Below are 57671 nucleotides of genomic sequence, written 5' to 3'. Positions count from 1 at the left end.
ATTTCCCTCGCCCTCTGGGAAAGGAGAGCTGTGAGAAAATAAAATCCCCCTGGGTCCCCCTTTTCCAAAGGGGGACAGATGCAGGTCGACTCCGAGTTCCCTTCTTTGGAAAAGAGGGGTCAGGGAGATTTGTCGGGCGGGGCCGGAGAGGCTCATGATTTTTTTCACATCCTCAGGGTCGGGGTGAGCGCCCTTCGAAGCTTCGCAGATCATGCCACAATGCGCCCTCACCGCGCTCCTCTCGAGAGAGCGAGGAAGTCGGAGACCGCTTGCATTCGGTATAACCAAGCCAACACGCCCCCTGATTACTACAGAGATGCCGACCGGGGCAATCAGATTATTTGGGGAGGGCTTATAATCGCGGTTTGATTTGTTGCAGCAGCATGCGCGCCTGGCCGCGCACATCGTCCGAAGCGATGCGCGCGACGATGTCGGTCACGCCCGCCGCGGCGTAGCTCTTGAGCAGCGCGACGCATTCGTTCGGCGTGCAGAAATTGGTGGAATGGTAAGCTAGCTTGGCGAGCGGCTGCTCGAAGAAGCGCTCCATCCACTGCCAGCCTTCGTCTTGCGCGCGCGCTTTATCGTTATGAATGTTAAAAGTCGCGTACAACGCGGTGGCTTTCACCGCGCCTTCTCGGGCAAACGCTTTGGCCTGGCCATCGATTTTTTTCCGCGCCGCGGAAAATTGCTCGACGGTCGGCAGCAGCGTTACCCAACCGTCACCCAGCCGACCCACTCGCTTGAAGCCGTTCTCGTTGCGGTCCGCCGCGATCCAGATCGGAATACCCGGCTGCTGCGCTGGATGCGGCAAAATCCCGACGTCGTGCAGCTTGAAGTAGCGCCCGTCGAAATCGATCTTCGACTCGCACCACAGCCGCCGCATGATCTCAAGGGTCTCACCGAGGCGCCCAGCTTTTTCGGTCGGCGGCACGCCGCACGCGGCAAATTGCCGCTGAATATAGTCGCGCGTCGGTCCGACGCTGACACCGAGAATCAAGCGGCCGTTGGAGATGACATCGATGGTCGCAAGCGCATGGGCGAGCAGCACCGGATTGCGCAGCGCCGGCAGCATCGGCACGATGCCGAGGCGAATTTTCTTTGTCTTCGCCGCCACCGCCGACATCGTCGTTAGACAATCGCCGCGCGCCTTATCCAACACCGTGACGCTGTCACCAAGCCAAATATGATCGAAGCCGAGCTCTTCAGCCTGCGCGGCGTCAGCCCAAAGGTGCTCGAAGCTCTGCGCCGCGTCTTCGGCGCGAATCAGTTGACGGGTGTGGAGCAATAAACCGATGTTCATTCCGGCAAAGGGGCGACCCGCCGGTTGCCCCTACCTCTATTTCGCAATTTTCAGTGCGCGTTCCCAACCCATCTCGCGCAGCTCTTTGTAAACTTCACGGGTGAAACGGAACTCGAAAATTTGTTCAGCCGGAACATCCTTTTGCATATTGAGCATGCGCTTGGCGATCTCGATGTCCGACTTTTGTGTTTCCAAATCTTCCATGCCCTCGGCGGTCATCATCTCCATCGTTGCGTCATAGTCCGCCGTGCGCACGTCGTCCGGTGCCTTGTCGTATTTTTTCCCCAGCGCCAGCGCCTGCGCTTTATTGCGCTTTAAAAACTCGCGGCCTTTCACCGTGGCGCGAATGAAACGTTTTACGACGTCAGGCCGCTTGACGACCATGTCTTCGGAGGTCGCCAACCCGGTGTAGAGCATTTTGATTTCTTTGCCGACGTTGGCAACCTCGTGCACCTGAAAACCGCGGGTTATCATGCGCATCGTATCGGCGAAACCCAAGATCGCCGAGTCGACGGTCTTGGCTGCCAGCGACGTCACTCGACCGCCGGTGCCCAACGCCACCCACTGGACATCGCGCAGCGGGTCCATGCCGTACTTGCGCAGCAGCAGATTGGCCGCGCCCTCCATCGTATCGCCGCGCGAAGCCACACCGATGCCTTTGCCTTTAAGGTCGGTCACTTTGCGAATATCGTCGCGCCAGCTCATGAGCTTGTAGAGCGGCCGATCGAGATTGACGTAGACGACCTTTAGTTTGATGCCGCGCAAACTCGCGTTGAGCGATGACCCTGATGACGTGCTGAAATGGAGATCGCCGGCGACCAGCGCCTGGGTTGCCAAGCCGCCGGGCATGGCGATCATCTCGATATCGAAACCTTCATCGCGGTAGTAACCCAACTCCTTGGCGAGGAAGTGCGGATAGTAAATCACGCCGAAGCTGGCAAACGATACGCGCAGAGTTTCCAGCTTGCCGGTCTGTGCCCAACTTGGCGCAGAAATAACCAAAAATGAAGCTACCGAGGCAAAAAGCGTTAGCCATAGATTTCTAGGTTTCATAGCAGACTACCAAAGTCCTCCTAATATTGCGCGCGCCGATAATCAGATCGCTAGTCTTAGTTTTGCCGCCAATCATCGAAAAGTCCTTTGCAAAAAAACTATCGACCGCGACGGCACGAAGCACACGAAGGTCGGACGAGAAGAAAAATCTTTTTCCGACCTTCGTGTGCTTCGTGCCGTCGCGGTGAGTTCTCCTTTTTCCGATTTTGCGCCTTCTGCGCTTTTCGCGGTTAATTGATCCGAATCCGAACTATTGCCTGTTGCCTCGCGCCTATTGCGTGTTTTCACTGCACATCAAACCGGGTCTCGCGCTCTGACACATTACTAAAAGCCTTCGGATACACCAGCTTGCGGCTGTAGAGCACCATGCGCAGAAAGCCCGGGCTGCCGGTGATGCGGTGCGCGACGCCGCGCGGGATGTAGGACATTTGCCCCGCGTCCAATTCCATCGCGCCCCACTCAGTGTGGTTCAGCGAATGGCCGCGAAACTGAATCCAGATTTCATCCTCGTCACAGCCGCGATGGAAACCGTTCTGTTCCTGCTCAAGGTTGTAAACGTCGACACGAAACTGTTGAGCATTGTAGAGAATCGGTGCGCGCGCGCCTCCTTGGCCAGTCATGCCAGTGAAATAATTGAACGCCTCGAGCTTGCGCACTTCGCGCCCGCCTTCGCGTTTGCAGCCGATGAGTGCGTTGACATCGCGCTCCACCCAGAGATCCGATTGCGGGTCCCAGAAACTGATGTGCTCCAGCACCGGCCCCTCGGTACCGTTACTGGACGTCGCGCCGTTACTCGCGGCGATCGGCTCCGAAGGACGGTTGGTGAACTTTCTTTGCATCGTCGGTTTCTGCGGATCGACGCCTTCGACAACCGCTTCTAGCGTTGCTACGCGCACCCGCAAACATTGATCGGTTCCCGTCGTGCGGTGCGAAATCGCCGACGGCACGAGAGCAATCTCGCCAGGCTCCAGCTCGATGGTGCCGCCCTCGCTTTCGATCTTCGACTTGCCGCAGAATTGCAAATAAATCGTGTCGTAGTCGCAGGCGCGGGTCAGTTGGGTTTCACGGCCCGCGATATATTCCGTCGTTACCCGCAGGGTTTCGCCTTCGAACACCGTCGCGCGCGCCCGGTTACCGGTGAGCGGCGTGCTGCGCAGCAAGTCGAACGCACGGATCTTTGGCACCATTCTTTGTCCCATGCGTGCCGTGCCGATCACCGCGGCTTCGTCGCGTTCCATCCAGATATGTTCCGACGGCTCTCGATGCGTCATGAACTCGCGAATTTTCTTGCCCATAGCTCCTCCGAAGGTAGTAGGTTGTGTTTATAATCGTATGCGCGACGTTAGCAAGGGGAGAATTACCGTTCAAGGATCAACCTCTGAAAGTCGCTCGAACGATTCGTCAAGAACTTTGAACTTTCACGAGAGCTAAGATAGAAATGGTGTCTCGATTTGAAGGAGTAGTTTGCACATGGCCACCACATCCCCAGTCGTCCTAGAACGCATCGATCACGGTGTGTTGCCGTCCAACGATCTCGGCCGCGCCTTTCGGTTTTGGGGCAATTTTATGGGCGGGCGCATCGGCCACCTGACCAACTTGAACTGGCGCGGCCTGAACCGCGAAGTGCCGATGATGCTGTTCATGACCGTCGCCAACCATCCCGGCTTCGGCGTTTCGCTGCAAGATGTTCGCCTCTCACCCAAGCCGGCGCGCATGATGGAAGGCGTGGTCTGGGGTTTTGAAGTTGCCGGCGACAATCTTTCGGCGGCCTACGAGGTCGCCGACAAACAAAATCTAAATCCGCACCGGGTGACCGACTATCCGTCATCTTCTTCGCCGATCAAAGAATCGCTCTCAGTGCTCGACCCCGACGGCAACACAATCGAGCTTTGCATCATGAAAGAGCCTTCGACCATCGAGCCGCAAGTGGGTTTGGTGCCGCTGCGGCGCATTAGTCATGTGCGCGTCGAGGTTACCGATTTGAATCTCGCGCGCACCTGGTACAGCGACACGTTCGGCCTTATCGAAGGAGCCCAAGTGCCCGGCGAAGGGCAGATCACGCTGACAGTGCCGAAATCGGGCCAGCTGATCATCCTGCACAAAGTGGTGAAGGTCGCCGATCGCAGCACGCAATGCTACCGCGGCCCGCACATCGATCTGCGCTCCAACGCCGAGACCTATCCGGGAATGCTCAAGCGCTTCAACCGCAAGGAGCAGTATTGGGGCCCCGATCCAAACCTGATCCCCTGGCACGAGCCCGACACCAACACCGCCTACGGCTACGACCCGTTCGACAACCGGATCCAGATTGGTGTTTTTGCCCAACGGCCGTTCCATACCGGCGTCATCAAGCGCTTTCAGAATCAGCAATAAAGTTTTTCACCACGAAGACGCGAAGCACGCAAAGTTCGGAAACAATAAAATTTCCTTTGCGTACTTTGCGCCTTTGCGCGAGGCACATCCGGTCCACCTCTCGATAGTAGCGCTTACTCGACTTAAAGGAGAAACCATGAACACCACCTACGAAGTTGCCGACATGATGATCGGCGTGCGCAACATGATCGAAGCCTCGGACCTGCGCAAGGGCGACCAGGTCTTGCTGCTCGCCGACACGCGCAGCGACAAGACCACACTCGAAGCGCTCACCGCCGGCATACGCTTTTACGGCGCCGAGCCGATGACGCTCGTCACTGAACCCATCGCGCGCTACGGTAAAGTGCCCAAAGCAGTGCTCGACGCCATGCACGCCTCCGACGTGGCGATTTGGGTGTGGCCGGTATTTATCACTTTCACGCCGGACCATCGCGCCCTCGGCCGCAAGCGCGAGGAGAGCGGCACCCAGCTGCACGAAACCCGCATGAAGCCCTATCACATTTACTTCGAAGGCAACGCCGGCTTGCTCGCGCGCGATTACGCCAAGTTTCCCAACAGAGTCTTGTGGAAGCTTGCCGAGAAAGTCCGCGAAGTCGTCGCCAACGGCAAAGTCGTGCGCATTGAAGACGATCTCGGCAGCAAGTTGACCGCTACTTACGATGGCAAGAAACTCTACGGCATGCAGTTCCGCGCCGGCGACCCGCCGGGGCGCTGCCATTTTCCCTGGGGCCGCTGCGGTGTTTTCAACGGCGAAGGCAATTCCAATGGCGAAGTTTATTTGAGCTGCGTCCAAGGCGTGGCCGGCCGGCTCGCCGAACCGATGCGCTGGAAGATCAAAGACAACGTCATCACCGAAGTCGACGGCGGCGGTGAAGTCGGCGAAGAATGCCGGCGGCTATTCAAAGAAGTGCCGGAATCGAATCACTTGATCGAGATCATGTTCGGCTATCATCCCAAAGCGTCCGCCGAGCACGGCGTCGCCGACCCGATGCACTGGGAATTGATCAGCAAGATGCCCTGGGTCGGCAACGGCACGCCGCGCAAACATTCCAAGTTCCGCCACATGGACGGCTCGGTCTTCAACGGCCGGCTCTACATCGACGACCGCTTGGTGGTCGACAAATTCGGCATGCTCGACCGCGCCCTGTTGCACCACCCGCAAGTCTTGGAAGTAGCTGCTGAGTTTGGCGATCCGTATCAAGTTTTAGCGCCAGTATCGCACGAGGCGCACGGCTCCAACACAGCGTGGTGACCGGCTTACTAGCGAATCTGTTTCGACGAGTACTAGTGATTAAACCGAATTGCGCTAAACGGTTCGTCTGTTTTTTGCTGTTGGTGCTTTGTGTCGCCAGTAGCAACTTGACGCACGCCGGCGAGCCCAGCGTGGTCGAGAAGGCCCTAACCGAAGGCGAAGTTGTCCTCTACGCCGCGTGAGGTTGGACACAGTTCAGGCACCGCAGAAAGCGTTCGCGCGCAAGTATCCGTTTATTGGACACGCGGGTGCTCACCTACAACACGCGCATGTTGAATCGCGACGAGGTGCCGACGAGCTACGACGAGCTCTTGCTGCCCAAGTGGAAGGGCAAGATGGGCATGGACAGCGCCGACTATATTTTGTACGGCACTTTGCTCGAAATGATCGGCAAAGAACGCGGCACTGCGTGATCGGCGTTGGGTTGGGAGAAAGCCAGGGGACTTGATCAGATGGACAAACTTACAATCTAGGAAAACTGCGGCGGGTGGTGACTTAGTCAACTTGGTAACGCCTGCGCATGAATCGTCACTTCGTTTTCCGGACTGCGAGCTAAAGTCAAAATTTTGAAAATTCTAAGCGGTAAAAACCGGCCCGGTTTTTCGTTTGACCTGTTTTTCACTAGGGCGCTGGAACCTCGTTGACTCGAACCTCCGGCGGCGATATAGGGCGGTTACCGCGAAAAACGAAAATTTCAAGAGGGCTTTGAAATGAGAGTTGTCGCACTCGTTCTTTTCACCCTTTTGCTTTTCCCGTCGCCGGCCCGAGCGCAAACGCGCAAGCCAAGTCTAAACGAGCTGGTGAGTTATATGGGCGCGGACCGCGAGCAGTTGCTTTACGCTGGCGCCAAAGCCCAAGGCAGGCTGATGTGGTACACCTCGCTGGCGGGCGGCTCCTACAAAGCGCTCATCACAGCCTTCGAGGCGAAATATCCCGGAGTCAAAGTCGACGTCTATCGCGCTGGCGGCTCCGACTTGTTCGTCCGGATGACCGAAGAGTACAAAGCCGGGCGATATCTTGTCGACACGATCGAAACCACCGAGGGCAACCTCATGTTCATGCGCGACTCGCGGCTACTCCAGCCTTATAATTCGCCGCTGCTCAGGGCCTACTCCGACGATGCTAAGGAGCCGGCGGGAAAAGGGCTCTACTATTGGGCTCTCGCGCGCGAGTCCTACATCGGTTTTGCGTATAACAAAAATCTTCTGCCGGCCGCGGCTGTGCCGAAGAATTTCGATGGTCTTCTGCACCCCGATCTCAAGGGCAAGATGGGCCTGCCATTGGGAGGAACTTCGGGCAGCAAGATCGTCGGCGCAATAATCAAGGCCAAAGGGGAAGAGCTCGTTAAAAAACTCAAAGAGCAGCAAATCAAGCTTTACAATCTTGATGCGCCGGCGCTAGTCAATGTGATTGCCTCCGGCGAAGTCACCGCCTCACCGGCGATTTTTCAGAGCCACACATGGCTCGCGGCGTCGAAAGGCGCGCCGGTGGAATGGCTGCCGATGGATCTCGTGCCCAACAACGTCGGTAGCGCGGCCATCGCGGTCAAATCGCCCCGTCCCCATGGCGCGGTTCTCATGGCTGATTTTCTCCTGAGCCCGGATGGCCAGAAGATCCTGGAAAAATTTCAATACGGAAGTGCAACGAAAGAACAGCCGTTCAAACGCTGGCGGCCGGAGCACGGGATCACCACCGAGAAGTACGAAAAAGAAGTCGAACACTGGGAAAAGCTGATCAAACAAATAGGCTTTAAGTAGCCCCCTTAGTTCGCTTATGGAAATTGTCGGGGGACCCCAGACTTTGGACATCCTCGACATGTAATGCAGCTGAGAGTAGGTGGGTGTCTTTTGTAAAGTTAGTCAACTTAGTCAAGGATGTCTCACATCTGGTTCCCAAATGTCTATCGCCAAGAGCAGATCGGGGGGGGACAGCACCTCAGAACGGAAACCCTACCATTCCGGAATATAAGGCGGTGCCGGGCTGGCTGATGCCGAATGACGGACCGCTGGGCCATACCAATGGCGGTATTGCCGTGCGAGCCAACGGCGAAATCTTTGTGACCCACCGGCTTCCCATAACGGGCATCGCAGTGTACGCGCCGAACGGCACGTATCTTCGGAATGTCGCCAACGCACCGCGCAACTTGCACACTATTTTAATTCGTACGGAACCGGAGGGCGAAGTCCTGTACACGATCAGGGGAGGAGGCGCCGCAGATACGGGTCCCTACAGTGGCAGCGTGGCGACAGGACCGATCATCGAAAAGATGACGTTGGATGGGGAAGTAGTATTAAGTATCTCGGCGTCCGCCATCCCGGACAGGTTCAAAGACACGGAGCTCAACAAAGGCGCGGATGGCGCGCTGGTCGTCAGGATGTCGGGATTGGCGGTGGCGCCCAATGGCGATCTGTATGCCTCCGATGGCTACGCCAGTGACTACATTCACCGCTTTGATCGCGCTGGGAAATACCTGACCTCGTTTGGCGGCAACAAGACGCCCGATGGATTCAACCGGCTGCACAATCTCGCGATCGACACGCGGTTTACGCCGCTGCGGATCATTGGTACCGACCAAAGAAACAACCGCCTCGTCCACTGGTCTCTCGATGGCGAATTTTTGGGAGTGTTCGCTGCTGATCTGCGAGTGCCCAAAGACGTGGCCATCGACGATGACTATGCCGTCGTCGCGGAGGCGAAGGGACGAATCGCCGTTCTCGACAGGGCAGGCAAGATTGTCACAACCTTCGGCACCAACACCGTAGAGGAGGAGACGGGAACGCCCAACACACCACCTGCCAAGTGGCGCCGGGGGATTGTTACGACGCCGCATGCGGTCGCGCTCAATGCGCATGGGGACGTATTCGTTCACGAATGGAATTTCTTCGGTCGAGTTCTCCGCTTTAACCGGCAAGAGTAGAGCGGCGCTACGATTCCAAGTTAAAGCCTCTAGTCGACGATCAATTGACGGGTATCAGCCCCAAGGATATATTTCGTTGTCGCAGATCTTTGACTTTAGCCTGTTGCAGCAAACGATCAAAGAAAGGCGATAAGGCTGGGGTTATTGCCAAGGTCGTGCAAACGCGCCCCACGCAGGAAAGATTTAACCTCATTTTTTAACCCGCTTTCGTTATTCCAGCCGCCAGAGTTTCCGCACAGGCGATCACAATAGAGACCATCGGTCACCGCTTGATTTGACTCGACGCGCTGTCGCCCGTTACAGTCGGAAGAATTCCCTGGAGATTTTTCGTTCAATGGCGCACGCTTCTTTCAATCCCCCTTGGTTTGTTCGCAAAGACTGGGACGGCTTTTTCGGGTTGATGATCGACAACCTGATCCAGTTGATTTTAATCGTCACACTTTGCCGCGAGCTGGTTCATCTGCCCGACAGTTATATCTTTGGCATGATTCTTCCCGGCGCAGCGCTTTCGATTTTGGTTGGCAATTTCTTCTATGCCTGGCAGGCGCACCGGTTGATGCGCGAGAGCGGGCGCGACGACATCACGGCGCTGCCTTACGGCATCAACACCGTGGCGTTGTTCGCTTTCGTCTTTTTCATCATGCTGCCGATCTATCTGGAGACCAAAGATCCGGTTTGGGCTTGGAAAGTGGGGCTGGTCGCTTGCTTTCTCAATGGCGTGATTGAAATCGTCGGCGCCTTCGTCGCCGAAAGCGTGCGGCGGGTGACGCCGCGGGCGGCGCTGCTTTCGGCTCTGTCAGGCATCGCGATCACGTTCATCGCGATGGACTTCACTTTTAAGATTTATTCGCGCCCTCTAGTCGCGCTGCTGCCCATGGCACTCATTTTTGTCGCCTACTTTTCGCATCAGAAATTGCCGCTGGGTTTGCCGGGTGGGATGGTGGCTATCGGCCTCGGTACCATTCTGGGTTGGGGGCTGGGCCTCATGAATCGCGACGCACTTCATTTCAATGTCTCGTTGGCGCTACCGCAGTACGCCGGCGGCTCGCTCTGGGAAGCGCTGACCCACCCCTCTTTTCTCAGCTACTTCTCAGTGATCTTTCCGATGGGGATTTTCAACGTCGTCGGTTCGCTGCAGAATATCGAGAGCGCCGAAGCCGCCGGCGACCGTTTCAAAACTTTCCCTTCATTGATGGCCAACGGCATTGGATCGGTGGTAGCGGCGTTGTTCGGCAGCGTATTTCCGACCACGATTTACATCGGCCATCCCGGATGGAAGCGGCTTGGCGCACGGGTGGGCTACTCTACTTTGAACGGAGTATTCATCAGTTTTCTCTGCTTAACTGGCACCATGCAAGCGGTGTTAGGGCTGATACCCCTCGAAGCGGGCATCGGCATTCTTTTGTACATCGGTATTGTCATCATGGCGCAAGCGTTTCAGGAAACACCGAAAGAGCACGCCCCGGCGGTGGCGCTGGGAATCGTGCCGGCGTTGGCGGGCTGGGGTTTGCTGATGTTAGAGACCGGATTACGCGCGGCTGGCAAATCACTCTTCCAAGTTGGGCTTGCACCGTTCGCACGTGAGAGCGTCGCGATCCACGGCATGATCTCGCTGGAGCGCGGCTTTATTTTTACCTCGATGATTCTCGCCGCCATCGGCGTGGCTCTAATCGAGCGTCAATTCGCAAAAGCCGCCGCCTGGTCGATTGTCGCCGCACTACTGTCAGCGACCGGAATCATACATGCATACGAACTAACAGCGGGCGGTATCGTCAGCCGCTTTGGTTGGATGGCGGCGCCGGAGTTTTTCCTCGCCTATCTGCTCCTAGCGCTGCTATTTTTTTGCGGTGGGCTGGTTTGCAAAAGGATCTGAACTGGAAGTTTGAACCGCTAAACTGCGTGAACTGCGGCTACTTACTCTCCCGCTGTGCCGGCACCCAAGTATCCGCCGAATACTCCTGATTGTTGACGTGGGTCACCCGCCAGCCGTTGCCGTTGTCAAAGCGCAGACGTGTCAAACTGCACGGCTCTAAATGAAACGTTCGGTAGCTGTTGAGATGGGTGCCGGTGATGCGGCAGACGATACTGACGATCGGAAAACTGTGGCTTACCACGAAAATATTTTTGGCTTCTGGGTGGCGCTCGACGATTTGATTTAAACCTTTCCAGGCGCGTGCCGCGACGTCTGCGAGCTTTTCACCGCCCGGCACCTGCAGATCGGCCGGCTCACTGCGCCAGCGCGTGAGAAAATCGCCGTACTTGTCTTTGATCTGATTAAAAGTGAGGCCTTCGAGCTCGCCGTGATCGAGCTCACGCACGTCCGCTTCGGTCAACACGGGGAGATTGTGATGCCGGCTAATCAGTTGAGCGGTCTGGCGCGCGCGCCGCAGGTTACTGGAGTAAATGGCTTGCACGCTCTCGTGGCGCAGCATACTGCCGATCTGCTCGGCCTGCAGCACGCCTACTTCGCTCAGCTCACGGTCGCTCGAACCTTGGCAGCGGTGCTCCAGATTCCAGTCGGTGGCGCCATGGCGCACCAAAACAATCTGCATGCTAACCTTCGCCAAGCGCTTCGCTGTGAATTTGAATCTTGCCTTTGGTCTTCAGCGCTTCGGTAAATTTCTGAATGACCTTCTGGCGCGCCTCGGCTTCGGCCTGCTTCGTGAGCGCATCTTTGGTTTTTTCGAACTGCTCCATGTCCGCCGCCTGACGATCTTTGAAAGCAAAAATATAGGCTGAGTCTTTTTGCGCAAAGATTTTTTCCGGGATGGGCTTTTGCGCTGAAACCGCCATCGCCGCGTTTTTCAGCTCGGGCAATTCGCTCAACTTAGGAATCTGCGGCGCGCTGCGCTGAAACCAACCGGTCTCATCGAGCTTGAGACCGCTCTTTTCAGCGACTTTGGCGATGTCCTTTTCTTTTTTAAGCTGCGCCAGCGCAGCGTTGGCTTTCTGCTGCGCAATCTCATAGGCCTTCGATTCAACCATGCCTTTTTCAATGGTCGGACGCACCGCTTCGAGCGGCGGGACGCTAGGCTCTTTACGTTGTTTGACGCGCAGCAACATGTAGCTGTTGGGTCCTTCGCTGGCGGCGCTCACATCCTTGCCGGTCAGTGCCATGGCGGTCTTGTAAAGCTCTTGGTTGGTGCCAAGCTCTGGTAGCATTTCGCCGCTGGCGAAAAATCGCGTCACGTTGGTAGCTACGCCGCTGTCCTGCGCCAGTTTGGCAAACTCTGCGCCGCCCAGGGCCTTCTCACGATCGCGATCGGCAGCCGCCAGAGCCTGCTTCTTGCCTTTTTCGGCTTTTAATAGCCGCGTGATTTCCGCCGTCGCTTCGGCAAGCGTCTGGGTCTTCTCTTCCTTGAAGTCCTCGACTTTGAAAATTTGAAAGCCGCTCGGCGATTCGACGATGTCGCTAACCCCGCCCTCGGCGAGTGCAAAAACTGCCTTGTCCATCGGCGGCGGCAGCTGCCCCTGGTTTACCCAACCGAGGTCACCCCCCTTGGCCGCCATCGGCCCCTCCAATACTTGCTTGGCCAACTGCGCGAAATCTTTGCCGGCGCGCGCCTCGGCGAGCACGCGCTGGGCGCGGGCGCGGGCCTCCCCCTTTACCTTCGGCTCGGCGTCCACCGCCACGTTGATCGCCGCCATGCGCGCCTTGGCCTGCTTCGGCGTGCGAAACCTGCCGTCACGGTTCGCGTTGTAGTACTCTTCGATCTCTTTTGCCTCGAGCTGCACCGCGTTGGTAAACTGTTCGAAAGGGTAGCTCAAGTATTCAAGCTGCATCTTGAGCGGCTCTTTGAGTGACTCTTTATTTTTCTCGTAGAACTTCTTAATATCTTCATCGGTGACTTTTACCTCGGCGAGGTAGTCATTGGCGGGCACGCGAATGAAGCTCAGGTTTATTTTTTCTTGATCCCAACGAAAACGGTCGCGCACTTCGGCGTCGGTGACATGCACCGAGTCGAGTAGCACACCGTAGAGCCGTTGTATTGTCAGTTGATCGCGCTGGTCTTCTTCGAATTTTTCCGGGGTGAACCGGTTGACGCGCAGCAACTGCAAGTAGCGTTCTTTGTTGAAGCGGCCGGCGACTTGGAACTGCGGCACCTTCTCGATGGAAAGCGCCAGTTCTTCGTCGCTCGCCACCAATCCCAGGCGACGCGCTTCCTGGAGCGCGAGTTTCTTTTGGATGAGCTCCTCGATCAGCTGGCCTTTGATGTTTAGATTTTTCAGGAGCTCGGGCGTCAGTGAGCCCTTGAGCATTTCCCGGTAGCGATTGAGAGTGCGCTCGTAGTGTTCGGCAAATTCGCGCTGCGTGATGCGCTCACCATTGACTTCGGCGACGTGCAAGATACCGCCGTCGTTGAGCTTGTTGCCGCCATAGAACGCAATAAAAACGACAATGATCAAGCCTAAGAGAAATAGGATGATCCACGACCGTTTGCGTCGGCGTAAAGCGTCTAACATGGGCAGCCCACCTTTCGAAACCGGACCGATTTGGAATCCATTTATGATAGAAAATGGCGCCTGCCAATGCAACTGCTTCGCTTTCCGCGATTGCAGCAATTCCTTTTATTTTTCCTTATCTTGCTTGGCTAAACCAAATCTGTTATTTTCCCTCTGTTTTATTCCTGTTTTGCCTGAAAAAAGAAGGAGTGCGTAGATGTTGGATGCCCTCTTCGGCGTCTTTTCGAACGATCTTGCCATCGATCTCGGGACGGCCAACACTTTGATTTATGTGAAGAACCAGGGGATCGTCTGCAATGAGCCGTCGGTGGTTGCGGTTCAACAGAAAGCCGAACGGGGCGGCAAAAAAGTTCTCGCGGTCGGCGCCGAAGCGAAGCGCATGTTGGGTAGAACGCCTGGCAGCATCGTCGCCATCCGACCGCTCAAGGACGGCGTTATCGCCGACTTCGAAATCACCGAAGCGATGCTGCGCTACTTCATTCAAAAAGTTCACAACCGGCGCACCCTGGTGCGGCCGCGCATTATCGTCGGCGTTCCCTTCGGCATTACCGAGGTAGAGAAGCGCGCGGTCAAAGAATCCGCCGAGTCGGCCGGCGCCCGTGAAGTTTACCTCATCGAAGAGCCGATGGCCGCGGCCATCGGCGCCGGCCTGCCGATTACCGAGCCCACCGGCAACATGATCGTCGACATCGGCGGCGGCACCACGGAGGTGGCCGTCATCTCACTTTCCGGCATCGTTTTCTCGCGCTCGGTCCGCGTCGGCGGCGACAAAATGGACGAGGCGATCGCCCAATTCATCAAACGCAAATACAATTTACTGGTCGGTGAGCGCACCGCCGAGGTCATCAAAATCACCATCGGCTCGGCCTACCCTGGCGATGAAGTGCAGACCATGCAGATCAAAGGACGGGATCTGGTGGCCGGCGTGCCCAAAACGGTGGTCATCACCGATGAAGAGATTCGCGACTCGTTGCTGGAACCGATCAATCAGATCGTCGAAGCCGTGCGCTTGTCGCTCGAACGGACGCCGCCGGAACTGGCGTCGGATATTGTCGATCGCGGTATCGTGCTTGCGGGCGGCGGCGCGCTGCTGCGCAATCTCGATGTCTTGTTGCGCGAAGAGACCGGCTTGCCGGTGATGATGGCCGACGATCCGTTGACCGCGGTCGTGATGGGTGCCGGCAAAGCGCTCGATGAGATCACGCTACTGCGGGAGGTCGCAGTTCACTAAAATTAACGGTTTACCCACCCGGTTGGAGGCATCTGAGCCTTCCATGCTCGCTTTTCTACGCCGCAATCAAATTCTCCTTAGCTCCTGTTTCTGCCTTATCTTGTCTTTGTATCTGCTCGCCGCCAGCGCGCGCGGTCAACTCAAGTACGATCCGGTCGGCTCGGCCGTGCTCTGGCTGGTGCGTCCGTTGCAGAGCGGCGCTCAGGCGGTCAGCAACTGGATCAAAGAAATGAGCCAAAGCCCGGTCACGTTGGCCAACCTGCGCAGCGAAAACGACAAACTGCGCAAACAGATGCTGCATCTCGAAGCCGAGCGCAACCGGCTGTTGGAAGGCGAGGCCGCTAATAAGCGGCTGCAAGAGCTGCTCGATTTTCGTAGTCAAGTGCCGAGCGGCAGCGTCACCGCCGCCATCATCGCCAACACGGCCAGCACTTGGTTTCAAAGCTGTTTGTTGAACAAGGGCAGTGCCGACAATGTGCGCAAAGGCATGGCCGTGGTTTCGCCGCAGGGAATTGTCGGCCAAGTGGTGTCGGTGACGCCGCAGAGCGCGAAAGTTCTGTTGATTACCGACGCCAACAGCGGCGTCGACGTGCTCGTGCAGCGCACGCGCAGCCGCGGCATTGTTTCAGGCGCTCTCGATGGCACCGTGGTGATGAAATACGTCAAACGCTCCGACGAGCTCCAGGAGGGCGACCGCCTGATCACTTCGGGCCTCGACGGGGTTTTCCCCAAAGGCCTCTTGGTTGGCACCATCGGCAAAGTGCGCCGGCAACAGGCCGGCCTGTTTCAGTCGATCGAAGTTGTGCCGGCGGTGCACGCCGGTCAACTCGAAGAGGTGCTCATCGTCGGTGGCGATGCGCCGGCGCCGGCCGCGAAAGGTTAGCCGCAGGAGCGAATCACGCCGCAATCGACACGCCGATGAAACTCACTCTGCTCTTTAGCGCCATTGGCATCATCTCCATCGTCCTGCAGATGAGCTTGCTGCATCTGTTGCCGCTTGGCCCGGTGGTGCCCGACTTGATTCTCGTCCTATGCGTCTATCTCGGTCTGCACCATCCGAGCGTTGGCGCGGCGCTGGGTTCCTTTGTTCTTGGTTATTCGATCGACGTGGTCTCCAGTCCGCTGCTCGGCATCAACGCCTTTGCCATGTCGCTGGTGTTCCTTGCGGTCTATTTGAGTGCGCGCTCGATCTGGGTGCACAGCCCCCTGGTCAGCGTCGTTATCGTCCTGGCGGCCTCGCTGGTAAAGAGCGCGGCTCTGGTGCTGATCTCGGCGCTGTTTGTCAGCATGGACGGAGTTTGGGAAACTGCCATTAAGTATGTGCTGCTCGAAGCGTTGCTAGCGGCCGCCTTGGCGCCGATAGTGTTCATGCTGCTGCAGCGCAGCCGAAATTTGGTGCAACAATTGAGCAACGCGCACGAATAGCGGCGCCGATTAAGAAGCATGGACAGCCTCACCGAAATCAATCGCCAAGACGGCGCGCCGGAATTGCGTGCCCGAGCGCGCTGGCTCTACGTTATTCTCGCGCTCGCCATCACCGTGTTGGTCGCCCGGCTGGTGCTGCTCCAGGTCGTCGAAGGCGAGCGTTACGGCTTTCTCTCCGAGCACAACCGCGTGCGCATCAAACGCATGCCCGGCACCCGCGGCATGATCTACGACAGGGGCGGCCATCTTTTGGTCGACAGCCGCCCTTCGTTCGAGCTCCTGTTCGTTCCCGAGGACAGCGACGAGCCGGAAAATACCCTGCGCTCGTTGGCGCGCTATTTGGAACGCGACGAGAAAGAGCTGCTCGACATATTCGAAGAAAACAAAAAGCGCCAGGCCTTCGATGAGATCGTGCTCGGGCGCGACGTCGATTGGAACACGGTCGTCGCCGTCGAGGCCCATCAACTCGATCTGCCGGGGGTCACCGTGCGAGTGCGGCCGCGGCGCAACTACGAGACCGGCCCCACCGCGGCACATCTGTTGGGCTACATGGGCGAGGTCAATCAAAGACAGTTGAAGGTCATGAAAGACGACGGCTACAGCGTCGGCGATGAGATTGGCCAGTTCGGTCTAGAGCGGCGTTGGGAGGCGGTTTTACGCGGCCAATCCGGCGGCCAGCAATTCGAAGTCGACGCCCTGGGCCGGCGCGTGCGCGTCTTGTCGGAAGTTCCGGACGTCCCAGGCCAAACTGTGCACCTGACCATCGACCGCGATCTGCAAGAAGCTGCCTATGAAGCGCTAAAGGGTAAACATGGCACCATCGTCGCCATCGACGTCAATAACGGCGCGATCCTGGCCATGGCGAGTGCGCCCACCTTCGATCCCAACGTGTTCGCTCGCGGCATCAAGAACGACGAGTGGAAGGCGTTGATTACCGATCGTTTGCGGCCACTCGCCAATCGCGCGATTCAGGGCCAGTACCCGCCCGGTTCGACGTTCAAAGTCATCATGGCGATCGCCACCTTAGAGGAAGGTGCCATGCACCCCGAGGCCTATATCCACGACCCCGGTTATTATTTTTTCGGCAACCGGCAATTTCGTGATTGGCTGAAAGGCGGCCACGGCGCGGTCAACCTGCACCGCGCGGTGGTCGAGTCTTGCGACACCTACTTTTATCAAGCTGGCCAGCGCCTCGGCGTCGATAAGATCGCCAAATGGTCGCGCGCCTTCGGCCTTGGCGAAAAATCCGGCGCCGCGCTCGACGACGAAAAAGGCGGCCTGATTCCCGACACCGAGTGGAAACGCAAGCGCTACAAGCAACCCTGGCTGCCCGGCGAAACCTTGTCGGTTGCCATCGGCCAAGGCTACGTCACGGCAACGCCGTTGCAGTTGGCTAACATGATGGCGGCGGTGGCCAACGGCGGCACGCTCTATCGGCCGCGCATCGTCAGCAAAGTTTCATCCGTCGACGGCACCAAAGTGCAGGAATATCCGCCGGAAAAAATCCGCACCATCGAGATCAAGCCGGAAACCCTCCGGCGCGTGCAAAACGCCCTGGCGGACGTAGTGACCAACGCGCGCGGCACCGGCGGCGCAGCCCGCTCGCCGTTGATCCAGGTTGCCGGCAAGACCGGTACGGCCCAGGTGATCGAAATGAAAGGCGCTTACCTCAAGAGCGAACAGCTCTCCTACTTCAGCCGCGACCACGCCTGGTTCGTCTCCTACGGACCGGTGCAAAATCCGCAAATCGCCGTCACGGTCCTGGTCGAACACGGCGGCCATGGCGGCGAAGCTGCAGCACCGTTAGCCAAAAAAGTCTTCGAGAAATTCGCCGAGCTGCAAAAGCAGCCACAAGACCGGCGCCAAGTTGCCGGCGCGGGAACCCAGCGTGCAAATTGATCGACGCCTGGTTTCGCACTTCGATTGGGTGCTGCTGCTCTTCTCGCTAGCCCTCGCGGGGGTTGGCGTCATGACGATCTACAGCGCCAACTACAACGTTGTCACCGGTCATGCCGGCATCTTGCCGGTGCGACAGACGATGTGGTTGGGGCTCGGTTTTATCGCCATGATGGCGGCGATCTCGTTCGACTATCATTACATCGATCGCATCGCCTTTCCTTTCTTCGGCATCATGCTCGTGCTCTTGATCATTGTCGATCTGGTCGGCCATTCGGGCGGCGGCTCACAGCGCTGGATCAACTTGGGTTTTTTCCGGCTGCAGCCGTCGGAGCCGGCAAAGATCGCCATTGTGTTTGTGATGGCGAAATACTTTCAGCAAGATGAGCCGCCCAAGGGATATTATCTGCGCGATTTGTGGATACCGGCGCTGCTGGTGGGGCCGCTGGTCTTTCTTACCCTGATTCAGCCCGACTTGGGCACCGCGATCATTCTCGGCATCGTCTTCGTCAGCATGGTGTTGATGGGCGGATTGCGGCTGCGCTCGTTTTCCTATCTAGTGCTCGCCGGCCTCGCGGTGTTGCCACTCGGTTGGCGGTTTCTACGGCCCTATCAACAGAATCGCGTGCTGACCTTTCTCGACCCCGACCGCGATCCGCTCGGTGCGGGTTATCACGTCATCCAATCGAAGATCGCCATAGGATCCGGGCAAATTTTCGGCAAGGGTTTCTTACACGGCACGCAAAACCGCCTCGATTTTCTGCCGGCCCAACATACGGATTTTATTTTCGCTGTGTTCTCCGAGGAATGGGGTTTTCTCGGCTGCGTCGCCCTGCTGCTGCTCTACTTCGCGTTCATCGCCTACTGCTTGCGCATCGTGCAACGCGCCAAAGATCGTTTTGGCGCGCTGTTGGTCTTTGGCATGACCGCCATCATTTTCTGGCATGTCGTCATCAACATTGCGATGGTCTGCGGCGTGCTACCGGTGGTCGGCGTGCCGTTGCCGATGGTGAGTTACGGCGGTTCCGCGCTGGCGTCCATGATGTTTGCCATCGGCATCATCATGAACGTCAGCATGCGGCGTTATGTGTTTTGAGGAATGGGGCGATGCCGCGAGCGGGCGCGCCATGAAATCTCACCACGAAGCACACGCAGGACACGAAGTTCGGAGAAAACTTTTTGATTTTCTTCTCTTACCTTCGTGTGCTGCGTGTCCTCCGTGGTGAATATCCCCTCTCCGACTTTTTGCGTTCTTTGGGTTTTTTGCGGCCAATCTTTGCCTGCGCCGCGCTGGGGGCGTTGTCCGCTATTGCAGTGCTTTGTTGATTGCCGCGACGAGCTTCGCTTTGGGCACGGCGCCGACGATTTGTTCGGCGACGGCGCCGCCCTTGATAATCAATAAATTTGGGATGCCGCGGATGCCGAAGCGCGACGCCGTGGCCGGATGGTCGTCGACGTTGAGCTTGGCGACTTTGAGCTTGCCGGCGTATTCGCCGGCGATTTCTTCGACCACCGGTGCGATCGCTTTGCACGGTCCGCACCACGGCGCCCAGAAATCGACCAGCACGGGCACGTTGGATTTGATGACTTCGCTCTCGAAATTGTTATCGCCCACTTCAGCAATGTTGGCCATGTTCACGGTTCTCCTTGGTTAGAGGTTACTCAAAAACTTTAACAGCGTGCGCACACCGAATCCAGTGCCGCCTTTGGGACAGAGCGGCGTGTTGCTTTCGGAGAACGCCGGGCCGGCGATATCAAGATGGGCCCAGGGCACGTCGCCGACAAATTCTTGCAGAATCAACGCGGCGGTGATCGCGCCGCCTGAAGCGCCGCCGATGTTTTTCATGTCGGCGACGCTGCTTTTGATCATCTCTTTGTATTCTTTCACCAACGGCAGCTGCCAAAGTTTTTCGCCGGCGTCGCGCGAGCTGCGCAAAAGATTGTCGGCGAGCGCTTGGTTGTTGCTGAAAAGCCCGGCGACCTGATTACCCAACGCCGTCACGCAGGCGCCGGTGAGCGTCGCCAGGTTAATCATGTAATCGGGTTTTTCTTTGGCGGCGAGACAGAGCGCATCGGCAAGAATCAATCTGCCTTCCGCGTCGGTATTGAGCACTTCGATTGTCTTGCCGTTTAGGTAGCGGATGATGTCGCCAGGCTTTTGCGCGTTGGGACCGGGAAGATTGTCGGTAGTCGGCACGTAGCCGGTCACTTCGATATCGAATCCTAAATGGGGCAAGCGGCTCATGGTCGCGATGACGGCGGCGCCGCCGGCCATGTCGAGCTTCATGGTTTCCATCGACTTTGACGGCTTGAGCGACAAACCGCCCGAATCAAAGGTGATGCCTTTGCCGATGAGCGCGACTTTCTTGCGCGCTTTACCGGCCGGTTTGTAATGTATCTTGATGAAGCGCGGCTCTTCCTGACTACCACGGTTGACCGCCAACAGGCCGTTGAGCTTGAGCGCCGAGATCTTGCTTTTGTTCCAGACTTCCACCGACAAACCGCGCCCGGTGCAATGGCGCTGCGCCTGCGCCCCCAGAAAGCGCGCGGTGGTCACTGACGGCGGTTCGTTGACGAGGTCGCGTGCCAGGGAAACGCCGGCGGTCGCTTTTTGCGCCGCCTCAATAGCGTTGGTCAATCCCTTGCTGCGATTGATGCCGGGACGGAAAAGCGTCAGCGACTTGAGCTCTTCAGGCGCCTTGCCGTTGGAGCGGTATTTGTTGAACTGATAACTCGCCAACAACATGCCTTCGACGATCGACGCGCCGGCCAGCTCGGCGTCATCGACTTCGGTAAAAAACCAAGCGATCGCAGTCGCCGCGAGGCTGCCGGCTTCCTTGCGCGCCCGCGCGCCGGCCCGGCGCCAACTCTCGGTGTCCAAGTCTTTGCCCATGCCGATCAGCAACAGCTGAGTTGCCGGTAGCAAACCCACCGTTGGAAAGAGCAGGCTGCTTCCCTCGGCGCCGGTAAATTTGCTTTTCTCGATGCGCTCGCGCAGCTTGCCGCGCAGACTGCGGTCGAGGGCGCGCAGCGGCGCTGCGTCCAGTTTTTTTCCCTGCACCGGCAAAACCAGCAGCTCGGTAGCGATTTTCTCCGGCCCGACGTCGCGAAATTTGACTTCCATGGCGTCCGCGCTCAGTCCTTTCTGCGGATCAGGTTCATGAACTCGCTGCGGGTTTCCTGGCGCGTGCGAAAAGCGCCTAGGAGGGCGCTGGTGATGACGTAGGAGTTTTGCTTCTCGACGCCGCGCATGCGCATGCACAGATGCTCGGCCTCGATCACAACGGCGACGCCGAGCGCGTCGAGTTTGTCCATCATGATCGAAGCGATCTGGTTGGTCATTCGTTCTTGCACCTGCAGGCGGCGCGCGTAGATATCCACCAAGCGTGCCAGTTTTGAGATGCCAACGATCTTGTGGTGCGGAATGTAGGCGACGTGGGCTTTGCCGAAAAACGGCAGCATGTGATGCTCGCACAAAGAGTAAAAGTCGATGTCCTTTTGCACGATCATCTCTTCATGATCTTCGGTGAAAAGCGCGTCGTTGATGACTTTGACTGGGTCCATTTCGTAGCCACGGGTCAGAAACTTCAGCGCCTGGGCGACGCGGTGGGGTGTCTTTAGCAAGCCTTCGCGGTCCGGATCTTCACCGAGGTCTTTGATTATTGCGCGGACATAGTCTTCCATCATTACTCCAAAACCGACGGGATTTCTTGATTGCTCGTTTGGACGATCGTCCAGGCCATCGAATTTAGATAGCTAACATTAAGGTCCTTGGCGGTCAAACTTGCGGACGCGCTCGGTTACAACAACTTGAGCAGCCAATCGGGAGTGAAACGTAGCACGTAGACGTTCAGGTAAGTCATGTAGTCGGTGATGAGCAACACACCGACGAGAATCAGCAGCACGCCACCGGCGACATGAAAAGCCTCGATGTAGCGGCGAAACGCTTGCGAGAACTGAAAAAACGAATTAATGGCAACTGCGCTTAGAAAAAACGGCAGCGCTAGTCCGGCGGCATAGGTGGCCAAGAGCAAGATGCCACGGCTGACGTCCGCTGCCGTGCCGGCGATCGCCAAAATTGCTCCCAGGATCGGGCCGACGCAAGGCGTCCAGGCCACCGCAAACGTGATGCCGACCAATACCGAGCCCAGGTATCCGGCCGGCTTGTCCTTTAGATTGAACTGTAGATAGCGATCGAGCGCCGGTATTTTGATTAAACCGGTCAGATAAATTCCCACCAACAGGATGAAAACGCCGCCGCCGATGCGAATGGCGTTGCGATAACCGAAAAACAAGCTGCCGAGATAGCTCGCCGACGCACCAAACGAGACGAAAACCAGAGAAAAACCGAAAACAAAAGCGAGGGCATTGAGCACGACGCGGCGGCGCACGCTGGCCGGCGCTTGGGCACCGCGAATTTCTTCCAGCGAAACTCCCGAGATAAAGGATAGATAAGACGGGATCAGCGGCAGAACACAGGGGGACAAGAAAGACAGAATGCCGGCGGCAAAGGCGACAAAAACGTTGACGTCGCTCATCGTTTGCCGTCAACGAGTTCTTGAATCAGCTTGCGCGCGCTGGCGCCATGCCAGTCGGCCGGCCCCCAGGCGCGCGCCAACCCCTCGCCCTTGGGGCCAATGAGATAGGTTGTCGGCAGTCCCCAAGCGCCGTAGAGCACGCCAGCCGCGCCATCGGGATCGAGACCGATCGGATAGGTGAGCTTCAACTCTTTGACGAAATCGATGGCGTCCTGCCGGCGGTCTTTAACCGCGATGGCCAACACCACGAAATTTTGGTCCTTGAACTCTTGATAGAGTTTCTCCATCGCCGGCATCTCTTCGCGGCAGGGCACACACCAGCTCGCCCAAAAGTTCAAGAAAACGATTTTACCGCGGAAGTCTTTGAGGGAGAGCTTTTTACCGTCGGGAGCTACCACGGTGAAATCCGGCGTCGGTGATTTGTCTTTCATCGGCTCCAGATTGGGTATGACTTTGTAGTTGACACCGGTTTGGGCCAATGCCGACGCGGCAAGAAAAACCAAACAGCAGCTCAACAAAATCGCTTTAGAGTAACGCCTGGCCATAGGGTGGTAGAAATCTAACCAACTGCCCAAAGGCACGCAAGAGCTCGCGATCGGGCTCCTGCTGATAGAGTGCAGCCCATCTTCTTCTGCGGACTAAAGCAATGAGACGAGAACTGGAACTGTTAGGTTGCTATTTTACGAGCCAAAAAAACAGAGCCCCCCGACGCATTTCGGAGGGCTTTGTTTATCAGATAGCCAGAACGGCTATCTTGTCGCCTGAGATTAAGGAGGGTTATACCACCACCACCACCTCACATCTCAAAGCTTACTTTTTCTTTTTGGCTTTCTTCTTGGCTTTTTTCTTTGCAGCCATAAGTACCTCCTTTTAAAATTCCGAATGGGTGGGCAACTTCTTGAAGAGGATCAGACCTTCGACTCAGGCGAAGAGATTTTTGCTCTCTGCAACCCTCCCATATTTTGTAGGTGACGCGATTATAATGACACAATTAATTGTATGTCAAGAAAAAAATAGCATTTTAGAATTTTTTTTTTGAAAATTTTTTTCTTAAACGGCAATCAAATTATCCTGCCTTTTCAAGTTCATCGGCGAAGTTAGGTGGCTCTGAAGTTTCTTCGGCTGTTTTATTGGAGGAAAGCTGGCTTATTTCAAGAATCTCGGCGTGGCTTTTGCTGCCAGCTGCCGTCGCTATCCCACTCGTGAGCGCAGAGAAGAGCCCAGAACCGCTCCTGAACCGCGGCCGAATACCGATTGGCGCGAGTGAATAGCGCGGTGAATTTAATGGATGGGAAACGCGGGTAGGCGCTTACTTTACAACTTTCACCGCGCGCTGCACGACTTCGTTGGGAATGGTCACGCCGATCTGACTGGCGGTTTTTAGGTTCGACGCAAGATCGAATTTCATCGGTTGCACCAGCGTCAAGTCGCCGGGCTTGGCGCCTTTGAAAATCTTGTCAATGTAATCGGCGGCGCGGCGCGAGAGGTCCGGCAGGTTAACACCGTAGCTCGCAAGGCCGCCGGCATCGATAAATTCGCTGCGATCGTAAAACGCCGGCAAGCGATGCTTGATCGCGGCTTGGGCGATTTGCGCCATGTGGCTGTTGTAGGTGGCGTCGGTAACGATGAACAGCGCCTGAGCGCCGCTTCTGGCCGCTCCGGCCACTGCGCCGTCGATTTCGCCGGCGCTACGCGCCGCATGGGTCTGAAAGCTCATGCCCAGCGATTGAGCGCCAAGCTCAGCATCTTTGCGGCTGCGCTCGTGGCCAGGATTTTTCGGATTGGTCAGCGCCGCGACCCCCCTCGCCTTGGGCAACGTTTCTTTGATTAGCTTCAAGCGCGCGCCGAAAAAATCCGCCGACATGCGCGCCACGCCGGTGACGTTGCCGCCGGGAAACATGAAACTCTTGATCAAGCCCGCCTCGACCAGATCGCCCGCACCGGCGACAACGATGGGGATAGTGCTCGTGGCGTTCTTCGCAGCCACCGCCACAGTGGTGCCACCAACGACGATCAAATCGATTTTTTGGTCGACGAGATCGCGCGCCATTTGCGGCAACCGTTCGAGCTTGCCTTCGGCGTAGCGAAAGTCTAGAGCGGTGTTCTTGCCATCTTCGTAACCCAGCTCTTTAAGACCCTGACGCAGCGCGTCGTCGCGAGCGGCGTTTTGCGCCTGCGAGCCGGAAACCAGCACGCCGATTTTCCAAACCTTGGCAGGTTGCTGCGCTTGGGCCGCCGCAACGGCGCCGAAGAGCACAAGCAAAAACGCGGCTAATATAGTCTTCATGGGGTCTCCTTCGCATCGCGTGATCGAGTCGGCCAGCGATCAGCCGGTTGTAATGAGCACCGGCGCGAATTGCAACAGCAGTGCACCTCGCTACTGCGCGAGGCTTGCAGCCGCGCACCCTTGTGCGTAGATTTGAGCGCCAGAACAGGGAGGTGACTATTGACCCAAACATGGTTGGTAACCGCGTTTTTCTTTGCATTACTGTTGCTCCTGCTTTACGTCGGCTTTCTGGTTCTCAGTCCGTTTCTCGTACCGATCACCTGGGCGCTGATTTTAGCGCTGCTGACCTATCCCATTTATAGTTGGCTCGAACGTAAGTTGCGCGGCCGCTCGACGCTGGCGGCATTTCTCATCATCGCCGCACTAACGTTGTTGGTCATCGCACCCGGACTGGAGATCGCCTGGTTTCTTTCCGACGATGCGGTTGCGCTCGTGAAGACGGTGCGGTCGCTGTTTAAACAAGACGAAATCGGCCACTGGTCGCAGCGCGCCTGGGCGCGCCAATTGCTCGGCTGGTGGGACATGCTGGCGCTGCGGCTCGGCGACCTCAAGATCGATTGGAAAGAGCTTCTGATGCAAGGCACGCAGGCGACCTCGTCTTTCTTGGTTTCACAGGTCGCCGGCGTCGCGCAGAACGTCTTGCTTTTCAGCGTCAACTTTATCGTAACGTTGTTCACGTTGTTTTTCTTTTTGCGCGACGGCGCCAGCATCGTTCGCCATATTCAGCATTTGCTGCCCATGGATCGCGAGCACCAGGAGCGTTTGTTCAAGAATATCGTCGACGCCGTCACTGCTGTCGTGCATGGGTCGCTGGTGGTGGCGATGGTGCAAGGCTTGCTCGCAGGCGCCGCCTACTGGGCGGTCGGCGTGCCCTTTTCAGTTTTGTGGGGCGTGGTGACCGCGTTCATGGCGCTGCTGCCGGTGGGCGGCTCGGCGCTCGTGTCGGTGCCGGCTGCCATCTATCTTTTTCTGCAGGGTGAAAGTGTCCGCGCGGTGATTTTGCTGGTTTGGTGTCTTGGCTTTGTCGGTTCCGTCGATAATTTCCTTAAGCCGATGTTGATCGGCAACCGGCTCGGACTGCCGGTGCTGTTTCTGTTCTTTGGCATTCTCGGCGGTGTGGCGCTCTTTGGTACCTTGGGAATTATCCTCGGGCCGGCGTTGTTTGCGCTTTTGCGCGCCTTGCTCGATCTCTATCTTCAAGAATACGCCGGTGCGAAAACCCCACCGCCGGAAAATGACATTGGCAAGCAGGATTGATTTTGAATATAGTTAGTCATCAGATCATAAGGAGAAACGCCGTGGCGCAGGACAAAGAATTTTTCAACGTGAAGTACAAAGAAGGCTCGATGGATGCGAAGACCGCGCAACTGGTTTTCTTTGCGGTCTGTGTTGCCATTGGCCACGAAGGCGGCGCTAAGCGCCACCTCGAGCAGGCACGCAAAGCCGGCGCCAATGAAGACGAGATCACCGAGGCGCTGGTCTATGCCATGCGTCCCGCGGCCGCCAAGGTGCGCGATCTCGGCAAGAATGCAATTGCAAAATAACCAAGAAACGAGTGAATGCAGATGAGTCAGTGGGCCATCGAAGTTAACGAAGAAAACTTTGAGACCGCGGTTCTCGATCAATCGCAGCAAGTGCCGGTGTTGGTCGATTTCTGGGCGCCATGGTGCGGGCCGTGCAAAGTGCTTGGACCGGTATTGGAAAAACTGGCCGACGAATACGAGGGCGAATTTGTTCTTGCCAAGGTCAATGTCGACGAGAACCAAGGCATCGCCGCGGCCTTCGGCATCCAGGGCATTCCGGCAGTGAAGCTTTTTCGCGATGGCGATCTCGCTTCGGAGTTCACCGGCGCGCTACCGGAGGCGGCCGTGCGACAGTTTCTTGGTCAATTTCTGCCCAACGAAAAAGACAAACGCGCCGAGCAGGCCGCTGAGTTGGCCGAGGATGGCAAAGCCGCTGAAGCGAAAGCACTGTACGAAGCGGTGCTCAACAGCGATCCCAACCACGGCCGCGCTCTGTTGGGTTTGGGGCAGTTGGCCATGGACGCCGGCGACACAGCGAGCGCGCTGGAGTATCTGGAGCGGATCTCGATGGTGGCCGGCGAGCGCAAAGAGGCCGACCGGCTGATCGCGCGGTTGAAACTGCAAAGCAGTGGCGCGCAAGACGAAGCGGCGCTGCGCGCTAAAGTCGAGGCTGAGCCGAACAACCTGCAACTGCGCTTCGACCTCGCGCAGAGCCTCGCCAGCATGGAAAAATACGGCGACGCGCTAGCGCAGTTTCTGACCATCGTGAAAACCGACCGCAAGTTTCAAGACGACGGCGCGCGTAAAGCGATGGTGCAAATCTTCGAGGTGCTGGGCGGGGAAGATCCGCTGACCGACCGGTTTCGCTCCGAGCTGGCAGCCGTGCTGTTTCGGTGAGTAATTGATCCGACGGATCGGACTGATCGGTCGGATCCGACAGATCTGCGATGGCCAGCACCACTGACACGACTGCCCTAGACCGCGACGTCCAACAGCTCGCCCGCTCGCTCTACCGCAAAGCGGCGCAGCACAAACCCTCTCTCTTTGAAGCCCAAGACTTGCTCGGACGCATGATCGACTGGTCGCTCGACGACGAGTCGTTGCGCGTGGCGCTGTTTCGCTTTGTCGATGTGCTGCCGAGCCTGGAATCGTCGAGCGAGATCGGCCGCCATCTTGAAGAGTATTTCGCGCGCGTCGATCACGCGCTCAGCGGCCTGGCGATCCTCGCCCAGGCGGTTCACGCCGGTACGCTGGTCGCGCCCATCGTTAAGCGCAACGTTATCAAGCTCGCGCGCCGCTTTATCGCTGAGGAAAGCGGCAATCATCTCACGACGGTTTTAAACAGCCTGCGGAAAGAACCGGCGGCATTCACCATCGACGTCGTCGGCGAAGCCACGGTGAGCGACGGCGAAGCCACGGCGATGCAGGAGCGCTATTTGCAACTTATGCGCCGGCTGGCCGCGGTCAGCGCCAAGTGGCCCGACATCGCGCGGATCGACGAAGCGCCCAATGGCAAGATTCCCCGGGTCAATCTTTCGGTCAAACTGTCATCGCTGTGCGCCCGTTTCGATCCCCTCGATCCCAATACCGAAGCGATCGTGCGTGAGCGGCTGCGTCAACTGTTTCGCGAGGCGGCTGCGCTCGGAGCGGCGGTGACCGTCGATATGGAGCAGTACGCTTTTCGCGAGCTAACACTGCAGATCTTTCGTTCCGTGCTGGAGCAGGAAGAATTTCGCGCCCAGCCTTATGCGGCGATTGCGCTGCAAGCCTACTTGACTGACGCCGCGCAGAACACAAGTGAGCTGATCAAGTGGGCGCGCCGGCGCAAACGGCGCATCGGCGTGCGTTTGGTCAAAGGGGCCTACTGGGACAGCGAGGTCGCTTGGGCGAAGCAGAAAAACTGGCCCATTCCGGTTTTCCTCGACAAAGCCGAGACCGATGCGAGCTACGAGCAGGTGACGCGTCTTTTGCTGGAATCTCATGACGTCATCGACGCTGCCTTCGGCAGTCACAACCTGCGCAGCCTCGCCCATGCGATTGTCGCGGCAAAGCAGATCGGCGTGCCCGCCAACGGCTACGAGATGCAGATGCTTTACGGCATGGCCGAGCCGGTGCGCCAGGCGATCATCGAAAACGGCCAGCGGGTGCGGGTCTATTTACCGGTGGGTGAGCTCTTGCCGGGGATCTCCTATTTGATTCGCCGGTTGATGGAAAATACCTCGAACACTTCCTTTCTGCGCCAGACCTACGCCGACAAAAAAGACATCGACGGCTTGATTAAAGCGCCGGAGCACGCCAAACCGATTTCGCCGCGGCGCAGTGAGTCGAGTGGGGCGCGGCAGTTTCGCAATGAAGCGCCGATTGATTTTTCGCTGGCAAAAAATCGCGAGAACTTTGCCGAGACGCTGGCAGATGTACGCGGCGAACTTAAGTCCAGCCGACGGCGCGGTGGCGAAGGTTGGATAGATTCGGTGAACCCGGCCAATCCGGGCGAGCAGCTCGGTCAGGTGCGCGCCACAAGCGGCGCGGAAGCGGAAAAGGCGATTGCCAGAGCGACGCAGTTTTTCCCCGAGTGGCGCGCCACGCCAGCGCGCGAGCGCGCCGAGATGCTTTTCAAAGCCGCGGCGATCATGCGCGAGCAGCGCTGGCAGTTGGCGGCCAAAGAACTTTTCGAAGTTGGCAAGGGCTGGCGCGAGTCCGACGCCGATGTTTGCGAGGCCATCGACTATCTCGACTACTATGCGCACGAGATGTTGCGCCTGGCCGAGCCGCGCGAGACCCAGCAGTTAGCGAGCGAGACCAATACTTACTTTTACGAGCCGCGCGGCTTAGCCGCAGTGATCGCGCCGTGGAATTTTCCGCTGGCGATCTTAACCGGCATGACCGCGGCGGCGCTGGTGGCGGGCAATTGCGTGCTGATGAAACCGGCGGAGCAATCGCCGCTCATGGGAGTTTCTCTATTCGAAATTCTCCAAAAGGCCGGCGTGCCCGATGACGCTTTGCAGCTCCTGCAAGGCGGCGGTGACATCGGCGCCCAGTTGGTGCGCTCGCCGCAGGTTCATGTGATCGCCTTTACCGGCTCGCGCGAGGTCGGCTTGGAGATTCTCCGCGAAGCCTACACGACGAAATCGGGACAGACGCACGTGAAACGCGTGGTCTGCGAGATGGGCGGCAAAAATGCGCTGATCGTCGACAGTGACGCCGATCTGGATGAAGCGGTGGTGCATGTGATCGACTCTGCCTTTGGTTATCAAGGACAGAAGTGTTCCGCGGCATCGCGCATTATATTGCTCAACGAAATCCACGATCGGTTCTTCAGCCGTCTGGTGGACGCGACCCAAAGTCTAAAAATCGGCCCGCCAGAAGACCCGCGCAACGCCATCGGCCCGGTGATCGATGGCGAGGCAAAAGCGCGCATCGAAAATTACATTCGTACCGGTAAGAAGCAAGCCAAGTGCGTCCTCGAAATGGCCGCGCCGAAGGATGGATATTTCGTCGGCCCGGCGATCTTTCGCGACGTCGATCCGCACAGCCGTATCGCTCAGGAAGAAATCTTCGGTCCGGTGCTGTCAGTGATCAAAGCGAAAGACTTCGAACACGCGCTGGCGCTCGCCAACGATTCGCAATTCGCGCTGACCGGTGGCATCTTTTCGCGCTCGCCGGCGCATATTGAGCTCGCGCGCAAAGAGTTTCGCGTCGGCAATCTCTACATCAACCGCGGGATTACCGGCGCGGTTGTCGAACGCCAACCGTTCGGCGGCTTGAAGCTTTCCGGCATCGGCTCGAAGGCCGGCGGGCCGGATTATCTGCTGCAGTTTCTTGAGCCGAGGACGATCTCGGAAAATACCTTACGGCACGGCTTCATGCCGCCGGAGCAAACTAGGAAATGATTCGGAATATCTCGCGCAGGGGCGCTGAGGGCGCAGAGTTGGGGAGCGGATGACTCACCACGAAGACACGAAGAGCACGAAGGGGTTTGAAACTGATATCTATCCTAACTTCGTGTTCTTCGCGTCTTCGTGAGGAAAACTCTGAGTGTTATTGGCTCCATCATCACGACTCCTAAACGCGAGACCGTACAAGCCTCCCCCGTGGTTGCCGGGCGGTAATGCGCAAACCATCTACGCGCGCATGCTGGCGCGGAACTATGCTCAGTCTTACCACCGCCAACGTTGGGACACGCCGGACGGCGATTTCATCGATCTCGATTGGACGCCGTCGCCCAGCGAATCAAACAAGCTGTTCGTCTTGTTTCATGGCCTCGAAGGCTGCTCGCGCAGTCATTATGCGCTGAGCCTGATGACTTTGGCGCAACAGCTCGGTTGGGCCGGCGTCGTGCCGCACTTTCGCGGTTGCAGCGGCGAGATCAATCGTCTACCCCGAGCTTATCACTCCGGCGATTCGGCGGAAATTGATTGGATACTGCGCCGGCTCAAAGCGGAAAATCGCGATAGTGAAATCTACGTCGCCGGCGTGTCGCTGGGCGGCAACATGCTACTTAAGTGGCTCGGCGAGCAGGGCGCCGCGGCGATGTCGATCGTCGCTGCCGCGGTGGCGATCTCGGCGCCTGTGGACCTGAATGCTGCTGCCGCCGTGTTGGATCGCGGTTTCCAGCGATTGATCTACACGCGCCATTTTCTGGCGTCGATCACCGCCAAGGTGATCCAGAAGATCGAACTACACAATCTCAAAACGGTTCCGGCCGATGTCCGTGCGTGCAAAACGTTTCGAGCGATCGACGATCTTTACACCGCACCGATTCACGGCTTCAGAAACGCCGAAGATTACTGGATGCGGGCAAGCAGCAAGCCATTTCTAAGCAACATTAAAGTGCCGACACTTTTGATCAACGCGCAAAACGATCCGTTTTTGCCCGCCGCGTGCTTCCCGAAAAAAAACGAAGTATCGGACGCCGTGACCTGCGACTTTCCGGCCGCCGGCGGCCATGTGGGGTTTGTCAGCGGAGTTTTTCCGGGTGCTCTGGACTGGCTGCCGCGGCGGATCGTCAATTATTTCTCAGCGAGATACTGAATCGATTAGCGCCAGGAGTTGGTCCAAGAAATTTGTCTGACCTGAGAGCATATGTTTGCGCGCTTGATCGATCGGAAACCACGCGGCGCGATCGACTTCGGGGAAGCTTTGCATGCGGCCGGATTTGGGCGGCCATTGTAGCTCGAAGGTGTTGCTTTTGATTTTGTCGGCGTCGCAGTCGGCTTCGACGGCCCAGGCGTGGACGATTTTTCCGCCCGACTGTTTTACCGGATTCAGCGCGCGGGATTCGCCTTCGACCGTGAAACCGGTTTCTTCGGTGAACTCGCGCTCCGCGGCTTTGAGTGGGTCTTCGCCTTCTTCAAATTCGCCTTTCGGAATCGACCAGGCGCCGAGATCTTTTTTTGCCCAGAAGGGGCCACCGGGGTGGACTAGGAAGACTTCCAGCTCGCTGCGGCGGCGGTAAAGCAACAGTCCGGCGCTGGTTTTGCGCGCCATCGCTCCTCAGACTAGCGCAGCAGCACCAGGGCAAATGACAGCAGCGCCACGAGCAGCGCCGCGCCTGCCATTGCGAGTGCTATCAACGTTGCCGGTTGCCACTGGGGTTCAAACGTCTGAACGGTTACCGGAGTCGAAACTGCCACCGTAGGATCGGTGAAGAGCGACTGCTGCATCACCGATTTTGCCGAGAGCACCTCTTCCATAGCCGACTCAAAATGGTGCTGGCCTATGCGTTTGCCGACGTCAGGACCTTCCTCCGATGCGGCGAGAGCGGCTGCTTTGATGACGGCGTTCTTGATATCGCCGCCGCTGACCGCGTAGCGTTCGGCGAGAAGTTGAAAATTCACGTCCGCCGCCAGCGGGGTTTTTCGCGGGTGAAGCTGCAGCTGCCAGATGCGCGCCCGCTCTTCCAAGCCGGGCATTTCGAACAATACATGGGCGCGGATGCGCCGCTCGAAAGCCGGGTCGAAGTTGGCCGCTAGATTGGTCGCGAAGATGACGATGCCGTTGAATTGTTCCAATTCGCGCAGCAGCACGTTCACGGTCAAGTTGCTCTCACGCTCGTACGGCGTGCCGATGCCGGAGGAGCGGCGCATGGCAATGGCGTCCGCCTCATCGAAAAAGAGCACGGCATTTTGCTCCGCTGCCGTGCGGAAGGTAGCGACGATATTTTTCGACGTCTCGCCGACCCACATGGACTCGGCTTCGGCGTAGTTGACGACAAGTAGTTTCATGCCGAGCTCGTGGGCTATAGCTTCAGCGCAAATCGTCTTGCCTGTGCCCGGCATACCGGCAAAGTTAAACGCGAGGCCGCGCCCCGATGTGTGACGCTCGCCCAGTCCCCAGCGATTAAAGATCAAACTATGATTGCGCACCTGGGCCAGCGCCTGTTCGACGGTGCGGCGGGTTTGCGGCGCCAGTACGACTTCGGCCAACGTGCGCGTCGGGTTGACCGTTTCAACGACGCGGCGCGCGTTGAGCCCGGTGAAAAATGAGATCAGCGGGTTAGCCACTCGTCACCCTCCACTCCGCGGTGTGAGAACCTCGTTCACCGACGAAAAACTTGTGCCCGCTTTCGGGCCGCCGGAGACGACGTAGATTGCCGAGCCAACAGTAGCGGCGCCTAGCCCATGGCGGGCAGTGGGCATAGGGGCGTGGCGCTGCCAACTATCGGTTTTGGGGTCGTAGGCTTCGACGTCGCGATGGGTTTTGCCGTGGGATTCGCCGCCGAACACGAACACTTTATCGTTGAACACTGCTGCGGCGACGCCGCTTCTTACGGTCGGGATCGCGGCCCGGGTGCGCCAGCGGTCGGTGGCGGGATCGTACTCTTCATTGACGGCGACGCTTTTATCATGGTCGCCGTTGAGGCGACCGGCAATGACGTAGAGCTTGCCAGCGACGACGCCGATGGCGTGATGATCGCGCGGCGTCGGGATGGCTGCAGCTTTGATCCAGCGGTCGGTCTGCGGGTCGTAAACTTCATTGGCGTTGCTGCCTTTGCCGTCGCTGCCGATACCACCGACGGCGTAGATTTTTTCGCCGATAACGCCGACGGCGAGCGCGCCGCGTGCGGTCGGCATAGGCGATTTTGCTTGCCAGCGGTCGGCGACGCTATCGTATTCATAAACTGTGTTGAGCGACCCCACGCCTGAGACGTAGCCACCGATGACATAAATCTTGCCATGGACCACCGCCGCGCCGACGTGGTGCAACGCTTTTGGCAGCGCCGCGCGTTTGCGCCAACTGTTTTTTCCCGGGTCGTATTCTTCGACGGCGCCGGCGTGTTTTTGGTAGCCGCCGATGATGAACACTTTGCCGCCAAGCACGGCGGCGGCGACTTCCGTACGTGCCGAGGGCATCGCCGCACGGCTTTCCCAACGGCGATCGAGTTTTTCCGCCGCCGGCGCCGGCGCGCCAATAAGAATCAGCAAGAAGAGAAATCGCGCTAACACAACTTTAACGGATCGATCAGGCGGGATAAGGGTTCTCCAACGCATGCATTTCCATTAGCGACTGGAGATCGACCATCGTGTAGCCACAATATTTGGGATCGTAGCCCAATTTCTTCGAGGTCTTACCCTGTTCAAGTATGCGCTGCAGGATCATGCGATTGAGCGGCCCGTGGCCCATATGGTCGCCATGTTGCACTAAGTCGGCTTCGGCGTGGGCGGTGAAATAGACAGTTTGCTTTTTGCTGAGCCCGTAGTGTGTCGACAAAGCCTGCGCCCACTGGTTCGACCAATGGCCAAGCGTCTCTTCGTAGACATGCGCGCCCCAGAGCTCGATCAACGAACCGTCGGTAAACACCCGGCGGCAGTAGTCGCTGATCGCCCGTCCCGGCGCTGACGCCGGCTGCTCGAACAGCTCTTCTTTGGAAAGTCCTAATGCCTTGGCGGTTTCAAGGAGAATCAAAATATGCCCCGGCGGTTTCGGCGATATTAATTCTTCGGCGACCTTGTTGCAGAGCGGACCGAGGAGATCGTAGTTGTCGACAAAGAACGGCAGGTGCACGTAATAGGAAACCGCATTCAACGCCACCACTTCGATGGAGAACAACCCCCAATCTTTGAAAAAGCGGCGCAGGCACGGCAGCGGCAGAGTGCCGGCGCGCAGCTGGCTCATAAAGGCGCCGCGCTCGATCTTTTTTCCCCAGTGTGCATGAACGTCGGAATACAACTGGTCGACGTAAGCTTTGGCTTCGGCAGAGTTCATCGGTTTGTCCCCTGGCGCAAACAGCTTTTTTGAAAAAGGAAAATACTGTATTGTTAAAACGCAAATGAATTCTTAAGTCAATCAAGCGCACTCGACGGAGGGGTGACAATGGACGCGCTGAAGCCGCAGGATTTTCTCAAGAAGCTAGATGGAATTCGCGAATCTTTCTGGGAAAAAATGAATGCCGAACGAAAAAGCTACGGCGCTGAGAAGCCACTGACGCCGGCGATCGTGCTACGCCGCTTGCAGTTTGGCGTCGTGATGGAGCGCAAAGCCGCCGAAGTGACGGCACCGTGGGTAGGGAAGATTCCCGATTTGGATTTGCAGCAGCCCATGTCCGAGTACGTTGTCAACGAATTGAGGCACACCGCGATCTTGCGCAAACGCATCAGCGATCTGCACGGCGACCCCGATGGGCTGTGGAACGATCCGCTGCCAGAGCTAAAAGAGTTGTGGGACTTTCACGCCGGTCTGGGTTCGTTGTGTGAATTGATTGCCAGCGTACAGTTCGGCCATGAGGAATTTTTTCCGCGCACATCGAAGTCTTTCATCGAGCGAGTCGAACCCATCGATCCGCTGACCGCGTCGATTTATCGCGATACGCTTTTGGCGGACGAAGCCGGCCACGAGTGGATCGCGCCGGAAATTCTCAGCCGCTACGCGACCGATGCAGCAACGCAAGAGAAGTGTTTGGAGGCTTTGAAAAAGGGCTGTGAGCTCTTTGGCCGCGCGATCGCGAGCTTCAATCGCGCCATGCCGACTTAGGTCTATCGAGTTGCTTAAAGTAGCTTCGAATTCTCAGTCGCGGTGAAAAGCTCTCAGTGCTTTGGCTCGATTCTCTTCCCGTAGGTGACTTCGCCTTTGTCTATGCGCAGCGAAAAACCACAATCGGGATTGGTGCACGCCCAGGCTTTGAACATCACGGACGCCCCATCCTGCCCGTAATCCGAGAGGGGGATTAACACCCCGTTATTGCACTTCTGACATTTCGGCAGGTCCATCTCCACTCCTCCTTTTCGGTCGTAAAACAACTTCAACCGACGCCTGACCTGAAAATTGTAGTCGACTGGGCAGGGGGAAATCAAGCTATCTTGTGGAAACAAGAAGGCAGGCACCAATGGCCTGCCTTTTGTCGGAATTCCGTGTTGAAAAACTCGCGCCTAGCCGTAGAACCGCCTGGCGTTTTCTTCAAGCAACTTCTTGCGCGTCGGCGCGCTCATGTCGCTGCGGTCGCGCAGTTGTTTGGCTGTGCCTTCGGTGCGATCGGCGTGCGGGTAGTCGGACGAATACAAGAAAAGATCTTCGCCGACCTCCTCGACGATCTTGCCAAGAAAAGACTCGTTGCCCTCACAGCCGAAAAAGATCCGACCCTGTTTCAGGTAATCGCTCGGCGGTTGGCTGATCAGATCCTTGGCGCCATAGCGCGGGTTTTCGAAGTGATCGTCCATGCGCTCGACATGGGCCGGCACCCAACTGATGCCGCCTTCGAGAAAGGCGAACTTGAGATTTTTGTAGCGGTCGAGCATGCCCGAGCAAAGCACGCTGGTGAGCCCCGCCATGATCGGCAAAATGCCCGCCAACACACGATTGGGAAAATGATGCTCGAAAAGTTTATCGACCACCGGAAACTGCAGGCTGAAATGCACGGCCACCGGCATTTTCATGCGATCGGCGGCCGCGAAAAATGGTTCATGATCCGGATGGTCCAAACGCTTGGCGCCCGTGGTGCCGTTGATCATCACCGCTTTGACGCCCAGGTTTTTTAACCGCTCGACTTCTTTGGCCGCGCCGTCGGCATCCGCCAATGAAACCACACCGACCGCTTGCAAACGATCCGGCGCTTTGTTGCAGGCTTCGACGAGCCAGGTGTTGTAGGCGCGGCAGACGCCCATCGCCAGCACGCCGTCGGGCCAGGCGTTCACATGGAGTAAGAAACTCGGATAGATGTATTGCAGGTCGATCCCTTCGCGGTCGAGGTCTGCGAGCCGCTCCTTCGTGTTGGTCAATGTCTGACTGCCCGGTGAAGCGCGCCGCGCCGATTGCAGCGCTTTGCCCGGAGGGGCCGCCGTTCCCGGCGCGCCGGCGCCTTTGATCGACGGCCGCTTGTACGCAGTCTGGCCGTCGACGACCCAAAAATTGTGGCCGGCTTCGTCGGACAACAACCGCGGCCGGTAGTTGCGCAGCCCCGGCTCCATATATTTTTCGAACATCTCTTCGGTCTCGAAAAAGTGACCGTCAGCATCGATGATCATTGGCACATCCCCTTGAGCGAATTATTTGTTGCCATTTTTATTGCAGCCACACGGCCTGTGCAAGCTCGTTTCTATCCTAATATTCCCCGCCTCTCGGGAAAATATGCATGCTGAACTCGACGGTTTGGACGATATCGGTGCAGGTCTTTTTCGCGCGATGTTCGGTCAGCGCCCGGGTTAGCAGCTTTTCACTGCCGGTGCGGTTGAGTCTTACTTTGATCGGTGGGTAGCGTTTTTCAAACTCGGCGATGATCGCATTGGCTTCGGCCAAATTCATCGACGCATAATACACCACTTCGCCTTCGCGCTTGCCCGCGTCAATGTAATTGTCGCTGCTGGCGGCGTTGGCCCGTGTCGCGCCGATCAATGCGCAAAACAGTGCGATGATGTGCATGCGGCTACTTTCCCAACGACGCGATGAAGCCATTGTCTTCGAGCTCACCCATGAAGCGCGCGTCGACGAATTTGCCGGCGTCGGCGCCGCGGGCTTCGGCGAGATCGCGGGCCATGAAATCGAGCAAAGCCTGCAGCGACTTTACCACCGGATAGGGCGCCCGCGGCATGCCGGGAACGGTCAGATCGTAGGTTTCTTCCGCGATGGTGCGGTCTTTGATGCCGCTGTAATCCGCCTGCACATCGACGGTAAACTCGCGGTCGGTGCGATAGCGGTGCATGCCTTCGACGTAGGCTTTGACAAACTGGCGGGTGATCTCAGGATTTTTTTCGACGTAGTTGCGGCGCGCGGCGATACCGCCCAGCGCATAGTTGAAACCGTATTCGGCGAAATCGATCAGATACTTGCAGCCGTGGCGGATCGCTTCGATGCATTCCGGCGGTGTGCCGACGACGCAATCGACTTTGCCGCTCATGAGCGCTTCCAACTCGGCTTCGGCGCCGGGCTTGATCAGCTCTTCGCGAAGTCCTTTGATACCGGTTTTGTCGAGCTGATCGACGATAAATTTCACCAGCGCATCGCCAATGCCGCCGTCGGCCACGGTGCCGATCTTTTTGCCGGCCAACTCTTTGCGGTCGCCGATGCCGGGGCGGGCGACGACGAACTGCTGGTTGATGCCGCCGGTTAAGAAAACCACATCGGCTTCGCCCTTGAGATTGGCGCGCAGCGGCGCCGGCGCGGCCAGGTTGCCAAACTGGATTTCCCCGGACATGAGACCGCGCACCACACCGCGGGCGCCGCCCATCACCGGCGGTCGGTCGACGTCGAGCCCGTGTTTTTGAAATAGCCCCGCCTTCCAAGTGACCATCATCGGACCGGCGCCTTGGCCGATGGTGGCGAAACCGGCGTTGATCTTGATTAAATCCGCCATGAAGTAGTCTCCGTTCAGGCCCATTCCTATCATGCAGCGAGGAAAAGAAGTCAAGCTGGCTAGAAAAATCGAATCTAATATTCCCCCCCCGCTTAGGGCGGGCATAGCTAAATGGGGTTTCCAAAGGGGGCCGAGCATCCCCTTTGGTCGCGGGCGGGGTTAATACCCCGCCCGCGAAATTTCGGATTTATTTTAGTTGCGCGCCGCGGCTCATCTTCGTTGACACCCTTTCACCCTCGGCGTAATATCAAATTCCGTGATGCGCTTCCCCCAAGGGTGCATCACGGTTTTTTATTTCTGGGGCAAGTCCATTCCTGTTCGGCATCGTAAGCTTTGTTTCTATGGCGGTTGTGGCAATCATTCCGGCGCGCTATGGCTCGACCCGTTTACCGGGGAAACCGTTGGCAGCGATCGGCGGTAAGCCGATGATCCAGCATGTTTACGAGAGCGCGTCGAAGGCGCGCATTGTCGACCGCGTGTTGGTGGCCACCGATGACCAGCGCATTTTAGCGGCGGTGAAAAGTTTCGGCGGCGAAGCGGTCATGACGTCGAAGCATCTTGCCAGCGGCACGGACCGCTTAGCGGAAGTGGCGCGCAGACTGAAAGCGGAGTTGCTGGTCAACGTTCAGGGTGATTTGCCGTTTATTCATGCAGACACAATCACGCGCGCGGTGCGGCCGCTGCGGCGCGACCGAAAAATAGCGATGGGCACGGTCTGCAATCCGATTTATGACGAACAGGAATGGCGCAATCCGAACATCGTCAAGGTGCTCACCGACCGCGCCGGATTCGCGTTATACTTTACCCGCGCGCCGGTGCCATACGTGCGCGAAGCGCAGGTTGAGTTGGGCGCCCGCGACAAGTTTTCGGAAGAGCGCCTGTGGGGCTATCGCCATTTGGGCCTGTACGTCTACCGGCGCGAGTTTTTGCTCAAGTTTGCGCGGCTGCGACCGACGCCGCTCGAGCAGATCGAAAGCCTCGAGCAGCTGCGCGCGATGGCCCATGGCTATCGAATTCATGTTGCCCAGGTCGATGAGCGTTCGGTGGAAGTCGATACGGCCGAAGATCTAAAGCGCGCCGAGGAGTATCTGCGCTCGCGCGCGCACTGAGGAGTCCATGGCAAACGTAAAAACCAAATTCATCTTCGTCACCGGCGGCGTGGTCTCGTCGCTCGGCAAGGGGCTCGCTTCGGCCTCCATCGGCGCCTTGCTCGAAGCGCGCGGCTTGAAGGTGACGATCTTGAAAATGGACCCGTATATCAACGTCGACCCCGGCACCATGAGCCCCTTCCAACATGGCGAAGTCTTCGTCACCGACGACGGCGCCGAGACCGATCTGGATCTCGGCCACTACGAACGCTACGTGTCGACTGCGATGGGGCGCATCAACAACTGCACGACTGGACAGATCTACGAAACCGTCATCGCCAAAGAGCGCCGCGGCGACTATCTCGGCGGCACCGTGCAGGTCATCCCGCACATCACCGATGAGATCAAACGGCGCAACCTCGCCGCTGCCGATGGTTACGACATCGCCATCGGCGAGGTTGGCGGCACGGTCGGCGATATCGAGGGCTTGCCGTTTCTCGAAGCGGTGCGACAGTTCGCTTGGGATTGGGGGCGGGAAAATGTCCTCTACGTTCATCTGACCTTGGTGCCCTACATCACCGGCGGCGGTGAGTTGAAGACCAAGCCGACGCAGCACAGCGTCAAGGAGCTGACGGGCCTGGGCATTCAGCCCGATATTTTGCTGTGCCGCACCGACCGTTTTCTCGACCGCAAGATCAAATCGAAGATCGCCAGCTTCTGTAACGTCAAGGAAGAGTCGGTGATCACTGCTAAGGACGTCGAATGGATCTATGAAGTGCCGCTGGTGTTTCACGAAGAAGGGCTCGACACACAGATTGTCGAGAAGCTTCACATGTGGACCGGCGCGCCCAACCTGCAGAAATGGCAAAAGGTCGTTCAGACCCTGAACAATCCCAAGTCTTCGGTCAAAATCGCCGTGGTCGGCAAATACATGAGCCTCAAGGAGTCGTACAAGAGCCTGTTCGAGTCGCTCACCCACGGCGGCATCGCCAACGAAATCAACGTCGAGATCGACTGTATCGAAGCGGAAAAAATCGAAGAGCTCGATGCCGAGGAGCTGCTCGGCCAGGCCGACGGCATCTTGGTTCCCGGCGGTTTCGGCGACCGCGGCAGCGAGGGCAAGATCGAGGCGATTCGCTTTGCGCGCGAGCGTCAGGTGCCGTTTTTCGGCATTTGTCTGGGCATGCAAATGGCGGCCGTCGAATTCGCCAGAAACGTTTGTGGACTCACCGGAGCCAACTCGCAGGAATTCGAGCCCAACAGTCCCCATCTGGTGATTCACTTGATGGAAGCGCAGAAGAGTGTCGACACCAAAGGCGGCACCATGCGTCTAGGGACTTATCCTTGTGTGCTGCAGGACGATTCGCTGGCGCTCAGGCTCTACGGGCGCAAAAGAATTTCCGAGCGCCACCGCCACCGTTTCGAATTCAACAACGCCTACAAAGAGGCATTTACCGCGCAGGGCATGCTGCTAAGCGGCATGTCGCCGGACGGCGACTTGGTGGAAATCATGGAACTGAAGGACCATCCGTGGTTTTTGGGCTGCCAATTCCATCCCGAGTTCAAGTCGCGGCCGATGGATTGCCACCCGCTTTTTAAAGGCTTCATCCGCGCGGCCATGCAGAATCATCAGACTCTGCGTGAGGTGCCGCGCATCAAGGTCGCGCGCACGTAGAAAGCATGCGATAATTCCCGCCGTCAATGACCACGAGAAAAGTTACCGTCGGCAACGTCGACATCGGCGCAGGCGGTCCCGCAGCGGTGATTGCCGGGCCCTGTGTGATCGAAAGCCGCGACTCGGCGCTGCGTCACGCAGCGCTGTTGAAGCAGGCGGCGGATCGCGTCGGTGTCCCTTACATATTTAAGGCTTCCTACGATAAGGCGAACCGCTCGGCGGTGGATTCGTTTCGCGGTCCCGGCTTGGTCAAAGGATTGGAAATTCTCGCCGAAGTTAAAAAAACCGTCGGTGTGCCGGTGCTCACCGACGTGCACGAGAGCGCTCAAGTCGATGCTGCCAAGGAAGTCGTCGATATTTTGCAAATTCCGGCGTTTCTCTGCCGCCAAACCGATTTTGTCGTTGCGGTGGCGCGCTCCGGACGCGTGGTCAACGTGAAGAAAGGCCAGTTTCTCGCGCCCTGGGATATTAAAAACGTCGTGGAGAAAATCGTCTCCACCGGTAATCAGCAGATTCTCTTGACCGAGCGCGGCGTCTCATTCGGCTATAATAATTTGGTCTCGGACATGCGCTCACTCTTGGTCATGCGCGAGACCGGTTATCCGGTGGTTTTCGACGCAACCCATAGCTTGCAGCTCCCCGGCGGCCTTGGCAAAGCCTCGGGCGGCGATCGCAATTACATCGCGCCGCTTGCCCGTGCCGGTATCGCCGTAGGAATCGATGCCTTGTTCATGGAAGTGCATGAAAACCCTGACGCGGCGCTGAGCGACGGCCCCAACTCCTTGCCGTTGGAACAATTCGAGCCGCTGCTGCGCCTAATCAAAGAAATCGATCAAATCGCCAAAAGGTAGCTGTCGGTGAATAAGTCCGTTGCACTTGCGCGCGCCAAAGATGTTCTCAACATTGAGGCCAAAGGAATCGCGGCGTTAATCTCGCGTCTCGACGATAGCTTTGTCCGCGCGGTGGATCTGCTGTTTGATTGCCGCGGCAAAGTCGTCGTGACCGGCATGGGCAAGTCGGGCGTGATCTGCCATAAGATCGCCGCGACTTTGGCAAGCACCGGCACGCCGTCGTTTTTTCTACATGCCGGCGACGCGCTTCATGGCGACCTCGGTATGGTAATGAAAGGCGATGCCGTCCTGGCGGTCAGCAACAGCGGCGAAACCGAAGAGATTTTGAAACTGCTGCCGCATTTCAAATTGCACGGGCTGAAGCTCATTGCCATGACCGGCAATCCTGAATCGACCTTGGCGAAAGCCTCCGATGTGATCTTGAACGTCGGCGTGCCGGAGGAGGCCTGTCCGTTGGGGTTGGCGCCGACGGCGAGCACGACGGCCGCGCTGGCGATGGGCGATGCGCTTGCCATTGTCCTGCTCGAACGCAAGGACTTCAAAGCCGACGATTTCGCCAGCCGTCATCCGGGCGGCATCCTCGGGCGCAAGCTCGTCTTGCGCGTTGAGGATCTGATGCATCGCGGCACGGAGCTGCCACTGGTTGACGAGACTACGCCGGTCAAAGAGGCGCTGTTCGAGATTACCTCCAAGCGGCTCGGGGTAACCGGAGTGGTCGATGGCTCGGGCAAGCTAACCGGCATCATCACAGACGGCGACCTGCGCCGTGGCCTTGAGAGCAAAGGTGACATCTTCCGCCTAAAAGCGATCGATCTCATGACCCGCAGTCCAAAGACTACGGAGGCTGCCTTACTTGCGGTCGAAGCGGTGGCGGTCATGGAGCAGTACTCGATCACATCTCTTTTCGTGCTGGAGAACGGCTCGAAACGACCGATCGGGGTTATCCATCTGCACGATCTAATCAAAGCGGGAATCGTGCCGTGAAGCGCGCCACCGCCGCGGTGCGCGCCAAAGCCAAGCGAGTTCGACTATTGTTGCTCGACGTCGATGGAGTCTTGACCGACGGCGGCATTGTCATCGACGACCGCGGCGTTGAGACCAAGCGCTTCGACGTGCGTGACGGCCAAGGAATCGCGCTGCTCATAAGCAGCGGCATCGACGTTGGATTTATTACCGCGCGCAAGTCGAAGATCGTGCTCCAGCGCGCCCGCGAGCTCGGTGTGACTCAGGTCTATCAAGGGGTCCGCGACAAGCTTACCGTTTATCAGGAGATCAAGCGCAAGCGACATTTGCAGGACGAGCACATCGCCTATGCCGGCGATGACCTCGGCGACGTGCCGATTCTCAGGTGCGCCGGTCTGGCGATTACCGTGCCGGTTGCCGGTGCGCCGATGAGTGACGTTGCTCATTACGTCACTGTGGCCGGCGGCGGACACGGCGCGGTCAGGGAGATTGCCGAGCTTCTCTTGAACACACAAAACCTCTGGCACACGGCAATTAAGAAGTGTTTAAGATAGTTTTTGGCAGCTCTTGGCCAAATTCTAGCAAATTCCATGCCTATTGCTTTACACAGCGATCGGGAAATGGTATTTCCGAGTCAATTCGCGACTTAATCTATGCGTAAATTCCGCAGGCTCATACTGGCGGTGGTGATTTTTTTGTCCCTTGGGGGGGTTGGTTGGAAAGTCTATGATAACGTCCAGGTCGTAAAGCAGGAGATCAAGAAGAATCCCATCGCCATTTTGGACCAGCTGCCCGAGTCGTCGTTGCAGATGCGCGACTTTCACCGCGCCAAGATCGAGGATGGGCGCAAGGTCTGGGAGATCTCCGGTGAAGAAGCGAAGTACTTCAAGGAACAGAAAGAGGCGCTGATTAAGAAGCCCAAGTTCTCTTACTACGACAAGAAGGGCGAGCCGGCTCAGGTGGTCGGCAACACCGCGAAACTGTTTTTCAATGAGAAAGAATTACAAAAAATGGAGCTAACGGGCGCCATCGAGGTTAGCTACAAGGGCTACCTGCTAAAGTCCGAAGAGGCGATCTATTCGCCGGACAAGCAGCATATTTTTATGCCGCGTCGTACCACGGTGGCCACCGACGGCCTAGAGTCCGAAGGCTCCAGCATGGAAGTGGAGCTCGAAACCAAGAAGGTCCGCTTGCTCGGCAACGTTAAGACCAAGATTGAACCGGGCAAGCTCTCTAAGAAAAAAAATCAGCCAAAAGTCAGCCAAATCAGCGGGGGGTAGATGGGCAGCGTGTTAGTCGTAGCTAGAATATTTTTTTGCGCATTCCTTGCAGCACCGGTGTTGTTGTCGGTGCCCAACGCCGCAGGCCAAGCCAAGGAAGAGGCCAAGAAGAAGTCAGGCAATGCCTTCGAGATCAACAAGAAGGACCCGCTCTACATCACCTCGGACTGGCTTGAAGTCGATCAAAAGAAAAACACCATCACTTATAAAGGCCGCGTCGTCACGATTCAGGCGGATATGACGCTGCGCAGCGAGACGCTGACCGCTTTTTACGACGAGGGCATGAAACAAATGCAGCAGCTTGTGGCCGAGGGCAAAGTCAACGCCACTCAAGGCACCCGCGTGGCCACCGGCGAACGAGCGGTGTTTGACGACAAGGCTAAAACCGTCACTTTGACGGGGAGCCCGATGATGCGTCAGGGCAACAGCCAAGTAAGCGGCACAAAAATCGTGTACTTCATCGAACAGGACCGTGCGGTCACCGAAAGCGACGGCAAGGTTCGGGTGCAGGCAACGATTTTTCCGGACGAGCTGCAAAAGAAGGACGACTCCGCCGCGAGCAAGTAGGCTATGAGCGAGCTCAAGGCGGTGGCGGTCGCCAAGGCCTACAATGGCCGGCGAGTTGTGAATGGAGTCAATTTAGAAGTCAAAGGGGGTGAAATCGTCGGTCTGTTAGGTCCCAACGGGGCGGGAAAGACCACGACTTTTCACATGATCGTCGGTCTAGTGCAGCCCGACGAGGGCAAAGTGCTGCTCAATGATGAGGATTTGACGGGAGCGCCGATATATCAGAGAGCAAGGTCCGGAATCAGCTACCTGCCGCAGGAGTCGTCGGTGTTTCGCCGACTGAGTGTTGCGGATAACCTCTACGCGATTTTGGAAACGCTGGATCTCAGCACAGAAGAGCGCCGCGAGCGCTGTGAAGCCTTGATGAAAATGCTGGGCATCGCCCACTTGGCGACGCACCAGGCTTTAACTCTATCCGGAGGTGAGCGTCGGCGTTTGGAGATTGCCCGGGCTTTGGTGCTGTCGCCGTTTTTTGTGTTGTTGGACGAGCCCTTTACGGGAGTCGACCCGATCGCGGTGGCGGAAATTCAAAAGATCATCCGGCGCTTGATCACCAGCGGCATTGGCATCTTGATCACGGACCACAACGTGCGCGAGACATTAGGCATCTGCGATCGCGCCTACATAGTCAATGAAGGCAGCGTGCTCGAAGAGGGCACGCCGGAAAAGATCGCGGCGAGCCCAGCGGCAAGAAAGTTTTATCTGGGAGAAGGCTTTAGATTTTAACCATGGCGTACGAGCTTAAACAGGGACTCAGTCTCAGGCAAACCACGGCACTGGTGATGACGCCGCAGCTGCAGCAGGCGATCAAGCTGCTGCAATTGTCGCGGGTGGAACTGCAAGAGATGGTTTCCACCGAACTGCAAGAGAACCCGGCCCTGGAGGAAGGCGTCAGCGAAGAGGCCGAGCAGCCGCGCGTCGAAACCCAAGCCGCCAGCGCCGAGCCGGAAATCGAAGCCGTTATCAATCGCGAGCTATCGGCGGTCGACAAGATTGGCACTTTAGATTGGCAGGAATATCTCAACACCCATACCAACTCGATGCATAGCTCGCTTACGGCAGAAGCGATGTCCGACGACGGCGACGGCCCGCCCTCCTGGGAGAACAGCCTCACCAAAAAAACCTCCCTTGAGGACCATCTGATTTGGCAGCTGCGGCTCTCCAAGATGACCAAGCGCGAGGAAGGGATCGGCTTTTACATCATTGGCAACCTCGACGAAAATGGCTGGCTCGCACTGACCTTGGAAGATATCTGTCACGCGACCGAAAGCACGCCGGAGGAAGCCGAAGCCGTGCTCAGGCGCATCCAGTTTTTCGATCCCGTCGGGGTTGCGGCGCGCGACCTGCGCGAGTGTTTACTCAAGCAACTTGAGAGCCTCAACCTCGCCGACAGCCTGGCGGCGCGCATTGTCGCCGATTATCTGAGCCATCTTGAATCGCGCCGCTACGAGAAAATGGCGCGCGAGCTGAACGTCTCCATCGATGAGATTGCCGAAGCATCGCATCTCATCACGTCGTTGGAGCCCAAACCGTCGCGCGGTTATGAGCAGGATGATATTCGCACCGTGCTGCCCGACGTGTTTGTTGAAAAAATCGGCAACGACTACGTCATCTATCTCAACGACGACGGTGTTCCCCGGCTGCGCGTCAGCTCATTATACAGCCGCATGGTGGGCCAAGAGGGCGAAGCCGTGGAACAGGCGCGCCAATACTTGCAGGAGAAAGTGCGCGCCGCAACGTGGCTGATCAAAAGCATTCAGCAGCGCCAGCAAACCTTGTTTCGAGTCACCCAAAGTATTTTCAAATTTCAGCAGGAGTTTCTCGATCACGGCGTCAGCCAGTTAAAACCGATGGTGCTGCGCGATGTGGCCGAAGACATTCAAATGCATGAGTCGACGGTAAGCCGGGCGACGGCCAACAAATATGTGCACACGCCGCAGGGGCTTTTCGAGCTAAAATTCTTTTTTCAGAGCAGCGTCAAGACCGAAAGCGGCAGCGACGTTGCCAGCGAAAGCGTCAAAGAAAAAATCCGCGCCATCATCGCCCAAGAAGACCACAACCGTCCGTTCAGCGATCAGCACATTGCGGAGAAGCTTTCCACCTATCAGATTACCATCGCGCGCCGCACTGTCGCCAAATATCGTGAGGCGATGGGCATTCTGCCCTCTTCCAAACGACGCCAACCTTTTTTAAGAAAATAATCATCGGGCCGTCTGATGAGCGCCGGATAAGGAAAAACTCAGCAAGCTCAATCCCACGAAGGGGCGCAGCCGTGAAGATCACCGATTTCTTGTCCGTGAACACTGTCATCCCTATGCTGGTGGCGCGCGAAAAGGGTGCGGTATTAGCAGAGCTCGCCGCCCAGCTGGTGGCGCAGCACCGTTCGCTTGACGAAAAGCAGGTTTTGCGGGTTTTCCAAGAGCGGGAAAAAATCAGCACCACGGCGATTGGCGAAGGTGTCGCCATACCCCACGGTAAACTCCCCGGCGTCGAGGGCGTTGTCGGCGTTTTTGCGCGCAGCGCGGCCGGCGTTGACTTTGCCTCGCTCGACGGCGAGCCGACGCACCTTTTCTTTGCGCTGGTGGCGCCAGAGGGGGCGGCGGCCGATCATCTCAAGGCCTTGGCGCGCATTTCGCGCCTGCTCAAAGACCCGGCGTTTCGCGCGCGCTTGATGAAAGGCGGCAACCGTGAAGAGTTGTTCGCCATCATCGCTGAAGAGGACGACAAGTTCTAAGATTGCCATGGCAGGCGAGCTCGACATTATCATCGTCACGGGTCTGTCCGGTTCAGGCAAGAGCTTCGCCATTCGCGCCCTCGAAGACAATGGTTTTTTCTGTGTCGACAATCTGCCGGCGCTGCTAATCCCAAAATTCATCGATCTCTGCCAGGGCTATCAGGAAGACATCATGCGCATTGCGTTAGGCGTCGACCTGCGCGGCGAACGCTTCCTGCAATCGCTGCCCCAAGTGGTCAGCGATGTGCGGGCCGCCGGCCATCACCTATTGGTGCTGTTCTTCGATGCCTCGGATGACGTGCTGTTGCGTCGTTTCAGCGAAACCCGGCGGCCGCACCCGCTAGCCGGCATGGGTAGCGTGCAAGATGGCATCCTGCGCGAGCGCAAGGCGCTCGAAAGCGTGCGCGCTTTGGCCGACAAGATCATCGACACGAGCGACTTCAACGTCCACCAGCTAAAGCAGGAAATGGAGCAGCAGTTTTGTCAGGCGCCCTATTCACGGCGCATGAACGTGTTTCTCAGCTCCTTCGGCTACAAGTTCGGCATACCCCACGACACGGATCTGATTCTCGATGTCCGCTTCTTGCCCAACCCTTATTTTGTCAATGAGCTGCGCGACCATAGCGGCCTCGATCAGGACGTCCGCGATTACGTCTTGAGCAATGATGACACGCGCACCTTTCTTGATCGGCTGCTGGCGCTCTTGGAGTTCACTCTACCGCTCTACGAGCGCGAAGGAAAAAGCAGCTTGACGCTGGCCTTGGGCTGCACGGGTGGCAGGCACCGCTCCGTGGTGTTGGTCGAAGAGCTGCGCCAGCGGCTCGGCGATGACAAGTTCCGCATTCAAGTAAAGCACCGCGACATCAACAAGTAACGGCATGAATAAGGTTGCCAAAAAGCTTGAAATCAAAAACAAGCTGGGGCTCCACGCGCGAGCCTCGGCCTTGTTGGTGCAAACGGTAAATAAGTTTTCATCGCAGGTGACATTTTCGGCCGAAGGTCAGAGCGCCGATGGACGGAGTATTTTGGGTGTAATGACGCTAGGATGCCCGCAAGGGAGCACGATTCTCGTTGAAGCGCAGGGTGACGACGCGGAGCGGGTCGTCAAAGCGATCGAAAAATTGATCGACGCCAGATTTAACGAAGATCAGTAGGTTGAATCCCCCCTTTGTATTGGTTATAGGAATGAGATTGCTTTTTTATCGACAACTGCCCAGGAGGTAGCTTTTATGGCAGGCAAAGATTTTCTCTTCACTTCGGAATCAGTCTCCGAAGGTCATCCCGACAAACTCTGCGATCAAGTCTCCGACGCGATCCTCGACGCGCACCTAGCGGGAGATCCCGACAGCCGTGTTGCCTGTGAAAGTCTGGCCAAGACCGGCATGGTCGTCGTTGCCGGTGAAATCACCAGCCGCGCCAAGGTGAGCTACGTCGACATTGTCCGTGAGGTCGTCCGCGACATCGGCTACACCGATTCGGCCATGGGATTTGACGGCAACACCTGCGCGATTCTAACCGCAGTCGAGCAGCAATCGCCGGATATTTCTCAGGGCGTCACGGAAGGTGAAGGCAAACACAAGGAGCAAGGCGCCGGCGATCAGGGCATGATGTTCGGCTATGCTTGCGATGAAACCCCCGAGCTGATGCCCTTCCCGATTCAAATGGCTCATAAGCTTGTGGAGTATCTGGCGAAGGTGCGTAAAGGCGGCGAAGCACCCTTCCTCAGACCCGATAGTAAATCGCAAGTGACCGTAGAGTATCGCGATGGCAAGCCGGTCAGGATCAAGAACGTGGTCATTTCCACGCAGCATAGTCCCGAAGTGGGCAACGATAAACTCGAATCGACTATTGTTAACAACGTTATTAAGGCCGTTGTTCCCGCGAAGTTTCTTGACAACGACACCGTCTTTCATGTGAATCCTACCGGCCGGTTTGTCGTCGGCGGTCCCCAGGGTGATTGTGGTTTAACCGGCCGCAAGATCATTGTTGATACCTACGGCGGCATGGGGCGCCATGGCGGAGGCGCATTTTCTGGCAAAGACCCATCAAAGGTCGATCGTAGCGCGGCGTACATGGCCCGTTATGTGGCAAAAAATATCGTTGCAGCGCAACTCGCAAGCCGTTGTGAAGTGCAATTGGCATACGTCATTGGCGTTGCCCAACCCGTCTCCGTGTTGGTGGATACATTTGGCACCGGTAAGCTTGACGAAGCCAAGATTGCCAAGATCGTTCAGAATAACTTTGACCTAAGCCCTAAGGGTATTATACAAACACTTGACCTGAAACGGCCCATCTATCGCGCGACTGCAGCCTATGGTCATTTCGGTCGCGCGGCAGAGAAAGGTCTGTTCACTTGGGAACGGACCGATCGGGCGGAAGCTCTAAAAAAAGCGGCTGGAATTTAGTTAAGCGGTTGGAGGGAACCTTAACCGATGGCATCGAAGAATTACGACGTCAAAGACATGAAGTTGGCCGAAACCGGCCGCAAACGCATTCTCTGGGCGGGCCAGGACATGCCCGTCTTGCAAAGAGTCAAAGAACGTTTTCGCAAAGAACAGCCGCTCAAAGGCATGCGCTTTTCCGCCTGTCTGCATGTGACTGCGGAAACCGCCAATCTCGTCCAGGCACTCAAAGCCGGCGGCGCCAACGTGGTGCTGTGCGCTTCCAATCCGCTGTCGACCCAAGACGACGTCGCGGCGTCTTTGGTGCAGCACGACAAGATTCCCACCTACGCTATCAAGGGCGAGGACAACAAAACCTATTATAAACATCTCCGTGCCGCGCTCGACCACAAACCGGTCATCACGATGGATGACGGCGCCGATCTGGTTTCGATGGTGCACACGCAGTACACCCATTTGATTCCCGAGCTAGTCGCCAGCATGGAAGAGACGACCACGGGTGTGATCCGTCTGCGCGCATTGGAAAAAGACAAAGCGCTCAAGATTCCGGTCATCGCCGTCAACGACGCCGCGACCAAACATTTGTTTGATAACCGCTACGGCACCGGCCAATCGACCATCGACGGCGTGGTGCGTGCCACGGATATGTTGATCGCCGGCAAACGCGTTGTCGTTGCCGGTTACGGCTGGTGCGGCAAGGGTGTCGCGGCGCGCGCCCGCGGCATGGGCGGCAAGGTGATCGTCACTGAAGTCGATCCAGTGCGCGCCCTCGAAGCCGCCATGGACGGCCTCGAAGTCATGACGATGAAAGAGGCGGCCAAAATCGGCGACCTGTTCATTACCCTCACCGGTGATATGCATGTCATCGCCGCCGAGCATCTCAAACTGATGAAAGACGGCGCGGTGATCTGTAACTCCGGCCACTTCGATATCGAGATCGATATCAAATCACTGACCAAGCTCGCCAAGCGCGTTGACAAGAACGTGCGCAATTTCGTCGACGCCTACGTCATGCCCAACGGGCGGCGCATTTATTTGATCGGCGAAGGACGTTTGGTCAACCTGGCGGCCGCCGAAGGTCATCCCGCTTCAGTTATGGATATGAGCTTTGCGACCCAAGCGCTGGCTTCGGAATGGGCTGTCAAGAATCGTAAGAATCTCAAAGCGCAAGTTTACGAGGTGCCGGCCGCGGTTGAGAACTGGGTTGCCGGTCTCAAGCTCGGCTCCATGGGCATAAAGATCGATAAGCTTACCGCCGAGCAGGACAAGTACCTCTCCTCCTGGGATCACGGCACATAGTAACTGCTATTAGCTTTCGAACGAGCGGGGCCCCAGCAATATCTTATTGCTGGGGCCCTGCGTTATTTTAGCCCAATGCGAAGCCCCTGAAATCCACCGAACCAGCTTGACGAGCCGCACCGGCTCGGTCTAATAATTCAAGCAACAATCACAGAATCGGCCCGCTACCGATAGGAGGTCCCATGTCCGCAGTGCAAAAATTTATTTCGTCTGCGCGTAAATTGCATGCCGAAGAATCCGATCCGGCAAAGCGTTGGGGAAAAATGACGCCGTTGCTGCAGGATCTCCTGGCCGACCCGTCGGTTCGGGAACAGTCAAGGCACTGGCCGGATTGCTCACAGGGCGGCGACCGCGCGGAGAATCTGCTCTTTTACGAAGACCCCGATTATAGATTTGTTATCAATGGCCTCATCAAGGCTCCGCACACACGCACGGCGATTCATGATCACGCCCACAACTGGACGCTTTACGGCGTGCTCGACGGTACCGAGTCGATCGAACGATATGAGCGGCTTGACGATGGCTCGAAGCAGGACTACGCCGAAGTTAAGAAGACCGTTAACGTCAAAGTCGGCGCCGGCAAAATCGATCTGGTGCCTCCTTACGCGATTCACGCGGAAGAGAGCGGCGACCAGAGAACCGTGGCGATCATCGTCCGCGCCGAGAAAGCCGGCGGATTCTTGCAGGGTCGCTACGATCCCGCAACCAACAAGTACTGGCAAGGCTATGGCCCGAAGCAAATTCCTTTCGAACTGAAATAGTCTCGTTTGTTGTAGGGGCGGGTCTAAGACCCGCCCTTTTCGGTTGACCATGGATGCCAAACCACGCATCGCCGTCTTTTCCGGCCCCACCGCGACGATTCAAAACAGCGAACCGTTGGTCACCAGCAACAAGGCGCGGACAAAACATGGCCTGCCGCTGAAGACTAACGCTGACGGATCGCCGCTGCGCTTCGATCCACTGCGCGCCCAACGGCTAGCCGCGCCAGTGACGGTTTATATCGAACAGTTCAGTGCCCATCCACTCGAACGCGATGCAGCGGCGCTCTATGCGCCACCCGACGGCTACCTCGATAGCGCCGGCAAGTTCCACAAAGAGCGCACCAGCGCCACCGATAAACCGATTTACGAAGTGACGCTCAGTCCTGAAGACGGCCTCTACCCGCTGCCGTATATGGCGCGCCAAGCCAACGGCCAGGCCTGGGAAGGTGACGGCACCGAGGAACGTGCCCCGGCGGAAAAATGTCGGGTGCCATTTTTCCCCGACGGCTCGCGGCTCTTTGAAGAGATCGATCGCTTGGGCCTGTCGGACAAGGGTTGGGGCAGCCTGCTGTCGTCGAAGGCGGAGTTTGATTTTTACCGCGCCGCGCCGTCGGGCGGCTACATGAGCGGCAGGAAGGCGGCGGAACGCACGGACCAGGGCCAAGGCGATATCGAGCCTGAGATTTGGGGCAGAGATTTTTTTCCGTACCGCCCTGGCTATCTGCGCAAGGAACCGGCAATGGCGACGCTCGCGCGCTTGACCAACGTCGTACATTTAGCCTTGGTCAGCGGCGCCTATGCCGGCGCGATTTGGCTGGAGGGCAGCCCGTTTGTGGAGGAAACCACCTACTGGCTGAATCTGTTGATCGACACGACCGTGCCCATCGTCGGCAACTCATCGCAGCGCGCCCACGGCGCCGTCGGCAACGACGGCGACCGCAACATCGTCGACTCGGTGGACTACATCACTTCGCGAATTTGGGCCGACGAGAACGGCCGCGATTTCATCGGCGTGGTGGCGATACTCGATGAGCAAATTTTCACCGCGCGCGATGTCCAAAAGGCCGACGCACGGCCGGGCGGCTACGTTGCCACCGGCGGCCACGGCGGCATCATCGGCAGAATGGGCCATCCCGGCGCACCACAATTTACTTTTCGCACGGTTAAGCGGCACACCTACAATTCCGCGGTGAACTTGACGCAATTACCCGGAGCAGTCCAGGGCTTGAGAGGCCAGATTCCGGTCAAAGACGGCACCGGCAAGTTGCTCGCATCGGCGATTCCCAAAGTGACCATCGCCAAGCATGCGCGTTATCTGCCAGAGGACGCATCCGGCGATGCCGTCGGCGAAATCGATATTTTAGCGCGTATCGACCACAACCTGCGCAACGCCCCGTTGGCCGGCTTCGTTGCCGAAGGCTCGGCGCCATTTGGCGCCATGAGCAATTCGGTCGACGCCGCACTCAAGCGGGCGACATTCAGCGGCATGCCAGTGGTAAAAGTGGGTCGCGGCAACGCCAGTGGTTTTGTCGACGCGACGCGCGATCCGCTAGCCATCGCCGGTAACAATCTGACCGCGACAAAAGCGCGCTTGTTGTTGATGGCAAGCTTGATGAAGCTCGGCTGTTTGCCGCTGGCGGCCGATCCGACAAGGCCAACAGCGGCGGAAACCGATGCAACCAAAGCCAAGCTGAAGCAGTATCAAGAGATTTTCGACACGCACTAAAAGGGAAATATTCAACACGAAGGCCCTAGAGGAAATACATGTTTCTTCGAACTTCGTGTGCTTCGTGTCTTCGTGGTGAGCGTAGTTTTTCAAATGACGCAAACCGTCCGTATGTAGAGGCGGCGATGCATCGCGCCCGCTTTTCAATGGAATGAGGAGAATCGCTAATGTCAGGAAAGCACGGACATAAACCCTTCGAAGGCCACATGCACGATTTCATGTCGCACATTCAAGCGGTCGAAGAAGATTTGGAATATTACCGCACCAAACGTTTGGAGCCGCGGCTCATCTACATTTTGCGGCGCGGCCTGGTGACGTTCTACGATTTGCTCAACATGTGCGGCAGCCTGAAAAAGAAGGACCGCTTTTTCAAGATTCCCAAGCCCCAAGGAAAAAATCTCGAAGCGCGCGTGCGCCATCTCGAAGAATGGCTCGACGATTACGTGAAAGGCATCGCCCTGGTTTCGGCGCGCACCGTCGAGAGCCTCGACGTGGTCACCGAAGACAACCGCAAGGAGCGCGGCGATTATGACAGTTTTTTTAAGATCAAAAAGAAAGAACACCACGGCAGCCTCGAGGAGCGCATGGTGAGTCTCGAGAAAGATCTCACCGACTATCAGGAACTGTTAGAAATGTTCGTCCAATGCCTGATCCAGCGCGGCTGGACGGCGCGCACTGAACTAGAGCAGCGCTGGAAACAGTTGCACGAGGAACGTCCGTGGCTCGGCGGAGTCATCGTCGCCAAAGCGTGGAGCGATCCTGAGTTCAAGCGAGCGCTGTTGACCACCGGCCGAGAAGCCCTGCGTGAAATCGGTGTGCACCAGGGCAAAGTTGGCAAGCTTCTCGTGGTCGAGAACACCGAACAGGTTCATAACATGGTCGTTTGCACGCTCTGCTCCTGTTATCCCTACGACATCCTGGGCGACACCCCGTGGTGGTACAAACACGAGAGCTATCGCATCAACATCGTGCAAAACCCGCGCAAGTGCGTGCAGGAGATGTTCAGCCTGGAAATTCCCACGGACAAAGAAATGAAAGTGTGGGACAGCACCTCGGACGTGCGCTATTTCGTTTTGCCCCAGCGTCCGGCGGGCACCGAAGGAATGACAGAAAGCGAATTGGCCAAACTCGTCACCGTCGATAGTCTTATTGGCGCCGGTTACGCGCTCACTCCCGAGCAGCGGCATCGAAGAGAGGCCGACCATGTTGAAGCGGAAGCGCCGCGGGTGCGGCCGGACTGAAATGGAATCGACGAGCGATAAATTCAAGATCGGCGACGCCGTGGTTGTCGCCAAGGAAAATCTCAAAGGCAACCCGCGCACGCCAAAATACGTCCGCGGCAAGCGTGGTGTGATCGCTTTGGCCCACGGGCGGCTAGAAAACCCGCGCGACCATCGCGGCATGCACGATCCGCTTTACACGGTGCGTTTCGACTTAAGCGAACTCTCGCCCTGTCGAGACACGGACACCATCATGGTCGATGTCCACGAAGAGTGGCTGAGTCCTTTGCGGCCGGAGGATCGCAACTAGCCCACATCATGACGCGCGCCGCAGCTGCGTCCCCAGTGCGGCGACATCGGGAACTTTTTCGAGATTTTGCACCGAATTGATCAACCGACCGAGTTGCCGTTCGTTAAGGATGCCGCGGGTCAGTTTGCGCGCCTTGGCGCTGACTTCATCGTAGCTAAACGGATTGTGCGGCGTGCCTTTAAAATGAATCACCAACTTCGAGTATTTTTTCCCGCCATTAAGCTCGACCGTCACCCGAGCGGCGCGGTCCCAACCTCTTTGTTCGATCTCGTGGTCGACCTCCAGGCGAATCTTCGGCATCAGCGCGAGAATCTTTTTGTCCTTGAGCCTCTTCTCGGTGATGTTGGCCGGCACTGACGGATCGTAATGGGCGCTCAGCGCGACACAAGAAGGAATGCTGTACTGCGCCATCATCAGATCGCCCGGCTCATAGTTGGCATGATGGGTCAGCAACTTCTCGATGCTGCCGATGGTGATGCCGCGAATCTCGTCAGGCTTAAAACCGATCTCTCGGCGCAGCTCTTCCAGCGCCTCGATCGGCGCGTGGGCGTTGATATGGACGGCGCACCGTTTGATGGCAATATTCATGCTCTCCCACTCCTCGCCTAAACGATGGGTGAGATAGCCGAGATCGGGCGCGTCGGAAAAGGTTTTGCAAAAACCAAATTTGCCTTCGAGGACGCTTTCCGGTCCGGCAAACCCCTTGCGGGCCAAAAGTGCGGCGGTCACGCCGCCTTCGTCGGCCTTGCCAAGATGGAGCCGTTTGATCATCGCGCCTTCTTTACATTGGGAGAATTCAATCAAGCCAGCCGAGTAGGAGCCGGCGATGCCGAGGGCATTGACGAGTTGTTTTTCATTCAAGCGCAGCAATTTTCCCGCCGCCACGGCGGCGCCAAACGTGCCGGTTAACCCTGGCGCATGAAAGCCGCGCCGCTCGAGGGAATTGCCGGCGGCCACCCCGATGCGCGACAACACTTCGCAGGCGGCGACAAACGCCGCGAGCAGCGCTTTGCCGTTGGCACCCACAGCTTCAGCCATCGCAAAAGCGGGTAAGAAGGCAGTAGCGCCGGGATGAACGCCGGAGCCGGGTTGACGCACGTTATCGAGCTCGAACGCGTGCGCCATGGTGCCGTTGGCCAGCACCGCGCGCTCAGGCGAGGCTTTGAGTTTTGTGCCCAGCACCGAAGCGCCGCCTTTGGAGCCGCCGCGCTCGACAAAATCGATCACCGTTTTGCTCCACGGTTTTGTCGAGCCGTACAAACAAACGGCGAGAGTATCGAGCATGCACGCTTTGGCGCGCTCGATCACTTCTGCCGGAATATCTTGGTAGCGCAACTTTAGCGCGTAGCGCGCCAAGGTTTGGGTGGCGTTCATAGTTCTTAGCGCAAAACCTTTGTTTTGGCACTGCCAACCGGCTTACTGCTAGCCCCAGGTCGTCCTTGCTGTTTCCACAATCGTGTCGAGCTTTTTCCACATTTCATCTTCGCTCAGCACCTTCGAGTCGATGCCACCGAAGCCGCATTGGGGGCTGAGCGCCAATTGCCCGAGCGGCAAATACTGGCTCGCCTGGTCGATGCGCCGCTTCAGACCGTCGACGGTCTCCATTTGGGAATCCTTGGTCGACACCAGGCCCAGCACGACGATTTTATCTTTCGGCACCAAGCGCAGCGGCTCAAAGCCGCCGGCGCGCTCGCTGTCGTATTCCAACAAGATGCGCTGATGCTTGAGCGAATTAAAAAGTTTTTCGGCAATGGCATCGTAGCTGCCTTCGCGGTGCCACTGGGGCACGAGCTTGCCGGTTTTCGGGTCGGTGGTCCGGGCGTTGCCGCGGCAGATGTGAATGCCGAAGGTAACGCCGGGAAAGCCTTCGATAACGGCGTTGTCGGCATCGATGGAACGTTGGAAATTGCGCTCCGGGTCTTCGCCGCGCGAACGCATTCTGCCGAGTGAAATCTGGTCAACGTAGGCGGTGTAACCCGGCGCGTCGATCTGGATATACTTGCAGCCGGCCGCCACTAGATCCGCAATCATCTTGCGCTCGATCTTGATGAGATCGTCGACGAAATCGTCGAGCCCCTTGTAAACATCCAACGACGCTTCCCACTTAAAGCGCTGCGAGATGCGGTCGGGCCCGAGAACCGTCACTTTGGCCGGCACTGTGGCGACGCTCTGGGCGTAGCGGTATTCCTCCAGCGGCAAGTTGCGCACCAGCTGCAAGCGTGCCACGACGCCGCGCCGGGTGATGATCGCCGGGCCGGCCTCGTCAAAGTTTTGCTCGGCACGCTCGAAAGGGTTTTCATTCAAATCGCGGTGATAGTGGTACGTCGAAATATTTTGCGGCACGTCGTAGCCCGTCACACACTCGGAAAAGCTTTCTTGAAAATTGTGGCGGCGAAACTCGCCGTCGGTAACGATGGGAAGCCCGTGCGCTTCCTGTTTCTGGATGACATCGCGAATCGCTTGATCTTGAGCTTGGATCAGCTCCTCTTTGCTTGCCTGGTTGGTGTCAAAGCGGACGAAGACATCTTTTAGTTTTGCCGGTCGGCTCAAGCTACCGATGTGGTCGATGCGAATTTTGTTTAGGTCGGTGGTCATTTTTTTCTCCAAATAAAAGAGTTTGCCGATGGGAGCTATGATCAAAGCGTGTGGAAATAGGAAATAGGTAGGCGTACCCTTTCGCGAATCTAAAAACGAAAGGCTGCCTGTTGGCGCAGGCAGGAAAGGATACGCCGATGAGAGAAAAGCACACTGAGG

At 57.5% G+C, this 57671-nt stretch carries 56 protein-coding genes; 35 read left to right on the top strand and 21 right to left on the bottom strand.

Annotated elements, in window-relative coordinates; translation table 11 throughout:
• Positions 1-352 precede the first annotated feature (352 nt).
• The 3 genes from FJ145_18125 to FJ145_18115 form a co-directional block, all read right to left on the bottom strand.
• Complete coding sequence (locus FJ145_18125) at positions 353-1300, bottom strand: LLM class flavin-dependent oxidoreductase (GenBank protein MBM4263335.1); 948 nt, start codon at positions 1298-1300, stop codon at positions 353-355.
• A gap of 36 nt (positions 1301-1336) precedes the next feature.
• A complete protein-coding gene (locus FJ145_18120; GenBank protein ID MBM4263334.1) occupies positions 1337-2353 on the bottom strand; it encodes an ABC transporter substrate-binding protein in 1017 nt (338 codons plus the stop codon).
• Positions 2354-2637: 284 nt separating this feature from the next.
• Positions 2638-3648, bottom strand: a complete 1011-nt coding sequence (locus FJ145_18115; GenBank protein ID MBM4263333.1) for a hypothetical protein — start codon at positions 3646-3648, stop codon at positions 2638-2640.
• A 175-nt stretch (positions 3649-3823) separates the two neighbouring features.
• Here FJ145_18115 and FJ145_18110 point away from each other — a divergent pair, with 175 nt between their 5' ends.
• From FJ145_18110 to FJ145_18085, 6 genes are all read left to right on the top strand, one after another.
• The gene (locus tag FJ145_18110) at positions 3824-4726 is read left to right on the top strand and encodes a VOC family protein (protein ID MBM4263332.1); all 903 of its coding nucleotides are present in this window, start codon (positions 3824-3826) and stop codon (positions 4724-4726) included.
• A gap of 136 nt (positions 4727-4862) precedes the next feature.
• Entirely contained in the window at positions 4863-5978 is a 1116-nt protein-coding gene (locus FJ145_18105) for a hypothetical protein (GenBank protein MBM4263331.1), read from the top strand.
• Positions 5979-6226: 248 nt separating this feature from the next.
• On the top strand, positions 6227-6391 hold the full coding sequence (locus FJ145_18100) for a hypothetical protein (protein MBM4263330.1): 165 nt from the start codon (positions 6227-6229) through the stop codon (positions 6389-6391).
• Between the two features lie 297 nt (positions 6392-6688).
• The gene (locus FJ145_18095; GenBank protein MBM4263329.1) at positions 6689-7735 is read left to right on the top strand and encodes an extracellular solute-binding protein; all 1047 of its coding nucleotides are present in this window, start codon (positions 6689-6691) and stop codon (positions 7733-7735) included.
• 215 nt (positions 7736-7950) lie between these two features.
• Positions 7951-8895, top strand: coding sequence for a hypothetical protein (locus FJ145_18090; GenBank protein ID MBM4263328.1), 945 nt, complete (start codon positions 7951-7953; stop codon positions 8893-8895).
• A 334-nt stretch (positions 8896-9229) separates the two neighbouring features.
• A complete protein-coding gene (locus tag FJ145_18085; protein MBM4263327.1) occupies positions 9230-10768 on the top strand; it encodes an NCS2 family permease in 1539 nt (512 codons plus the stop codon).
• A gap of 37 nt (positions 10769-10805) precedes the next feature.
• Here the strand turns inward: FJ145_18085 and FJ145_18080 are convergent, their stop codons facing one another.
• Both FJ145_18080 and FJ145_18075 read right to left on the bottom strand, forming a co-directional pair.
• Positions 10806-11447, bottom strand: coding sequence for a histidine phosphatase family protein (locus FJ145_18080; GenBank protein ID MBM4263326.1), 642 nt, complete (start codon positions 11445-11447; stop codon positions 10806-10808).
• A 1-nt stretch (position 11448) separates the two neighbouring features.
• Entirely contained in the window at positions 11449-13359 is a 1911-nt protein-coding gene (locus tag FJ145_18075) for a hypothetical protein (GenBank protein ID MBM4263325.1), read from the bottom strand.
• 196 nt (positions 13360-13555) lie between these two features.
• On the opposite strand from FJ145_18075, the gene FJ145_18070 reads away from it, so the two are divergent.
• From FJ145_18070 to rodA, 5 genes are read left to right on the top strand one after another with little or no spacing between them, the layout of a single operon-like run.
• The gene (locus FJ145_18070; GenBank protein MBM4263324.1) at positions 13556-14590 is read left to right on the top strand and encodes a rod shape-determining protein; all 1035 of its coding nucleotides are present in this window, start codon (positions 13556-13558) and stop codon (positions 14588-14590) included.
• Complete coding sequence (gene mreC / locus FJ145_18065; GenBank protein ID MBM4263323.1) at positions 14553-15473, top strand: rod shape-determining protein MreC; 921 nt, start codon at positions 14553-14555, stop codon at positions 15471-15473. Before FJ145_18070 ends, mreC begins: the two co-directional genes overlap by 38 nt.
• Before the next feature lie 35 nt (positions 15474-15508).
• The gene (gene mreD, locus FJ145_18060; GenBank protein MBM4263322.1) at positions 15509-16015 is read left to right on the top strand and encodes a rod shape-determining protein MreD; all 507 of its coding nucleotides are present in this window, start codon (positions 15509-15511) and stop codon (positions 16013-16015) included.
• 18 nt (positions 16016-16033) lie between these two features.
• Positions 16034-17914, top strand: a complete 1881-nt coding sequence (mrdA, locus tag FJ145_18055) for a penicillin-binding protein 2 (GenBank protein ID MBM4263321.1) — start codon at positions 16034-16036, stop codon at positions 17912-17914.
• Positions 17910-19007 (top strand): rod shape-determining protein RodA, encoded by a 1098-nt coding sequence (rodA, locus tag FJ145_18050; GenBank protein ID MBM4263320.1) that lies wholly within the window; start codon positions 17910-17912, stop codon positions 19005-19007. The genes mrdA and rodA overlap by 5 nt, the downstream gene beginning before the upstream one ends.
• A 210-nt stretch (positions 19008-19217) precedes the next feature.
• Here the strand turns inward: rodA and trxA (FJ145_18045) are convergent, their stop codons facing one another.
• From trxA (FJ145_18045) to FJ145_18020, 6 genes are all read right to left on the bottom strand, one after another.
• The gene (gene trxA / locus FJ145_18045; protein MBM4263319.1) at positions 19218-19544 is read right to left on the bottom strand and encodes a thioredoxin; all 327 of its coding nucleotides are present in this window, start codon (positions 19542-19544) and stop codon (positions 19218-19220) included.
• Between the two features lie 18 nt (positions 19545-19562).
• Positions 19563-21035, bottom strand: a complete 1473-nt coding sequence (locus FJ145_18040) for a leucyl aminopeptidase (GenBank protein MBM4263318.1) — start codon at positions 21033-21035, stop codon at positions 19563-19565.
• A gap of 11 nt (positions 21036-21046) precedes the next feature.
• Positions 21047-21595 carry a GTP cyclohydrolase I FolE gene (gene folE / locus FJ145_18035; protein MBM4263317.1) on the bottom strand — a complete coding sequence of 183 codons (549 nt, stop codon included), beginning with the start codon at positions 21593-21595 and terminating at the stop codon, positions 21047-21049.
• Between the two features lie 116 nt (positions 21596-21711).
• On the bottom strand, positions 21712-22449 hold the full coding sequence (locus tag FJ145_18030) for a cytochrome c biogenesis protein CcdA (GenBank protein ID MBM4263316.1): 738 nt from the start codon (positions 22447-22449) through the stop codon (positions 21712-21714).
• Positions 22446-22994 carry a TlpA family protein disulfide reductase gene (locus FJ145_18025; protein MBM4263315.1) on the bottom strand — a complete coding sequence of 183 codons (549 nt, stop codon included), beginning with the start codon at positions 22992-22994 and terminating at the stop codon, positions 22446-22448. The genes FJ145_18030 and FJ145_18025 overlap by 4 nt, the downstream gene beginning before the upstream one ends.
• A 764-nt stretch (positions 22995-23758) precedes the next feature.
• On the bottom strand, positions 23759-24736 hold the full coding sequence (locus FJ145_18020) for an ABC transporter substrate-binding protein (GenBank protein MBM4263314.1): 978 nt from the start codon (positions 24734-24736) through the stop codon (positions 23759-23761).
• Between the two features lie 159 nt (positions 24737-24895).
• On the opposite strand from FJ145_18020, the gene FJ145_18015 reads away from it, so the two are divergent.
• The 5 genes from FJ145_18015 to FJ145_17995 all read left to right on the top strand — a co-directional run bounded on the left by FJ145_18015 (position 24896) and on the right by FJ145_17995 (position 31290).
• The gene (locus FJ145_18015; protein ID MBM4263313.1) at positions 24896-25993 is read left to right on the top strand and encodes an AI-2E family transporter; all 1098 of its coding nucleotides are present in this window, start codon (positions 24896-24898) and stop codon (positions 25991-25993) included.
• 41 nt (positions 25994-26034) lie between these two features.
• The gene (locus tag FJ145_18010) at positions 26035-26280 is read left to right on the top strand and encodes a hypothetical protein (protein ID MBM4263312.1); all 246 of its coding nucleotides are present in this window, start codon (positions 26035-26037) and stop codon (positions 26278-26280) included.
• Positions 26281-26295: 15 nt separating this feature from the next.
• Positions 26296-27156: a thioredoxin gene (gene trxA / locus FJ145_18005; GenBank protein MBM4263311.1), complete on the top strand. Its 861-nt coding sequence runs from the start codon at positions 26296-26298 to the stop codon at positions 27154-27156.
• 50 nt (positions 27157-27206) lie between these two features.
• Positions 27207-30149 carry an aldehyde dehydrogenase family protein gene (locus FJ145_18000; GenBank protein MBM4263310.1) on the top strand — a complete coding sequence of 981 codons (2943 nt, stop codon included), beginning with the start codon at positions 27207-27209 and terminating at the stop codon, positions 30147-30149.
• 241 nt (positions 30150-30390) lie between these two features.
• Positions 30391-31290 carry an alpha/beta fold hydrolase gene (locus FJ145_17995; protein ID MBM4263309.1) on the top strand — a complete coding sequence of 300 codons (900 nt, stop codon included), beginning with the start codon at positions 30391-30393 and terminating at the stop codon, positions 31288-31290.
• On the opposite strand, the gene FJ145_17990 is transcribed toward FJ145_17995, so the two are convergent.
• Genes FJ145_17990 through FJ145_17975 form a run of 4 tightly spaced genes read right to left on the bottom strand, consistent with a single transcriptional unit; the run spans position 31276 to position 34464 of the window.
• Complete coding sequence (locus FJ145_17990; GenBank protein MBM4263308.1) at positions 31276-31746, bottom strand: NUDIX domain-containing protein; 471 nt, start codon at positions 31744-31746, stop codon at positions 31276-31278. The genes FJ145_17995 and FJ145_17990 overlap by 15 nt on opposite strands.
• Before the next feature lie 11 nt (positions 31747-31757).
• The gene (locus tag FJ145_17985; protein ID MBM4263307.1) at positions 31758-32762 is read right to left on the bottom strand and encodes an ATP-binding protein; all 1005 of its coding nucleotides are present in this window, start codon (positions 32760-32762) and stop codon (positions 31758-31760) included.
• A 3-nt stretch (positions 32763-32765) separates the two neighbouring features.
• The gene (locus FJ145_17980; GenBank protein ID MBM4263306.1) at positions 32766-33749 is read right to left on the bottom strand and encodes a galactose oxidase; all 984 of its coding nucleotides are present in this window, start codon (positions 33747-33749) and stop codon (positions 32766-32768) included.
• Entirely contained in the window at positions 33721-34464 is a 744-nt protein-coding gene (locus FJ145_17975) for a hypothetical protein (protein MBM4263305.1), read from the bottom strand. The genes FJ145_17980 and FJ145_17975 overlap by 29 nt, the downstream gene beginning before the upstream one ends.
• Positions 34465-34572: 108 nt before the next feature.
• On the opposite strand from FJ145_17975, the gene FJ145_17970 reads away from it, so the two are divergent.
• Positions 34573-35229 carry a hypothetical protein gene (locus FJ145_17970; GenBank protein MBM4263304.1) on the top strand — a complete coding sequence of 219 codons (657 nt, stop codon included), beginning with the start codon at positions 34573-34575 and terminating at the stop codon, positions 35227-35229.
• A gap of 53 nt (positions 35230-35282) precedes the next feature.
• Here the strand turns inward: FJ145_17970 and FJ145_17965 are convergent, their stop codons facing one another.
• The 4 genes from FJ145_17965 to FJ145_17950 all read right to left on the bottom strand — a co-directional run bounded on the left by FJ145_17965 (position 35283) and on the right by FJ145_17950 (position 38179).
• Positions 35283-35465 carry a hypothetical protein gene (locus tag FJ145_17965; protein MBM4263303.1) on the bottom strand — a complete coding sequence of 61 codons (183 nt, stop codon included), beginning with the start codon at positions 35463-35465 and terminating at the stop codon, positions 35283-35285.
• 159 nt (positions 35466-35624) lie between these two features.
• Complete coding sequence (locus tag FJ145_17960; GenBank protein MBM4263302.1) at positions 35625-36716, bottom strand: amidohydrolase; 1092 nt, start codon at positions 36714-36716, stop codon at positions 35625-35627.
• 76 nt (positions 36717-36792) lie between these two features.
• Positions 36793-37110: a hypothetical protein gene (locus FJ145_17955; GenBank protein MBM4263301.1), complete on the bottom strand. Its 318-nt coding sequence runs from the start codon at positions 37108-37110 to the stop codon at positions 36793-36795.
• Positions 37111-37114: 4 nt separating this feature from the next.
• Complete coding sequence (locus FJ145_17950; protein MBM4263300.1) at positions 37115-38179, bottom strand: hypothetical protein; 1065 nt, start codon at positions 38177-38179, stop codon at positions 37115-37117.
• A gap of 203 nt (positions 38180-38382) precedes the next feature.
• Here FJ145_17950 and kdsB point away from each other — a divergent pair, with 203 nt between their 5' ends.
• The 18 genes from kdsB (at position 38383) to FJ145_17860 (ending at position 54917) form a co-directional block, all read left to right on the top strand.
• Positions 38383-39150, top strand: coding sequence for a 3-deoxy-manno-octulosonate cytidylyltransferase (gene kdsB / locus FJ145_17945; protein MBM4263299.1), 768 nt, complete (start codon positions 38383-38385; stop codon positions 39148-39150).
• A gap of 7 nt (positions 39151-39157) precedes the next feature.
• The gene (locus tag FJ145_17940; GenBank protein ID MBM4263298.1) at positions 39158-40804 is read left to right on the top strand and encodes a CTP synthase; all 1647 of its coding nucleotides are present in this window, start codon (positions 39158-39160) and stop codon (positions 40802-40804) included.
• 26 nt (positions 40805-40830) lie between these two features.
• Positions 40831-41655 carry a 3-deoxy-8-phosphooctulonate synthase gene (locus tag FJ145_17935; GenBank protein ID MBM4263297.1) on the top strand — a complete coding sequence of 275 codons (825 nt, stop codon included), beginning with the start codon at positions 40831-40833 and terminating at the stop codon, positions 41653-41655.
• Entirely contained in the window at positions 41656-42639 is a 984-nt protein-coding gene (locus tag FJ145_17930; GenBank protein MBM4263296.1) for a KpsF/GutQ family sugar-phosphate isomerase, read from the top strand.
• A gap of 17 nt (positions 42640-42656) precedes the next feature.
• Positions 42657-43172 (top strand): phenylphosphate carboxylase subunit delta, encoded by a 516-nt coding sequence (locus FJ145_17925; protein MBM4263295.1) that lies wholly within the window; start codon positions 42657-42659, stop codon positions 43170-43172.
• 99 nt (positions 43173-43271) lie between these two features.
• Entirely contained in the window at positions 43272-43898 is a 627-nt protein-coding gene (lptC, locus tag FJ145_17920; protein MBM4263294.1) for an LPS export ABC transporter periplasmic protein LptC, read from the top strand.
• Positions 43899-44465, top strand: a complete 567-nt coding sequence (lptA, locus tag FJ145_17915; GenBank protein ID MBM4263293.1) for a lipopolysaccharide transport periplasmic protein LptA — start codon at positions 43899-43901, stop codon at positions 44463-44465.
• 3 nt (positions 44466-44468) lie between these two features.
• Positions 44469-45191, top strand: coding sequence for an LPS export ABC transporter ATP-binding protein (gene lptB, locus FJ145_17910; protein ID MBM4263292.1), 723 nt, complete (start codon positions 44469-44471; stop codon positions 45189-45191).
• Positions 45192-45193: 2 nt separating this feature from the next.
• Positions 45194-46666, top strand: coding sequence for an RNA polymerase factor sigma-54 (rpoN, locus tag FJ145_17905; GenBank protein MBM4263291.1), 1473 nt, complete (start codon positions 45194-45196; stop codon positions 46664-46666).
• 71 nt (positions 46667-46737) lie between these two features.
• A complete protein-coding gene (locus tag FJ145_17900) occupies positions 46738-47199 on the top strand; it encodes a PTS sugar transporter subunit IIA (protein MBM4263290.1) in 462 nt (153 codons plus the stop codon).
• Positions 47200-47206: 7 nt separating this feature from the next.
• Complete coding sequence (rapZ, locus tag FJ145_17895) at positions 47207-48073, top strand: RNase adapter RapZ (protein MBM4263289.1); 867 nt, start codon at positions 47207-47209, stop codon at positions 48071-48073.
• Positions 48074-48077: 4 nt separating this feature from the next.
• Entirely contained in the window at positions 48078-48353 is a 276-nt protein-coding gene (locus FJ145_17890) for an HPr family phosphocarrier protein (GenBank protein MBM4263288.1), read from the top strand.
• A gap of 75 nt (positions 48354-48428) precedes the next feature.
• A complete protein-coding gene (locus tag FJ145_17885) occupies positions 48429-49604 on the top strand; it encodes a methionine adenosyltransferase (GenBank protein ID MBM4263287.1) in 1176 nt (391 codons plus the stop codon).
• A 27-nt stretch (positions 49605-49631) separates the two neighbouring features.
• Positions 49632-50900 (top strand): adenosylhomocysteinase, encoded by a 1269-nt coding sequence (locus FJ145_17880; protein MBM4263286.1) that lies wholly within the window; start codon positions 49632-49634, stop codon positions 50898-50900.
• 182 nt (positions 50901-51082) lie between these two features.
• Positions 51083-51661, top strand: a complete 579-nt coding sequence (locus FJ145_17875; GenBank protein ID MBM4263285.1) for a hypothetical protein — start codon at positions 51083-51085, stop codon at positions 51659-51661.
• Between the two features lie 49 nt (positions 51662-51710).
• Positions 51711-53387: a hypothetical protein gene (locus tag FJ145_17870; protein MBM4263284.1), complete on the top strand. Its 1677-nt coding sequence runs from the start codon at positions 51711-51713 to the stop codon at positions 53385-53387.
• Positions 53388-53554: 167 nt separating this feature from the next.
• The gene (locus FJ145_17865) at positions 53555-54628 is read left to right on the top strand and encodes a hypothetical protein (GenBank protein MBM4263283.1); all 1074 of its coding nucleotides are present in this window, start codon (positions 53555-53557) and stop codon (positions 54626-54628) included.
• Positions 54591-54917 carry a nitrile hydratase subunit beta gene (locus FJ145_17860; GenBank protein ID MBM4263282.1) on the top strand — a complete coding sequence of 109 codons (327 nt, stop codon included), beginning with the start codon at positions 54591-54593 and terminating at the stop codon, positions 54915-54917. The genes FJ145_17865 and FJ145_17860 overlap by 38 nt, the downstream gene beginning before the upstream one ends.
• Before the next feature lie 6 nt (positions 54918-54923).
• On the opposite strand, the gene FJ145_17855 is transcribed toward FJ145_17860, so the two are convergent.
• Positions 54924-56291, bottom strand: coding sequence for an MmgE/PrpD family protein (locus tag FJ145_17855; GenBank protein ID MBM4263281.1), 1368 nt, complete (start codon positions 56289-56291; stop codon positions 54924-54926).
• 48 nt (positions 56292-56339) lie between these two features.
• On the bottom strand, positions 56340-57512 hold the full coding sequence (locus FJ145_17850; protein ID MBM4263280.1) for a hypothetical protein: 1173 nt from the start codon (positions 57510-57512) through the stop codon (positions 56340-56342).
• Positions 57513-57671 lie beyond the last annotated feature (159 nt).

This window comes from Deltaproteobacteria bacterium, assembly GCA_016874755.1.
GTDB lineage: Bacteria > Desulfobacterota > Binatia > UBA9968 > UBA9968 > DP-20.
The sequence above is the reverse complement of the archived record's forward strand: the minus strand, read 5'-3'. Positions and strand labels throughout refer to the sequence as shown.

Bases quoted from the DNA above. Each gene is read 5' to 3' on its own strand.
- FJ145_18120 (MBM4263334.1), bottom strand. From the start codon at position 2,353: ATGAAACCTAGAAATCTATGGCTAACGCTTTTTGCCTCGGTAGCTTCA.
- kdsB (MBM4263299.1), top strand. From the start codon at position 38,383: ATGGCGGTTGTGGCAATCATTCCGGCGCGCTATGGCTCGACCCGTTTA.
- FJ145_18110 (MBM4263332.1), top strand. From the start codon at position 3,824: ATGGCCACCACATCCCCAGTCGTCCTAGAACGCATCGATCACGGTGTG.
- FJ145_18085 (MBM4263327.1), top strand. From the start codon at position 9,230: ATGGCGCACGCTTCTTTCAATCCCCCTTGGTTTGTTCGCAAAGACTGG.
- FJ145_17960 (MBM4263302.1), bottom strand. From the start codon at position 36,716: ATGATCATCGATGCTGACGGTCACTTTTTCGAGACCGAAGAGATGTTC.
- FJ145_18030 (MBM4263316.1), bottom strand. From the start codon at position 22,449: ATGAGCGACGTCAACGTTTTTGTCGCCTTTGCCGCCGGCATTCTGTCT.
- FJ145_17890 (MBM4263288.1), top strand. From the start codon at position 48,078: ATGAATAAGGTTGCCAAAAAGCTTGAAATCAAAAACAAGCTGGGGCTC.
- FJ145_18115 (MBM4263333.1), bottom strand. From the start codon at position 3,648: ATGGGCAAGAAAATTCGCGAGTTCATGACGCATCGAGAGCCGTCGGAA.
- rapZ (MBM4263289.1), top strand. From the start codon at position 47,207: ATGGCAGGCGAGCTCGACATTATCATCGTCACGGGTCTGTCCGGTTCA.
- FJ145_18070 (MBM4263324.1), top strand. From the start codon at position 13,556: ATGTTGGATGCCCTCTTCGGCGTCTTTTCGAACGATCTTGCCATCGAT.
- FJ145_17880 (MBM4263286.1), top strand. From the start codon at position 49,632: ATGGCATCGAAGAATTACGACGTCAAAGACATGAAGTTGGCCGAAACC.
- FJ145_17860 (MBM4263282.1), top strand. From the start codon at position 54,591: ATGTTGAAGCGGAAGCGCCGCGGGTGCGGCCGGACTGAAATGGAATCG.
- FJ145_17865 (MBM4263283.1), top strand. From the start codon at position 53,555: ATGTCAGGAAAGCACGGACATAAACCCTTCGAAGGCCACATGCACGAT.
- lptB (MBM4263292.1), top strand. From the start codon at position 44,469: ATGAGCGAGCTCAAGGCGGTGGCGGTCGCCAAGGCCTACAATGGCCGG.
- FJ145_17850 (MBM4263280.1), bottom strand. From the start codon at position 57,512: ATGACCACCGACCTAAACAAAATTCGCATCGACCACATCGGTAGCTTG.
- mreD (MBM4263322.1), top strand. From the start codon at position 15,509: ATGAAACTCACTCTGCTCTTTAGCGCCATTGGCATCATCTCCATCGTC.
- rpoN (MBM4263291.1), top strand. From the start codon at position 45,194: ATGGCGTACGAGCTTAAACAGGGACTCAGTCTCAGGCAAACCACGGCA.
- FJ145_17875 (MBM4263285.1), top strand. From the start codon at position 51,083: ATGTCCGCAGTGCAAAAATTTATTTCGTCTGCGCGTAAATTGCATGCC.
- lptA (MBM4263293.1), top strand. From the start codon at position 43,899: ATGGGCAGCGTGTTAGTCGTAGCTAGAATATTTTTTTGCGCATTCCTT.
- FJ145_18075 (MBM4263325.1), bottom strand. From the start codon at position 13,359: ATGTTAGACGCTTTACGCCGACGCAAACGGTCGTGGATCATCCTATTT.
- trxA (MBM4263319.1), bottom strand. From the start codon at position 19,544: ATGGCCAACATTGCTGAAGTGGGCGATAACAATTTCGAGAGCGAAGTC.
- FJ145_18105 (MBM4263331.1), top strand. From the start codon at position 4,863: ATGAACACCACCTACGAAGTTGCCGACATGATGATCGGCGTGCGCAAC.
- mrdA (MBM4263321.1), top strand. From the start codon at position 16,034: ATGGACAGCCTCACCGAAATCAATCGCCAAGACGGCGCGCCGGAATTG.
- trxA (MBM4263311.1), top strand. From the start codon at position 26,296: ATGCAGATGAGTCAGTGGGCCATCGAAGTTAACGAAGAAAACTTTGAG.
- FJ145_17870 (MBM4263284.1), top strand. From the start codon at position 51,711: ATGGATGCCAAACCACGCATCGCCGTCTTTTCCGGCCCCACCGCGACG.
- FJ145_18020 (MBM4263314.1), bottom strand. From the start codon at position 24,736: ATGAAGACTATATTAGCCGCGTTTTTGCTTGTGCTCTTCGGCGCCGTT.
- FJ145_18000 (MBM4263310.1), top strand. From the start codon at position 27,207: ATGGCCAGCACCACTGACACGACTGCCCTAGACCGCGACGTCCAACAG.
- mreC (MBM4263323.1), top strand. From the start codon at position 14,553: ATGAGATCACGCTACTGCGGGAGGTCGCAGTTCACTAAAATTAACGGT.
- FJ145_17990 (MBM4263308.1), bottom strand. From the start codon at position 31,746: ATGGCGCGCAAAACCAGCGCCGGACTGTTGCTTTACCGCCGCCGCAGC.
- FJ145_17855 (MBM4263281.1), bottom strand. From the start codon at position 56,291: ATGAACGCCACCCAAACCTTGGCGCGCTACGCGCTAAAGTTGCGCTAC.
- folE (MBM4263317.1), bottom strand. From the start codon at position 21,595: ATGGAAGACTATGTCCGCGCAATAATCAAAGACCTCGGTGAAGATCCG.
- FJ145_17885 (MBM4263287.1), top strand. From the start codon at position 48,429: ATGGCAGGCAAAGATTTTCTCTTCACTTCGGAATCAGTCTCCGAAGGT.
- FJ145_17975 (MBM4263305.1), bottom strand. From the start codon at position 34,464: ATGAACTCTGCCGAAGCCAAAGCTTACGTCGACCAGTTGTATTCCGAC.
- FJ145_17935 (MBM4263297.1), top strand. From the start codon at position 40,831: ATGACCACGAGAAAAGTTACCGTCGGCAACGTCGACATCGGCGCAGGC.
- FJ145_18025 (MBM4263315.1), bottom strand. From the start codon at position 22,994: ATGGCCAGGCGTTACTCTAAAGCGATTTTGTTGAGCTGCTGTTTGGTT.
- lptC (MBM4263294.1), top strand. From the start codon at position 43,272: ATGCGTAAATTCCGCAGGCTCATACTGGCGGTGGTGATTTTTTTGTCC.
- FJ145_17965 (MBM4263303.1), bottom strand. From the start codon at position 35,465: ATGGACCTGCCGAAATGTCAGAAGTGCAATAACGGGGTGTTAATCCCC.
- FJ145_17940 (MBM4263298.1), top strand. From the start codon at position 39,158: ATGGCAAACGTAAAAACCAAATTCATCTTCGTCACCGGCGGCGTGGTC.
- FJ145_18040 (MBM4263318.1), bottom strand. From the start codon at position 21,035: ATGGAAGTCAAATTTCGCGACGTCGGGCCGGAGAAAATCGCTACCGAG.
- FJ145_18095 (MBM4263329.1), top strand. From the start codon at position 6,689: ATGAGAGTTGTCGCACTCGTTCTTTTCACCCTTTTGCTTTTCCCGTCG.
- FJ145_17950 (MBM4263300.1), bottom strand. From the start codon at position 38,179: ATGCTCGGCCCCCTTTGGAAACCCCATTTAGCTATGCCCGCCCTAAGC.
- FJ145_17980 (MBM4263306.1), bottom strand. From the start codon at position 33,749: ATGCGTTGGAGAACCCTTATCCCGCCTGATCGATCCGTTAAAGTTGTG.
- FJ145_17955 (MBM4263301.1), bottom strand. From the start codon at position 37,110: ATGCACATCATCGCACTGTTTTGCGCATTGATCGGCGCGACACGGGCC.
- FJ145_18080 (MBM4263326.1), bottom strand. From the start codon at position 11,447: ATGCAGATTGTTTTGGTGCGCCATGGCGCCACCGACTGGAATCTGGAG.
- FJ145_17970 (MBM4263304.1), top strand. From the start codon at position 34,573: ATGGACGCGCTGAAGCCGCAGGATTTTCTCAAGAAGCTAGATGGAATT.
- FJ145_17995 (MBM4263309.1), top strand. From the start codon at position 30,391: ATGCTGGCGCGGAACTATGCTCAGTCTTACCACCGCCAACGTTGGGAC.
- FJ145_18125 (MBM4263335.1), bottom strand. From the start codon at position 1,300: ATGAACATCGGTTTATTGCTCCACACCCGTCAACTGATTCGCGCCGAA.